The sequence below is a fragment of the Paenibacillus kribbensis genome, assembly GCF_001705305.1.
Classification (GTDB): Bacteria; Bacillota; Bacilli; order Paenibacillales; family Paenibacillaceae; genus Paenibacillus; species Paenibacillus kribbensis_B.
In genome coordinates, this window is the sequence record NZ_MCBP01000006.1 from 1 (window position 1) to 57671 (window position 57671).

Annotated in this window: 53 protein-coding genes and 5 pseudogenes (1 of these 58 running past the window's edge); 16 read left to right on the plus strand and 42 right to left on the minus strand. The window is 43.4% G+C overall.

Annotated elements, in window-relative coordinates:
• Position 1 precedes the first annotated feature (1 nt).
• Together BAZ21_RS12870 and BAZ21_RS29615 are read left to right on the plus strand one after the other, a co-directional pair.
• Complete coding sequence (locus BAZ21_RS12870; protein WP_068500973.1) at positions 2 to 907, plus strand: EamA family transporter; 906 nt, start codon at positions 2 to 4, stop codon at positions 905 to 907.
• A gap of 21 nt (positions 908 to 928) precedes the next feature.
• Positions 929 to 1081: pseudogene (locus BAZ21_RS29615) on the plus strand (MBL fold metallo-hydrolase); the annotation flags it as partial.
• 151 nt (positions 1082 to 1232) lie between these two features.
• Here the strand turns inward: BAZ21_RS29615 and BAZ21_RS12875 are convergent.
• The 3 genes from BAZ21_RS12875 to BAZ21_RS12885 all read right to left on the minus strand — a co-directional run bounded on the left by BAZ21_RS12875 (position 1233) and on the right by BAZ21_RS12885 (position 6531).
• Positions 1233 to 1895 (minus strand): TetR/AcrR family transcriptional regulator, encoded by a 663-nt coding sequence (locus tag BAZ21_RS12875; protein WP_068500976.1) that lies wholly within the window; start codon positions 1893 to 1895, stop codon positions 1233 to 1235.
• Positions 1896 to 2135: 240 nt separating this feature from the next.
• Entirely contained in the window at positions 2136 to 2576 is a 441-nt protein-coding gene (locus BAZ21_RS12880) for a nuclear transport factor 2 family protein (protein WP_068500980.1), read from the minus strand.
• Between the two features lie 772 nt (positions 2577 to 3348).
• Positions 3349 to 6531: a sugar-binding domain-containing protein gene (locus BAZ21_RS12885; protein ID WP_068500982.1), complete on the minus strand. Its 3183-nt coding sequence runs from the start codon at positions 6529 to 6531 to the stop codon at positions 3349 to 3351.
• Between the two features lie 99 nt (positions 6532 to 6630).
• Between BAZ21_RS12885 and BAZ21_RS12890 the strand changes: the two genes are divergently transcribed.
• A complete protein-coding gene (locus BAZ21_RS12890; protein ID WP_068500985.1) occupies positions 6631 to 7488 on the plus strand; it encodes a helix-turn-helix domain-containing protein in 858 nt (285 codons plus the stop codon).
• A 376-nt stretch (positions 7489 to 7864) separates the two neighbouring features.
• Here the strand turns inward: BAZ21_RS12890 and BAZ21_RS12900 are convergent, their stop codons facing one another.
• Positions 7865 to 8410 (minus strand): TetR-like C-terminal domain-containing protein, encoded by a 546-nt coding sequence (locus BAZ21_RS12900; protein WP_068500990.1) that lies wholly within the window; start codon positions 8408 to 8410, stop codon positions 7865 to 7867.
• Between the two features lie 188 nt (positions 8411 to 8598).
• Between BAZ21_RS12900 and BAZ21_RS29385 the strand changes: the two genes are divergently transcribed.
• The 4 genes and pseudogenes from BAZ21_RS29385 to BAZ21_RS28980 all read left to right on the plus strand — a co-directional run bounded on the left by BAZ21_RS29385 (position 8599) and on the right by BAZ21_RS28980 (position 10010).
• Positions 8599 to 8997, plus strand: coding sequence for an alpha/beta hydrolase (locus BAZ21_RS29385; protein ID WP_218061425.1), 399 nt, complete (start codon positions 8599 to 8601; stop codon positions 8995 to 8997).
• Between the two features lie 151 nt (positions 8998 to 9148).
• A complete protein-coding gene (locus tag BAZ21_RS29390; protein WP_218061426.1) occupies positions 9149 to 9379 on the plus strand; it encodes an alpha/beta hydrolase in 231 nt (76 codons plus the stop codon).
• 175 nt (positions 9380 to 9554) lie between these two features.
• Positions 9555 to 9662 (plus strand): annotated as a pseudogene (locus BAZ21_RS27905) (SDR family NAD(P)-dependent oxidoreductase); the annotation flags it as partial.
• A gap of 183 nt (positions 9663 to 9845) precedes the next feature.
• A complete protein-coding gene (locus tag BAZ21_RS28980) occupies positions 9846 to 10010 on the plus strand; it encodes a hypothetical protein (protein ID WP_176718149.1) in 165 nt (54 codons plus the stop codon).
• A 111-nt stretch (positions 10011 to 10121) separates the two neighbouring features.
• Here the strand turns inward: BAZ21_RS28980 and BAZ21_RS12910 are convergent, their stop codons facing one another.
• Positions 10122 to 12137 (minus strand): oxidoreductase, encoded by a 2016-nt coding sequence (locus BAZ21_RS12910; protein WP_068500997.1) that lies wholly within the window; start codon positions 12135 to 12137, stop codon positions 10122 to 10124.
• Positions 12138 to 12468: 331 nt separating this feature from the next.
• On the opposite strand from BAZ21_RS12910, the gene BAZ21_RS12915 reads away from it, so the two are divergent.
• A complete protein-coding gene (locus BAZ21_RS12915; protein WP_068501000.1) occupies positions 12469 to 12798 on the plus strand; it encodes a winged helix-turn-helix transcriptional regulator in 330 nt (109 codons plus the stop codon).
• 582 nt (positions 12799 to 13380) lie between these two features.
• On the opposite strand, the gene ppsA is transcribed toward BAZ21_RS12915, so the two are convergent.
• The gene (gene ppsA, locus BAZ21_RS12920; protein WP_068501003.1) at positions 13381 to 15993 is read right to left on the minus strand and encodes a phosphoenolpyruvate synthase; all 2613 of its coding nucleotides are present in this window, start codon (positions 15991 to 15993) and stop codon (positions 13381 to 13383) included.
• Positions 15994 to 16857: 864 nt separating this feature from the next.
• On the opposite strand from ppsA, the gene BAZ21_RS12930 reads away from it, so the two are divergent.
• Together BAZ21_RS12930 and BAZ21_RS29620 are read left to right on the plus strand one after the other, a co-directional pair.
• Positions 16858 to 17349 (plus strand): phenolic acid decarboxylase, encoded by a 492-nt coding sequence (locus BAZ21_RS12930; protein WP_068501011.1) that lies wholly within the window; start codon positions 16858 to 16860, stop codon positions 17347 to 17349.
• 38 nt (positions 17350 to 17387) lie between these two features.
• Positions 17388 to 17480, plus strand: a pseudogene (locus tag BAZ21_RS29620) (winged helix-turn-helix transcriptional regulator); the annotation flags it as partial.
• A gap of 56 nt (positions 17481 to 17536) precedes the next feature.
• On the opposite strand, the gene BAZ21_RS30065 reads toward BAZ21_RS29620, so the two are convergent.
• Positions 17537 to 17881 (minus strand): DapH/DapD/GlmU-related protein, encoded by a 345-nt coding sequence (locus BAZ21_RS30065; RefSeq protein WP_305119267.1) that lies wholly within the window; start codon positions 17879 to 17881, stop codon positions 17537 to 17539.
• A 32-nt stretch (positions 17882 to 17913) separates the two neighbouring features.
• Here BAZ21_RS30065 and BAZ21_RS12940 point away from each other — a divergent pair, with 32 nt between their 5' ends.
• A complete protein-coding gene (locus BAZ21_RS12940; protein ID WP_256020833.1) occupies positions 17914 to 18705 on the plus strand; it encodes a helix-turn-helix transcriptional regulator in 792 nt (263 codons plus the stop codon).
• 202 nt (positions 18706 to 18907) lie between these two features.
• Here BAZ21_RS12940 and BAZ21_RS12945 read toward each other — a convergent pair whose 3' ends face one another.
• From BAZ21_RS12945 to BAZ21_RS12955, 3 genes are read right to left on the minus strand one after another with little or no spacing between them, the layout of a single operon-like run.
• Entirely contained in the window at positions 18908 to 19546 is a 639-nt protein-coding gene (locus BAZ21_RS12945; RefSeq protein WP_068501016.1) for a sugar O-acetyltransferase, read from the minus strand.
• A gap of 54 nt (positions 19547 to 19600) precedes the next feature.
• Positions 19601 to 19984, minus strand: a complete 384-nt coding sequence (locus BAZ21_RS12950; RefSeq protein WP_068501019.1) for a VOC family protein — start codon at positions 19982 to 19984, stop codon at positions 19601 to 19603.
• 33 nt (positions 19985 to 20017) lie between these two features.
• Entirely contained in the window at positions 20018 to 20815 is a 798-nt protein-coding gene (locus BAZ21_RS12955; protein ID WP_068501022.1) for a Cof-type HAD-IIB family hydrolase, read from the minus strand.
• A gap of 658 nt (positions 20816 to 21473) precedes the next feature.
• Between BAZ21_RS12955 and BAZ21_RS29630 the strand changes: the two genes are divergently transcribed.
• Both BAZ21_RS29630 and BAZ21_RS29395 read left to right on the plus strand, forming a co-directional pair.
• Entirely contained in the window at positions 21474 to 22115 is a 642-nt protein-coding gene (locus BAZ21_RS29630) for an SDR family NAD(P)-dependent oxidoreductase (RefSeq protein ID WP_084011619.1), read from the plus strand.
• Complete coding sequence (locus BAZ21_RS29395) at positions 22094 to 22162, plus strand: hypothetical protein (RefSeq protein ID WP_256020996.1); 69 nt, start codon at positions 22094 to 22096, stop codon at positions 22160 to 22162. The genes BAZ21_RS29630 and BAZ21_RS29395 overlap by 22 nt, the downstream gene beginning before the upstream one ends.
• Positions 22163 to 22251: 89 nt before the next feature.
• Here the strand turns inward: BAZ21_RS29395 and BAZ21_RS12965 are convergent, their stop codons facing one another.
• From BAZ21_RS12965 to BAZ21_RS13035, 16 genes and pseudogenes are all read right to left on the minus strand, one after another.
• Positions 22252 to 23475, minus strand: a complete 1224-nt coding sequence (locus BAZ21_RS12965; protein ID WP_068501026.1) for an MFS transporter — start codon at positions 23473 to 23475, stop codon at positions 22252 to 22254.
• A gap of 196 nt (positions 23476 to 23671) precedes the next feature.
• A complete protein-coding gene (locus BAZ21_RS12970; RefSeq protein ID WP_068501028.1) occupies positions 23672 to 24277 on the minus strand; it encodes a DUF1349 domain-containing protein in 606 nt (201 codons plus the stop codon).
• 354 nt (positions 24278 to 24631) lie between these two features.
• Positions 24632 to 25636: an ROK family protein gene (locus BAZ21_RS12975; protein WP_068501031.1), complete on the minus strand. Its 1005-nt coding sequence runs from the start codon at positions 25634 to 25636 to the stop codon at positions 24632 to 24634.
• Between the two features lie 148 nt (positions 25637 to 25784).
• Positions 25785 to 26429: an NAD(P)H-binding protein gene (locus tag BAZ21_RS12980; protein WP_084011621.1), complete on the minus strand. Its 645-nt coding sequence runs from the start codon at positions 26427 to 26429 to the stop codon at positions 25785 to 25787.
• A 529-nt stretch (positions 26430 to 26958) separates the two neighbouring features.
• The gene (locus tag BAZ21_RS12985) at positions 26959 to 27999 is read right to left on the minus strand and encodes an NADH:flavin oxidoreductase (protein ID WP_068501035.1); all 1041 of its coding nucleotides are present in this window, start codon (positions 27997 to 27999) and stop codon (positions 26959 to 26961) included.
• 98 nt (positions 28000 to 28097) lie between these two features.
• On the minus strand, positions 28098 to 29120 hold the full coding sequence (locus BAZ21_RS12990) for an NADH:flavin oxidoreductase/NADH oxidase (protein ID WP_068501038.1): 1023 nt from the start codon (positions 29118 to 29120) through the stop codon (positions 28098 to 28100).
• A gap of 418 nt (positions 29121 to 29538) precedes the next feature.
• Positions 29539 to 29904 carry a nuclear transport factor 2 family protein gene (locus tag BAZ21_RS12995; RefSeq protein ID WP_068501041.1) on the minus strand — a complete coding sequence of 122 codons (366 nt, stop codon included), beginning with the start codon at positions 29902 to 29904 and terminating at the stop codon, positions 29539 to 29541.
• Between the two features lie 202 nt (positions 29905 to 30106).
• Positions 30107 to 30278, minus strand: a pseudogene (locus tag BAZ21_RS30235) (NADH:flavin oxidoreductase); the annotation flags it as partial.
• A 29-nt stretch (positions 30279 to 30307) separates the two neighbouring features.
• Positions 30308 to 30952, minus strand: a complete 645-nt coding sequence (locus BAZ21_RS13000) for an SDR family oxidoreductase (protein ID WP_068501043.1) — start codon at positions 30950 to 30952, stop codon at positions 30308 to 30310.
• A gap of 47 nt (positions 30953 to 30999) precedes the next feature.
• Positions 31000 to 31743, minus strand: coding sequence for an SDR family oxidoreductase (locus tag BAZ21_RS13005; protein WP_068501046.1), 744 nt, complete (start codon positions 31741 to 31743; stop codon positions 31000 to 31002).
• Positions 31744 to 32010: 267 nt separating this feature from the next.
• Positions 32011 to 32436 (minus strand): MarR family winged helix-turn-helix transcriptional regulator, encoded by a 426-nt coding sequence (locus BAZ21_RS13010; protein WP_068501049.1) that lies wholly within the window; start codon positions 32434 to 32436, stop codon positions 32011 to 32013.
• Between the two features lie 396 nt (positions 32437 to 32832).
• Complete coding sequence (locus BAZ21_RS13015; RefSeq protein WP_068501052.1) at positions 32833 to 33672, minus strand: carbohydrate ABC transporter permease; 840 nt, start codon at positions 33670 to 33672, stop codon at positions 32833 to 32835.
• A gap of 13 nt (positions 33673 to 33685) precedes the next feature.
• The gene (locus BAZ21_RS13020; protein ID WP_068501055.1) at positions 33686 to 34552 is read right to left on the minus strand and encodes a carbohydrate ABC transporter permease; all 867 of its coding nucleotides are present in this window, start codon (positions 34550 to 34552) and stop codon (positions 33686 to 33688) included.
• Positions 34553 to 34661: 109 nt separating this feature from the next.
• Entirely contained in the window at positions 34662 to 36002 is a 1341-nt protein-coding gene (locus BAZ21_RS13025; protein ID WP_068501058.1) for a sugar ABC transporter substrate-binding protein, read from the minus strand.
• A 74-nt stretch (positions 36003 to 36076) separates the two neighbouring features.
• Positions 36077 to 36991, minus strand: coding sequence for a nucleoside hydrolase (locus BAZ21_RS13030; protein WP_068501062.1), 915 nt, complete (start codon positions 36989 to 36991; stop codon positions 36077 to 36079).
• A 39-nt stretch (positions 36992 to 37030) separates the two neighbouring features.
• A complete protein-coding gene (locus tag BAZ21_RS13035) occupies positions 37031 to 37717 on the minus strand; it encodes a Crp/Fnr family transcriptional regulator (RefSeq protein WP_068501064.1) in 687 nt (228 codons plus the stop codon).
• A 411-nt stretch (positions 37718 to 38128) separates the two neighbouring features.
• Here BAZ21_RS13035 and BAZ21_RS27915 point away from each other — a divergent pair.
• Positions 38129 to 38255 (plus strand): annotated as a pseudogene (locus tag BAZ21_RS27915) (23S rRNA (pseudouridine(1915)-N(3))-methyltransferase RlmH); the annotation flags it as partial.
• A 29-nt stretch (positions 38256 to 38284) separates the two neighbouring features.
• On the opposite strand, the gene BAZ21_RS13045 reads toward BAZ21_RS27915, so the two are convergent.
• Positions 38285 to 39190, minus strand: coding sequence for a LysR family transcriptional regulator (locus BAZ21_RS13045; RefSeq protein WP_068501071.1), 906 nt, complete (start codon positions 39188 to 39190; stop codon positions 38285 to 38287).
• On the opposite strand from BAZ21_RS13045, the gene BAZ21_RS13050 reads away from it, so the two are divergent.
• Entirely contained in the window at positions 39174 to 39959 is a 786-nt protein-coding gene (locus BAZ21_RS13050) for a DAPG hydrolase family protein (RefSeq protein ID WP_068501074.1), read from the plus strand. The genes BAZ21_RS13045 and BAZ21_RS13050 overlap by 17 nt on opposite strands.
• Positions 39960 to 40063: 104 nt before the next feature.
• On the opposite strand, the gene BAZ21_RS13055 is transcribed toward BAZ21_RS13050, so the two are convergent.
• Genes BAZ21_RS13055 through BAZ21_RS13065 form a run of 3 tightly spaced genes read right to left on the minus strand, consistent with a single transcriptional unit; the run spans position 40064 to position 43033 of the window.
• A complete protein-coding gene (locus BAZ21_RS13055; RefSeq protein ID WP_068501077.1) occupies positions 40064 to 40294 on the minus strand; it encodes a hypothetical protein in 231 nt (76 codons plus the stop codon).
• A 5-nt stretch (positions 40295 to 40299) separates the two neighbouring features.
• Positions 40300 to 41523, minus strand: a complete 1224-nt coding sequence (locus BAZ21_RS13060) for a Ger(x)C family spore germination protein (RefSeq protein ID WP_068501082.1) — start codon at positions 41521 to 41523, stop codon at positions 40300 to 40302.
• A complete protein-coding gene (locus BAZ21_RS13065; RefSeq protein ID WP_068501085.1) occupies positions 41504 to 43033 on the minus strand; it encodes a spore germination protein in 1530 nt (509 codons plus the stop codon). Before BAZ21_RS13065 ends, BAZ21_RS13060 begins: the two co-directional genes overlap by 20 nt.
• Positions 43034 to 43210: 177 nt before the next feature.
• Here BAZ21_RS13065 and BAZ21_RS13070 point away from each other — a divergent pair, with 177 nt between their 5' ends.
• Positions 43211 to 44323 carry a GerAB/ArcD/ProY family transporter gene (locus BAZ21_RS13070; RefSeq protein ID WP_068501089.1) on the plus strand — a complete coding sequence of 371 codons (1113 nt, stop codon included), beginning with the start codon at positions 43211 to 43213 and terminating at the stop codon, positions 44321 to 44323.
• A gap of 95 nt (positions 44324 to 44418) precedes the next feature.
• Here the strand turns inward: BAZ21_RS13070 and BAZ21_RS13075 are convergent, their stop codons facing one another.
• From BAZ21_RS13075 to BAZ21_RS13130, 12 genes are all read right to left on the minus strand, one after another.
• Positions 44419 to 45828 carry an NAD-dependent malic enzyme gene (locus tag BAZ21_RS13075; RefSeq protein ID WP_373441559.1) on the minus strand — a complete coding sequence of 470 codons (1410 nt, stop codon included), beginning with the start codon at positions 45826 to 45828 and terminating at the stop codon, positions 44419 to 44421.
• Between the two features lie 81 nt (positions 45829 to 45909).
• A complete protein-coding gene (aspA, locus tag BAZ21_RS13080; protein WP_068501095.1) occupies positions 45910 to 47328 on the minus strand; it encodes an aspartate ammonia-lyase in 1419 nt (472 codons plus the stop codon).
• 39 nt (positions 47329 to 47367) lie between these two features.
• Positions 47368 to 48060 carry an aspartate/glutamate racemase family protein gene (locus tag BAZ21_RS13085; protein WP_068501098.1) on the minus strand — a complete coding sequence of 231 codons (693 nt, stop codon included), beginning with the start codon at positions 48058 to 48060 and terminating at the stop codon, positions 47368 to 47370.
• Positions 48061 to 48204: 144 nt separating this feature from the next.
• The gene (locus BAZ21_RS13090) at positions 48205 to 49449 is read right to left on the minus strand and encodes a cation:dicarboxylate symporter family transporter (RefSeq protein WP_068501102.1); all 1245 of its coding nucleotides are present in this window, start codon (positions 49447 to 49449) and stop codon (positions 48205 to 48207) included.
• A gap of 208 nt (positions 49450 to 49657) precedes the next feature.
• Positions 49658 to 50521 carry a LysR family transcriptional regulator gene (locus BAZ21_RS13095; protein WP_068501105.1) on the minus strand — a complete coding sequence of 288 codons (864 nt, stop codon included), beginning with the start codon at positions 50519 to 50521 and terminating at the stop codon, positions 49658 to 49660.
• 250 nt (positions 50522 to 50771) lie between these two features.
• On the minus strand, positions 50772 to 51947 hold the full coding sequence (locus BAZ21_RS13100; protein ID WP_068501107.1) for an amidohydrolase family protein: 1176 nt from the start codon (positions 51945 to 51947) through the stop codon (positions 50772 to 50774).
• On the minus strand, positions 51937 to 53007 hold the full coding sequence (locus BAZ21_RS13105) for a pyridoxal-phosphate-dependent aminotransferase family protein (RefSeq protein WP_068501110.1): 1071 nt from the start codon (positions 53005 to 53007) through the stop codon (positions 51937 to 51939). The genes BAZ21_RS13100 and BAZ21_RS13105 overlap by 11 nt, the downstream gene beginning before the upstream one ends.
• On the minus strand, positions 53004 to 53777 hold the full coding sequence (locus tag BAZ21_RS13110; RefSeq protein WP_068501113.1) for an ABC transporter ATP-binding protein: 774 nt from the start codon (positions 53775 to 53777) through the stop codon (positions 53004 to 53006). The genes BAZ21_RS13105 and BAZ21_RS13110 overlap by 4 nt, the downstream gene beginning before the upstream one ends.
• Positions 53768 to 54535: an ABC transporter ATP-binding protein gene (locus BAZ21_RS13115; protein ID WP_256020858.1), complete on the minus strand. Its 768-nt coding sequence runs from the start codon at positions 54533 to 54535 to the stop codon at positions 53768 to 53770. The genes BAZ21_RS13110 and BAZ21_RS13115 overlap by 10 nt, the downstream gene beginning before the upstream one ends.
• Entirely contained in the window at positions 54532 to 55398 is an 867-nt protein-coding gene (locus BAZ21_RS13120; RefSeq protein ID WP_141694973.1) for an ABC transporter permease, read from the minus strand. Before BAZ21_RS13120 ends, BAZ21_RS13115 begins: the two co-directional genes overlap by 4 nt.
• A complete protein-coding gene (locus tag BAZ21_RS13125) occupies positions 55398 to 56384 on the minus strand; it encodes an ABC transporter permease (protein WP_256020861.1) in 987 nt (328 codons plus the stop codon). Before BAZ21_RS13125 ends, BAZ21_RS13120 begins: the two co-directional genes overlap by 1 nt.
• On the minus strand, positions 56381 to 57671 hold the 3' portion of the coding sequence (locus BAZ21_RS13130) for an ABC transporter substrate-binding protein (RefSeq protein ID WP_068501127.1). It continues 329 nt past the right edge of the window; the window shows 1291 of its 1620 coding nt (coding positions 330-1620); its start codon lies beyond the right edge, outside the window; the stop codon is at positions 56381 to 56383. The genes BAZ21_RS13125 and BAZ21_RS13130 overlap by 4 nt, the downstream gene beginning before the upstream one ends.

A 57671-nucleotide genomic window follows, 5' to 3' on the forward strand; every position in this document is an offset into this window, starting at 1 on the left:
ACTGTGGCATTATGCATTCATTGTTTTCTTGGGAGGTTGCTGTTACGGGATATTGTCAACCTTTGTTAAGTTGGCGTACTCTGCAGGTTTTACAGTAACAGAGGTAACGGGTGCGCAATATTTGTTTGGTACAGTACTGAGTTGGATTGCGGTTTTATTTACGAAAAAGAAAAAATTAACTTATAAACAAACTTCAAAGCTAGTACTATCGGGAATTCCGTTTGGTTTGACAGGTCTATTTTATTATCAATCTTTACAAACCTTAAATGCTTCTCTGGCCATTGTTCTTTTATTCCAATTTGTTTGGGTTGGGACACTTTATGAGTGGGTATTCCAGAAGAGAAGGCCGACGAAGAAGAAACTTATATCCATCGGAGTACTTCTGATTGGTTCCGTTTTAGCTGCAAATGTCATGTTTCAGAAAAGTGTAACTCTTTCATGGCAAGGAACCATTTGGGGATTTTTAGCTGCGTTATCCTTTGCAATGTTCATTTTTCTGAGTGGCTCTGTTGAAAAAGGTACTCCACCTATATTAAAAAGCGCTCTTCTTTCTACCGGAGCTGTCATAACCGTTTTTGTCGTATTTCCGCCAACATTTTTGTTTAACTTTGATGTGTTAACAGGATTGAGTTCTTATGGATTGCTTCTTGGTGTATTTGGAGTTGTTCTTCCACCTCTCTTGTACTCCATTGGAATGCCTCATGTTGGATCAGGAATGGGTACCATTCTGACAGCTTCTGAACTGCCGATGGCGATTTTAATGTCCTCTCTGGTGCTAGGAGAACATGTAGGTTTACCTCAGTGGATTGGAGTCCTAATTATATTAGGAGGGATTGTTGGTAGCAACATCCGGCGTGGAGATTCGGAGCATCAATCTTTGAATATACAGAAGAGCACAACTTTTTAACAATACAATTCGTTAAAACCAAAGGCGAGCACGGAAGCAAAAATTATCGTTAGCCATATGGAAGCTGTAAATCACTGGGCATTATCGAGAAAAGAATTAAAAGGCTTCATTGAAGAAAAAGGAATCTCCTCTAATGTTTTAGTGCCCGATGATGGTGAATCCTATATATTTTAAGAAAACAAAAAAAGAAACTGGTGCAATGTTAAAGAACCCGGCTCAATAAAAAGCTGGGTTCTTCCTTGATTTGTCCGCAACAAAAAAAGCCGCTATTTCAGTAGCTTTACTTCATTTATGGTTTAAGCTTAAATCGTGCAGCTTTAAATGCTTAAAGTTCTTTGATTTCAATAGAATGTTCTAAGCAATACATTAGTTGATATAGGGAAGCGATATAAGTTTTTTTGAAATCAGGAGCGGTATAAATCGAACCAGATAACTTAATGGCTTCTTTTTGCAGTTCACTTAATTTAGTCATAGGATATAATCCAAAAGCCAGTGTAGTAGCAGCATAAATAAAGTTCATAATACTATCATTGCTTGCTTTTGGGAAAAGCTGGCTTACCAAGGATGTTATCGTGGAGTTAATTTCTATAGAACTTTTTTCAAATTCAGCAAGTGCTTCCAAGGAAACATTTTTTTCAATTGTTGTATAAAGAATAGCATGCAATTTAATTAACCGTTCATGCTCAATTAGTGTGTCCGTCCAAATTTCTCCAATCTCATAAATAGAGTATAGTTTGTTAATTTGAAAAGACTTACTTAGCGTTGAAATCCAGGACTTCAGATCCTTATTCAAAATCAATAGAAGAATTTCTTCTTTAGTTTTGAAATACTTATAAATATTAGGTCTTGTAAATTTAGTATATTCCGAAATCTTGGTGAAATTTAGTTCTTCATAACCTTCAGAGTCATAAATCATGGATGCTGCTTTAATAATTTCTTGAATTCTGTCTTGAATCTGGTCTTTAGATCTTGCTCGTTGGAAATTCATATTTCAAACCCCTCGATCAGAGATTTTTAAATTGGTATCACTCCCTCTTATTATAAACGATCAACAATTTATTGGCGAGTAGCCATAGCCTGTCATGTAATGAAGCAGAATGATTCAACGTCATGGGACCGACATTTAGTTTACACTCTGAATGAAATAATATTCATAAAAAAATGACGGGATCGTTTGTATAACGATCCCGTCATTTATAAACATTACATCATGAAATTGAATACTATATTAACCTTGCAATGGTCTTGCGTCAAAAATTATAAAGTTTGCAGTACGTTCCTTTATTAGCCAAGCTCCATTTTGACGTACATATACATCATCATATCTAACACTATAGTCAGTAATAACTTCTTTGCCATCTTCATCTCTCACCATTTTAATCTGGGAGAATACAACACCTGTTGCAGTATCTCCATCCACTTTCACAACGTGTTGTCCGTTAATGGAGAAATAACGTTTTACTTGTGAAGCATGGCTCGTGAAATCCTCACCCAATTGTTTGGTTCCTATAACCTCGGACAGTAAACGCTCACCTACGTAAACCGTATAGCGGCCATCAGGCGTAAATAAAAGCATTTGCTCCTCGATTTTTTTCTCATCTGTCAGATTTGCGTAAGCATCAACCAGTTCCCTTAATTCTAATTTGGCTTGTACAATTTCCAGTGACATGAAGTTGTCCTCCCTTGAATTTAAATTTCATTACGTAACTTAATATACAATATAAATTACATGACGTCAAATATTTTGTGTTATTTTTTGTTTGTGTTGTTTGTAGACATGATTTTATAATGTAGTCTCTAAGTCTCGTTATTATCGCAGTCTTTAACTTTTTTTCATAAATATTTGATATCATAATGCGGATTGCTGTGACCAATCTGTTTTCAAGCCATCATCCCTTCTTTTTCACATTCTTTCTCTTCATCATCCAACATTTGTTGAATAAATAAAACTTAATGATTATTATATGAAGTATATTGGCGAGTCCAATCGCTAATCTGGCGCATTTTGTTCAATATCCAACGTAAATCATGAAACTGTTAGATATTTTTTAAGGAGGGCTATGCAGATGGACATTAACATCGACAGAAGAATCGCCAAGACGAAGAATGCTAACGGAGAAACGATCAATCTAATCCAATCCTCCTTTTTGCCTGTCATTAATTATTTTAAAGAGAATCATTAATTTTATGCTTCCATGCTTTCGAATAAAGGAGTTCCTGCGCTGACATGTAAACCGTGCACCCATTCGACTCAAATTAAAGATTAATACATAAATCGTTTTTCATTCACCTCCCCTGAGAAAAAGTCGACACCAAAGCGGTGACGTTCTTTTTCTCAAAAACATATTTTGTTTTTTTTCGGAATTCTTTCGAGACACCAGGCTCATTCCCCACACTTGCAGCCCGCCATTGCATACACCAGGATTTTCATTTCTAGGTATTTAACTGCCGTACACCTCAAACGCATAATGTCCCGCCCTAACTCCTTTTGGCAATCCGTTGTATACGATTCTCACATACCGCCCCTTCGTTTCAAAGCGATCAATACGTGTTTGCTCATTTGATGTCTGTCCAGTCTGGTTCGATACGACGCTCCATTCGATTTCATCACTTGAAACCTGAATCACATAAAGGAAGTTACCTCCCTGATGAAACTTTACTTTGGTTCCCGTGATGGAACGTTCTTTCATCAAATCCACCTGCCACCAGTGGCCTGGAAGATCGTCCTTTGCCAGCCAGTACGTCTGATCGATGCCGTCATTTCCGTTCATAGCATCATGGTTGCCATCGCTTACGCTATCGCTTGATGCTATTTTCCCGTCGGCAAGCTCATACTCCGGAAAGGATCTGGGGGCTCCTGTTACAGCAGGGGGCGCTTTCTTCTCGAGCAATTGGCGAAGCTCATGCATGTCCATAGACTCTTTGGGGGCAAAAGAATCCGAGGACATATAGCCTAATAAGCTTCTGCGGAGTTGCGTTGCGACAGGCCGACTGTCCAAATCATCCTCAATATCGATTCCGCAGATAATTAGCTTGCCCTTCCCGATGTTATATTCCGCAAGGTTCGTCAGTTTTCGGTTGTGATAAAAATTGGGTATGACCTGAACGATCGGGTTGAAAGGCAAATCATCGTTAACCTCAAGCGATACGGACCGATCTAGCAGGTCCTTCCATGGATATTCTGCGTATTCCTTGGTCGGGAAGTCGTTCAATGCCGGGTGAGCAGGTTGAACGATAATGCCGCACGGATCTTCAGTCGCAAAGTGCACCGGACTCCAAAATACCGGATAGAACTTCCCAGGGGTCGCGTTTCTTAATTCACCATCCTTGGCCAGAAATAGGACGCGTCCTCCCTCCACCAGGCTTTGCTCCATTTCTTCGTCCAGACTTCGTTTCACCATAATTCCCCGAGGAGGTTCCAGCTCCTTCCCGATGCATTCGTAAACCCAGAACGTCCATTCGTTTCGTACTTCGCTACCCGCTAATTCCAATGATACCGTCAATCTGTCACTTTTCTGAATTCGATGTGGTGCGTGCGACACCAAGCGGCCTAATGGTTGACCTGAACCAAGAGGAATTGTGTCTGTCTGTAGAGAACCTTGATCGAGGATGCGACCTTCTCCATCCTGAATTGTCCATTGGATGGAGGAAGGCGGAATATCCCTTGCAGCGAAATGGGCAATGCTTATCTCTGCCGTAAACAACTCGGCGTTCATGTAAATCCGTTTGGGCATTCGAAGCAGCAGCACGGTTGGTCCGCAAAATTCTCGGAATTTATGGGGTTCGATCAAGCCCTTCGATTCCCAGAATGCATTGAGGATGCCCACAGTAGCGGTGCTCTGACCAGGGAAATCGTGCAAATCCAGCAATTGAAATCCTCCAAGACTCGGCGTACGCAGTGCGGCTTCGATCTCATCGCGATATAATTGCAGCGCAAGCATCCCCGTACCGTGGACGAATTGAGGAAGGTCTCCTAGCAGGCCCCGTTTTTTCATATCTGCGTGGATGACCTCCAGATTGACTGGACGTAATGTTCCGCTGTACTTCTCCACTTCTCGCACGTCCGGGTATACAGCATATTGTCCCACTTCATGAGATATAACGGGTACAGGTCGCTTGGCTACAGCGTCTCGGAAGTCAAGTAGAGTAGATCCGGCGAATTCTTCAGGGAAATATTGTCCACGAACACCAATACCATCGACCGATTGGGCGATGAAAAGGTCATCCGCCAAGTCAAGCTGCCGATCCCAGTTCGTGGTAAGCGTGTATAACCGCCTGTCATCGAGCGATTTCAAGTCGTCTACCATCCAATGCAGCAGATCAAAGTCTCCGTTCAGTTCATTTCCGTTACTGTAAATGCAAAACGAGGGATGATTCCCGTAGATATGCGTGATTCGGCGAGCCTCCTGAGGCAAGTAAGCGTAGTGCTCGGAATGCTTCCCAACAGCCATATTCCACGTATCCATCCACATGGGACATTCGACTTGCAGGTAGAACCCCAATCGATCGGCAGCTTCGAATGCCGCTTCGGGTGGGCACCAGGAGTGAAAACGGATATGGTTCAATCCATAGTCCTTTGCGGTCCGAAGCAGCTTTAGCCATGATTCAATGTCCATCGGAGGATAACCTGTCAGCGGAAAAATGCAGCATTCCAGGGTGCCTCGCAAAAAGACCGCCCTTCCATTAATTTGCAATGTTCTTCCCTTTCCATAAAAGCACCGCAATCCAAATGTCCGATTTTCCGCAATTCGAATCTGTTTATGTTCTCCAAGAAAAATGTTTCCTTCCATCCACATCTCATAGATATTGGGGTTGAATTCGTCCCATAACAAGGGATTTTCACCCATAACATATTCCCATTCAAAGTTTTCGGAGGATGAAGCGGAGACATGTATTCTTTTTTGCATCTCAGGCCCTTCATGTGGAGCTAATCCATGTTTGATGTATACGGATATTCGCAAATTTGCATGAGCTTCGGCATCTGTTGCATTATGACATGTGCCCCTCACTACAACTGAGCGTAGATCCGATCGAGGGAAAATCTGTACATTATTGATCCAGAACGGCTCTAAGGCATGAAGCTCAATTCGGCCAATGATCCCGTTCCATATCGTTTGAGTTTCTTCCGTATAAGCGCTCGAATGATTGCCCAGATTCTGAACGTCACGATTATCGATCCGGATGGTGAACCGGTTCTTCTTCCCAGGCTGAATCAATGAGCTCACGTCATATTCGTGTGGCACCGACAAACTGTCTTGCTGTCCGGCAAGCTGACCGTTTACCCACAAGGTGGATTGGAACATCACGCGTTCAAGAAAAATTGTAAAACGTTTTTCTGCCCATTCAGCAGGCACGTTTGTTTCGTATTCGTACCATGCTGATCCAATATAAGAATGACGCTGACGCAGATACCGGATGGACTCTCGATCCATCCCTTCGCCCCATTCCTGGGTTTCTCCAATCCCATTGTCTGACAGTGTACCAGGGAGTGTTACCAGGCCCTTCGATCCGGAAACAAAGGACTCGTACCAATGTTCGGTTTCGCCGACATCCTGAGGATCCAGTGCGTATTTCCACTTCCCTACAAGTTGAAGTATTCTCCTACCCTGCTGTTGATTCGACATGCAGTTCACTCCTTATACCAAGTGATATTAAACGCTTTCATATTATGTGGTTCTCGTATATTATTTTAGAATAAGGAGAGCAACGAAAGGAATGAGGATATGGCTAACAACCCTGACGATCCTGCTATGTTTTCTGTGCAACAGCAATACACGCATCCTCCCGGTATTCTCGTATCCGACCATTATATTCAACCCTATGGTTACACCTGTTACCGTCCGCAAGGAACCAAAGATTGGCTAATCATATATACTTTATCGGGAAAAGGAAGTATCAATAATGGAGGTAGAGGATATCTAAGCTGTACAGCGGGGACTTTGACCCTTTTATCTCCCGGATCCGTGCAGGAATACTTCACCGATGAAGGGCATGTTTGGGAAAAATTGTGGGCTCACTTCATCCCCCGTCTAACCTGGATGGACTGGATACCGTCCAGCAACACGGATGGGCCCATTTTTCACCTCCACATCGACAATGAGAGTTCCCGGAGAGTCATTGAATCAGCCTTTTGGAGAGTTATCTCCTACAGGCTAAATGGGGATTCCATTTTGTGGGATGAGCTGACATTAAACGCGCTAGAAGAAGTGATTCTGTTGGTCGCCAGTCAAAATAAAGTCAATAAAAAACTGGATTCGCGCGTTCAAGAAGTGCTGGATATCGTATCTTGGTATTACATGGAAAATATCCTTATCGAGGAACTTGCCAACAAGGTGTGTTTATCCCCGTCCCGGCTGTCTCATTTGTTCAGGGAACAGGTCGGAGATTCCATCATGGAAACGTTGAAGAAACATCGATTGAAACAGGCAGAAAAATTACTTATGTATACCATGCGGCCCATTGCCGATATTGCTCTTGCCGTTGGTTTCAATTCGCCAGACTATTTCTCCCAGCAATTCTCCAGCTACTTCGGAGTCAATCCATCGAACTATCGGAAGAAATTTAGGGAAGGCTTGTATTGACTAAACATCGTCCCTGTAAATACGGCCAATACGAACAGGTGAAATTTTGGAACAACTTGTCTTGCAGAAACGGGCTATATACGAATATTTCCGGTTCACGCCCTCTTGAGCAAAATGTGTTTGTCGAACTCGGCAATAGCACCACGTTTTTGTCCTTTACGGTAAAGGCATGCACCAAGATTTTGTTCTTGGCACGGGACAAAAACTTGATGCTGTGTAACAAAAAGCTGCTGAAAATAACGACGTTGATACTAAGTTCTTGTCTTGCAAACACCTATTATGCGCCTCTACTCACATACAACATTTTTGTTGAAGATAAAGGAAATATTATTCTCCTCTATTCTTAAGAAATTTGAGAGTTTTTGCCGCGTTAAATTTATATAATCCTTTCTAATAAATCCCCCACTTTTTCTGCCATTTCCTTTGGTGGATAAGGCATCCCGTTTTTTAGCCACCATTCCACTACGCCCACGTAAGCATTTGCAACAAATTCGATAACTACATCTTCATTTTGACCGAGATTTTTGCCTTTTGTTACATCTACGTCTTTTTTGAATTCTTCGATATTATGTTGGACAAACCGGCTGCGAAAATATGGAGCTCCTTCACTCGCCAACATCGTCGAAAAAAATAAATAATTATTTTCAAGATATTCCATGCAGTGTACAGTCGATTCAATCCATTCCAACTCAGCTTCCAACTCACAAAGATTAGCCATGTTATGAATATGTTCTTCTATGATCTTGTCCAACAGATCAAATTTATCCAAGTAATGTAGATAAACAGTTGCACGGTTAATATTAGCCCTGTCAGAAATATCCTGAATAGTAATGGTATCGAAATTTTTTTCTGACATCAATTCGAGAAATGCTTTTTTTATTGCTTCTTGAGTTCTCACAATTCTTCTATCCACTTTTACCATGTTATGAACACCATACCTTCCTTGAGATAGTCGACAATTTTTGTTTATCTGTTGTGTAAACAACAAATTCGGTTGAATTAACGATTTCTATGCCTTGCATTGCTTATATTTAGGCTATAAATTATAGACAGATGTCGCGAAAACATCAATCGTAGTTTATATTTTGCATAAAAGGAGGTTATTCAAATATGTCAAATTATATTTTCGAGTTAAGCGATAAGGTAACAAGAAGATCAGTTTTATACAATAATCGGTTTGGAATCAAACTTGCGGCGGATCTCTACTTGCCGAAAGACTTTGATGAGTCAAAAAGACATGCAGCCGTAATTATAGGTGCTCCCTATGGTGGTGTTAAAGAACAAGGTTCGGGTATTTATGCTCAGAACATGGCAGAGCGTGGTTTCGTGGCTCTTGCATTTGACCCATCATACAACGGATACAGTGGCGGAGAGCCACGGCACCTTTCTTCGCCTGATCTATTCGTAGAAGATTTCAGTGCAGCTGTTGATTATGTAGGTTACCGAAGAGAAGCGCAACAGCATACTCGATGCAATTGCCGAGCAGCGCTACGCGGAGTTTGCGGGTAACCCTCCAACGCTGACCGATCGAGGAGCCCCTATTGGATTTGATGAAAATACAGACTCCATTGGGCGCGAGTTTGGTGAGTTCTATTCTACGCCTCGCGGATACCACCCAAACTCAATTACTCAATTTACCGTAACAAGCAGCATGTCATTTATGAACTTTCCTCTGCTTACGTACATTAAATCGATTTCACCACGACCAATTTTGTTTATTATAGGCGAGCATGCTCATTCGCGTTACTTTAGTGAAGATGCTTACGAAATGGCGGCAGAACCAAAAGAGCTGCATACCGTTCCCAATGCGGGACACGTAGATCTTTACGACAAAACGGATGTGATCCCATTTGATAAGTTGGAAGCATTCTTTAACGAGAATTTGAAGTAACAATCGATTTAACGTAAAAGTAAGGAATTGAGAGTGGATAGACATCATTAAAAGTAACTTATGAATGGGTACAATAATACAACAATCTTAGTAAAACTTATACTTGACTAAGGTTTTAGCCATGACACTAACTTTAAAATACCATCAATATATTTTTGAAAGGACGAAAAACAAAATGGCAATTGAAAATAAAGTGGTAATAATTACAGGCGCAAGTTCAGGAATCGGGGAAGCTACCGTAAAGTTGTTAGCTGAGAAAGGCGCAAAGCTTATACTTGGTGCAAACGGGTGAGGCTCACGCTATTGCCACGGCTAAAACCTATAATCAGCTTAAACCAACTTTTACCGGTTCAGGATCCTTGACACTTTTCCCAGGGACCGATTTGTATCATGCTGCCCAGAGGGGAGAATTTGCGGAATCCACTGAATTAGAGCGAACAAAAGAATTAAAACTTTTATCGAGCATTTGGATACGGACACTTATATATTGTCTCACCATACGGCTTCTGTATCCATCGAAGGAAAGTTCCCTGAGAATAAACAAAAAATGCTGGATGACTTGCAGTATGCCATTGACCATTTCGATGAGGAAGGCCGCAGAAGCAAAAGAACCAGCACAAGAACGTTATAGTAACAACCTCCGTTTTAGTTCTCTCTAACAAGAAAACACCCCTCGTTACTTAAGTGAATGACGTATATTCACTCAACAATGTGGGGTGTTTTTACCTGTAATTACTACTGTTTATATAGCCTTTCCTATGGCATACCCGTCACGAACAGCATACTGTATATTGGTCGGCATTTTGGAATCGCCAATGTTCCAGACCTTGACGGGCAGTTCTTCATTAATCATGTTATACAAAGAATCATTGGAGACAAACCCCGCCGAGATAATGACCGTATCCGCCTCAAGCGTTTCCGTTCCATCCGGAGTTTGTAATGTTACGTATTTACCTGCAACACTTTCAACTTTGGAGTTAAGCTTCACATCAACTTTATTGTACGTTACCATATCAATCATCATCAGTCTATTGGGAATCGGGATCTGCTCTACTCCGCCTGCCATAAGCTCTCCCAACATTTCAACGATGGTGACCTGTTTCCCTTTTTGCTGCAGCCACACGGCAAGCTCACAGCCCACCTGTCCTCCGCCAATCACTACACACTTCTCACCCGCTTCTTTCTTGCCAAGAAGAATGTCAATGGCTGTTACGGCTTCATCCCGATTTAAATCTTTAATAGGTGGTATTCTTGGAGTAGCCCCAGCTGCGATGACGATCTCGTCGGCATGCAATGCTCTGACTTTGTCCATATCCATCTTACTGTTGAAATGGACATTAACCCCTAATTGTTTCAGGCTTCTTTCATACCATTCCAGTAAGCGCCGATCCGCATCTTTAAAGTCCGGAACTGCAGCTGCAATAATCGCCCCGCCTAATTTATCCTCTTTCTCAAACAAATCCACATGATGTCCTCTCATTTTGGCCACTCTTGCAGTTTCCATCCCGGCTATTCCACCGCCGATGATGGCAATTGATTTTTTTTCTAAAGCAGGAATAACAGGATCGGATTTTTCATAAAACAAAGCCGGGTTCACCGCACAGGTTAGAGGCTCTCCGGAAAAAATCCGCCCAATGCATCCTGTTTCGCACCCGATACACGGGCGAATGTCATCATCCCTCCCGGCCTTGGCTTTATTGGCCCATTCCGCATCTGCAAGCATTGATCTGCCTATAGCCACCGCATCAATCATTCCTGATTTAATTGCCTCATTGGCCAAATCGGGTGTTGTTATTTTCCCAGGACAAATCACCGGAATATGAACTGCTTCACGGATTTTTTGGGCATCTTCAAGCCATAATCCATCCTTTTGATACATAGGGGGATACAGCCAGTAAAAGGAATCATATGATCCATTGCCTATTAATACTGCGTCTGCACCAACGGCTTCAATTTGCTTGGTTAATGCAATGGTTTCTTCAATATCACGGCCAACCTCTTTAAAAACTTCTCCCGGCAATGCTCCTTGCCTGATTCCTTTCATGTAATGCTTCGGTGTTACCCGAACAGAGATAGGGAAATTTTCTCCACAAGCGTATTTGATCCCTTTGATCGTATCGACAATCATTTTAATTTGTCCATTCTGCTCAAAACCATATTCATCTGTTCTCAGATTAAATACTTTGGTTGCGTACTGGTCTGTAAGATATCCACCATAAATCCCTGCAATGTCAATCCCATCGGCACCGGACCTTTTAACCAGAACTGCGGCTTCAATAAGGGATGCTACAATACGCTTGTGTTCATCACTGGTAGTTTCTCGGCACATAATTGAAGGATCCCAGCGATTGGGGATGGCGGACGGGGCAACAGGGGTATTATTCATAATCGGGTCCATCGCATCAGGAAACATCACCCGTCCAGCCCCCATGCCAACCTGAACAAACAGTTTGGTATCATACGCATGGACTTTGTCAGCCAATTTTTTGGTTTGGCTTAAAAATGCATCTGGATGCTTAAATGGGGTATGCGTAATCGGACTCAATTCCAAATCAACATCCGGAACATTGCCGCCTGTAATAATCAGGCCTGCTCCACCTTTAGCGCGTTCCTCGTAGTAATCAATCGCAACATCGCTTATTGTGCCATTATCATTCATACGGCCTGTCAGATGCATAGGAGACATAACCACCCGGTTTTTAATTCTGCATCTGCCAATATTAAAGGGTTTAAACAAATCTGGATACTTTAAAGTCATTTAAATTCCTCCCTGTGTGTGAAACTCTCTTTGCTTGTGATAAATAGTCAAATTAACAGCAGAAAAATATTGTGACCATTTTCACATTCAATAAAATCACAAACCTCTTACTTACGACAAAAGCGTAGCCCCTACACTTCAGATGCACAAGTACTACCCTTTTTCGTATATACTACCCTTAATGATAGTAATGTGATTCTACCGCATTATTGCTTGCCAGTATAATGTCTCATATTCTTATTTATATATTGTAATGTTATAATTTTTATTATCAGGTACACGTATTTAAGGCTGTACATTTAAAAAAACATACTATAGGAGACCTGTTTTTATGGAAAAAGAACAATCGATAAATAACCCATGCAGCATGAACACCCTCCAAAAAATAATAGGCGGCAAATGGAAGATTATCATCCTGTGGTTACTAAGCTCCGGGACAAGAAGATTCGGAGAACTAAACAGGGAAATTGATGACATCACTCAGGCCATGTTAACCAAACAATTGCGAGAGCTTGAGGCTGATGGCCTTGTTGAGCGGCATGTCTATCCTGAAGTACCCCCTAAGGTTGAATATTCATTAACCAAGCTTGGAGAAAAGTTCATTCCCATCCTGAGCGGATTGTATAATTGGAGCGAAGAAAATCTTGAACTTCGTAATTAATGGTAGAAAGACAAAGCCTCACGTATATTTTCTAATCAAAAGAATCTGCTGCTACTCCAAACAGGAGAGCTGCAGATTCTTGAAATCAAACCAGGCTTACTTAGAATCAACGGATCTGTAAATCATTGAGATAATGGCTTGACCATTTCTCTCAAAAGGTCGCCCCTTTCATAATCGATTTCCAACTTCATAGAGCGTCTTGATGCAGTAATTTTTTCATTCCTCCCTCGATTTGTGCAAAAATGGCTTTCGCAAGATATTATGGCATAATCCAAGCAATAAGGCATCCCTACACTCAGACACATACTGCTGGGTATCCTTTAAATGAAGCTGCACTTTTTATGTATATCAGTAATGTGAGGATATCAGTTATTAGGTTTGACCTTGTGTTTTTTCGATCATCAAATAAATAAGTTCTTAAAGTACAACCCCCAAATTAAAATCATTTGATTTCTTTTTGGGGATTACCTAACTAAGATGGCTAGATAAAAGGACGAACAGGGTAACCGTCCTTTTATCCATGACAGGTTGCATTTAATGCCGTTCATTATGACAAAGGCTCTTACTTGACGTATTCAGCCATTACAATATTTCGATATACCCTTCTGTTCCATGAACGCGAATTCGTTGCCCATCTTTTATCAGTTTGGTAGCATTCTCCACTCCGACAACTGCTGGCAACCCATATTCACGTGCGATAACTGCTCCATGGGTCATCAATCCACCAACTTCAGTGACCAGGCCTTTAATGGATACAAACAATGATGTCCATCCAGGGTCAGTAAAGGAGGTGACTAATATATCTCCATCTTCCAGATCAGCATCTTCCATGTTTAAGATGACACGTGCTCGTCCCTCTATAACTCCGGAAGAAACAGGTAGACCTACAATAGCTTCGGCTGGCAGATTTTCTCGTTTGTACTCACCCGCAATGATTTCACCATCAGACGTGATTACACGTGGGGGAGTTAGTTTTTCATATAATTTGTAATCGTCTTTTCGTTTACTGATGATCTGATAATCCAGTTTATTTGTGCGTACGACTTCGTGAAGTTCTTCAAAAGTGAGATAGTATATATCTTCTTTTTCATGAATAACGCTAGCTTGTACGAGTTGTTCGGCTTCTTTCAGTAAAGCCTGCTTATAAACGAAGTAGCGATTAATCATGCCGTATTTTGGATATTCACGATAACCGATGAAATTCCGGATTAAGCTGATCACTCGTTTTGTTTCTTCTGCTTTTTGTTCACCATCCGGTAATTGCTTCAATCGATCTAATAACTCTTGTTCTTTTTCTAAAGCTTCCTGTCGCCCTTGCTCAAATTTCCGATTGCCAGCATTAGGCTCAAAGTTTTTGATATTACTGAGAATCATGGGGACAAGTGTAATTGGTTTTTCACTCCAACGAGTTCTCGAAATATCGATTTCACCGGCACATCGCATTCCGTATTTGTTGAGATAAGCATAGATAGCGTCTTGAGTTTCCTGTCCACCATCAAACTTAACCAGTTCATCCAAAAAATTATCATCTTTTACATGTTGTAAATAAGCAATGACTTCTGGATAAGGACGAATCACATCTGCGACATCCAATAGCGCCAGACCCATTTCCGAAGTAATGTTGTTTGGTACAGATTGAGAAAGCGTATCTGCTGCGTTTTTTTCACCTAACCACTCGTACATTTTTTCATTGATCCATGACGAAGCATTCATAGCAGTCATAAAAACCTTTGAACTTTGTGGGTCAAATAAGATCTTCTTTAATTCCTGGAGATCTTCCAGAATAAAATCAAATAAATCTGCTCCTGATTTCGTTTGGATGTTTTGTTTTAATTCTTCTATCGATGTTTGACTGTTCTTAATCAAATCAGAAACGATTGCCGGATCGTTTTCGATTTGTGCTTGAAAACCTGCAGACGACAACCCTTTACTGCTATTACCGGGACTCAGTTCTTTTCTATCATCTGGTAACGATTTAATAAAATCTCGCTCTATTAGGGTCATAAATGCGTCTTTTATGAGCGGATCGTTTTTTCCCAGGGTATTTAAGAAAGTTTCTCTGCTGACAGGTGAAGCCAGCATATGTGTAACATCAACAAACAACCTTCCACCGGCTTTACGCATGGGTGCAGGAGTTATTAACAGGTAAAAAGACAATCCCAGTGGTTTCATGGGATCCGTCATCATTTGTTGGTGACCGACAGATACGTAAACGTGATTTTCTTGATCATTTACTTCAGGGATCGGGTATAAAGTCGTGATTGGCCGACTCTGGACAATATAAAATGTATCATCAACCAAACACCATTCGATATCTTGCGGGTAACCAAAATAAGCTTCGATCTGTCTTCCGATGCGTGCCAGTTGCAAAATTTGTTGTTCAGTAAGTGTTTGAGTCTTTTGCTGACCAGGATCGATCTGCTTTGTCTCTGTTCCGCCTTCTTTTCGTCCGTAGATAGCTATTTTTTTGGTTGCTATCCTCTTATCGACGATTTCCCCTTCCTGTACTTTATAACAATCGGCAGATACCAAGCCAGAGACCAGCGCTTCTCCAAGTCCAAAACTGGCATCAATTGATAGCAGCTTTCGGTTGGAAGTAATCGGATCAGCGCTAAATAAAATCCCCGAAGCCTGTGGGAAAACCATCCTTTGAACGATAACGGACAAATAAACCTGACTGTGGTCAAATCCATTTTGCATACGGTAGATTACCGCACGGTCCGTAAATAGGGAAGCCCAACATTTGCTGATATGCTGCAAGATTGCTTCTTTGCCGGTGATATTTAAATAGGTGTCTTGTTGACCAGCAAAAGAGGCATGTGGCAAATCTTCAGCAGTCGCACTAGAACGTACTGCATAAGCATGTTCCTCTCCAAACCGGGAGAGATAGTGAGTAACTGCTTGCACAACATCGGAAGGAATATCTACTTCTATAATGATTTGTCGAATCTTCCTGCTAATTTCACCAATTTGATCTCGATCTCCTACTTTTAGCATGGTTAGTTGATCCAACAAAGCATGATACGTTTCGTTTTGCTCGATGGCTTTTTGATATCCCACTGTTGTAACACAAAATCCTTCTGGTACATGTATTCCTTCAATTTTTGATAATTCCCCTAAATTTAACCCTTTTCCGCCAACAAGTAAAAGCTGCGTTTTTTCCATTTCCTGAAAACCGAGAACCAAAGAACTCATTCAATATCTCTCCTAACCATTAAATTGAGAAAAAACATTTGACAAGAGTTTGCCGGCATGGTAAACTTAAATTGTAAGATGTAATAATTATGTCCACGAAATTTATAAAAGTCGTAATCTGATTATATCATCATGTCTGTTTTATATGCAATATAAAAGAACCTGATAAAACCATTCAGGTTCTTTTTTGATTTCCCGCTATCATTAGTCACATCAAAAACCATGGTTCGACCGAAGTCCGTCACTGCATAGTTCCTAGCGGTCCTATGCAGCCTAAGGAAATCCTGAAGTTGCGTCGGGTTCTTATTGAGTATCACCATACGTCACATTCGGTAAGAAGTTGGCTATAATTACGTTCTTATATCCTGTTGTTAATCCAAACCCCAAAAGCCCCTCTTCATGTTGATGAATGAGGGGCTGCCTTTTAGTCGTTTTATCCTTCGAAAGATAAAAGAACAATCGATTTTATTGGACTAGTGCTTATGCGGATCAGGTACTCCCATCTGAGCATGATTTCTGCATATGTCAGTCTCCGCCAAAATCATTATCTCATAGTTTTTTATGAAATCACATCGATTCTAAATTTTCCACTCTTTTCAACCAATCCGTAAACGTAAGCTTTAGCTAGACATTCCCTAATTAATATAGTCGCCTATTTGACCTCACTCTTCAATATACTCGTTTTACATATCTCAATATACGTTTCAACGTAGCTTTCCACGCCGTAGGGTATTTGACACTAGTATATCACAGTGCTAAAATTCGAATGTAAAATAAAACATGTTTATATTTACATATTTTATTTTTCTATTTATTTCATGTCCCATTCAATTCAAAATCATAATAAGGAAAGAAGGATCTACGATGGACAAGTTTATCGGTAGCCACATAATCTACACGTATGAGAATGGTTGGGAATACGAAATTTACATTAAGAATGAAGATACGATTGATTACCGCATTCATAGTGGTATGGTAGACGGGCGCTGGGTACGTGACCAGAAGGTGAGTTTGGTGAAATTAGTGGAGAATGTATATAAAGTATCGTGGACCGAACCGACGGGTACTGACGTTTCTCTAAACTTTATGCTTGAGGAGAAACGTACGCACGGTGTTGCTTTCTTCCCCAAATGGGTACATGAGCATCCCGAAATTACGGTGCGCTATCAAAATGATTTTATTCCACTGATGGAAGAATCGCGTGAAAAGTATGAAACCTATCCGAAATATGTAATTTCTGAATTCTCAGAGATTACCTTCATTGAAAATGCGGGCGTAAACAACGAAAAATTGATTTCCCAAGCACCTTACGCTGGTATGACGGATGATATCCGTGCGGGTAAGCTGCAAGCCTGATCAAATGTTAAATGTAAAGCCTGGGCCTGTGATAAAACAGCTCCAGGCTCGGTGAATTGAAGAAGTTGATCCCTCATACTACGCAAAAAATGCTGACCAATCAGCTGCGCGAGCTGGAGGAAGATAAGATTACGACTGGAAATTGGCCGCCGGGAAAATGCTTCTCACCTTCACAATAAATATTACATTACCACTCAACCTGATCGAAACGCATGTTTTTGTAGTAATATACTCTGTCATGATCTGTGATTTCACGGAGAACCTTGCACGGATTCCCTACTGCAATGACATTGGCAGGGATATCCTTGGTAACCACGCTTCCAGCACCAATGACACTGCCCTTTCCGATCGTGACACCTGGTAAAATAATTGCAGCGCTGCCAATCCACGCCCCATCCTCTATGACCACTGGCAGTGCAAACATTCCGCCTTCTTTACGCAATTCTGGGTGTACCGGATGGCTGGTCACAGCTATAGTTACATTAGGACCAAACATCACATCGTCTCCAATCGTAACCTTATAATCATCCACAACGGTAAATATTCTCTGATTTATCTGAACGCTTGAATTATAACCTTCGCCATTGGCACCCGGACGTGGAGTTCATTTTAGTTCTTGAAGGATCGATGGCTTATTTTGTAAACGGAAAAACGATGCATATAGATAAGGGCGAGGGGATTTTCGTCAATAGCAATCGCCTGCATTATGGTTTTTCTGAAGATCTGATCGATTGTTCTTATATTGTAGTCGTCATCCATCCCTCACTTCTTGGTGAAGGATCATCCCTGGTAAGAACGTATTGGGAGGAAAAGTTCGGGGCAAATATAGATGACTTTTTATTGCTCACAGACCAAATTGCCTGGCAACGAGAGGTATTGATTTCCCTGAGAGAGATATACGATGAAATGCACAACTGCAATACACGCAATCCACTTCGTCTATTATCACAGGCTATATCCCTATGCGCCTGCATGGGAGATCACGTACAAAAAAAATCCGGGCATCTTGAAGACTCCCATTTGTGGACAAATGTTTGGAAGATGACCGGGTTCATCCATCAGCACTATGAGCTCAAAATAACTCTTGATGATATTGCAGCAGCAGGCACCGTTTGCAGGAGCCAATGCTGTAAATTGTTTAATAAGTACGTAGGTCAAACACCCAACACTTATTTAACACGGTATCGCATTCAAAAAAGTTGTGAGATGTTAAAGGAAACCAATCGTTCGATATGCGAAATCGCTATGGCCTGCGGTTTTCAAAGCGCAAGTTATTTTTCATCTATTTTCCGCAAAGAAATAGGGTTGGTTCCGCAGGATTACCGTAAACAAACTCTCCAGAGCAGCATTAATTAAATCTATTTTCACGAAATAATTACTTGTTATAGCGAACCTTCAACCACGCATTCCCAGTGGTTGGTAGCTGGGGGATATTCGCCTAAGAAGGGCGCTTTTCCCCGGCTTAGGCGATTTAATCTTGCCAATTGGACCATGTTCTTGTCCTTAACGACAAAGAGAGCAAGCTCTTATCCCGACTTGCTCCCTTAAAACATGGTTTCTATTTCATCACACGGCAATCCGCCATGACTTCTGGTCTAAAGTACATACTGTCCGATTCTGTGATTTTGCGAATCACTCTGCATGGTACACCTGCAGCAAAAGAGTCCTCCGGGATATCGTGGGTCACCACGCTTCCTGCACCAATTACGCATCGGTCTCCGATGGTAACACCTCCGCATACAGTCACATTGGCTGAGAGCCACACATCGCTTCCGATGGTGACAGGCTTGGCGTAGCACAGAGACTTGGGCTCTCCGTTTTGATCAAGCATCTGCCGACGTTCCGAGGCGATGAACGGGTGGATGGGTGTAACAATCGTCACATTCGGTCCAAAATTGGCATTATCACCAATTGTAACCCTTGCATCATCTTGCACGGTAAGATTGTAGTTGCCAAAGAAATGATCACCGATTTCTGTATGAACACCATAATGGAAGAAAATTGGTCCCTGTATGAAGCAATTGTTTCCCTTGCGACCAAGTAGCTGCCTCAGTAACGCTTCGCGTTCCTCTGTTTGATCCTCAAACGTGCGGCTATATTGACTGCTAAGGTTGTGGTCACGGAGTTTCATAGCCTTCAGTTCCGAATTGCTTGGACTAAATAAAATTCCCTTGAATATCCGTTCTTCTTCAGTCATGTTTTCAACTCCTGTTAATATCACTATGGCAGTACAAAATTAGATTTAGAATAGTTATTCCGTAATTTCAATTTGAGTATTTTCAGGTCCTAAAATGCAACTTTCGTAATAGCCATCACCTGTTGTACGAGGGCCATTTAAGATGGAATAACCAGCTTCTACTAGCTGCTTTGTTAATAGATCGACTTTTTCTTTGCTTCCCACACTAAACGCTAAATGGGTCAAGCCTGTCTGCATCAACCCCTTATATCCATCCGTCATATTCGGTCTATTCATAATTTCTAACCTTGCCCCATCATCGAAGGTGAGAAAATACGTTTTCAATCCTGTTTTAAAGTTATAGTATAGCTCATTTGATTTGGCGTTAAAAAATTGAATATAAAATTGTTTGTTAAGCTCTAAATCATTTACATAGATGGCAATGTGTTCAATTTTCATTTTTTTCACTCCTTTTTGAGTCTATTCTTAGACCTATAAGTCCATTATTTTCTGGATCGTGAGCAGTACGCCATTTTCTTCATTAGATTTGGTAATGAAACTTGCCGCTTTTTTGGTGTTCTCACAAGCGTTGCTAACCGCAAAGCTGTATTTGGCAATGGCCATCAGTTCCACGTCGTTTTCCCCGTCCCCAAATGACATCGTTTCTTCAAAGGTTACAGCTAGCATCTCTTGCAGTTTTTTGACCGTTTCGCCTTTGTGGGTATGCAATGCTGTAATATCAAGCCATCTGGGCTCTGAATCCACAATGTAGATTTGTCCACCTAACCTCTGTTCCACTTGCTCTCGCAATGCGCTGCTCCGACCTTCAATATCGTAGACCGTTATTTTGATGAAACGGCTATCAATTTGTGAGAAGGAGTCGATCTTGATGACATGCTCATACGAGCCTTTAACGACGTTGAACATATCTTCGGGAATGGAAGAATGTACGTATGCCGCATCACTCGTGCATACAATAAGCGTCATGTTTGAGTCGAATCGTTGAATCTCTTTGATGGCCTGCAGAGCGAGATCCCGATCGATACTGAATTCCTTTACTACTTCTCCATCTTTCTTGATCCGGGCAGCGCTGTCCCCAAGAATCCATATTCCTTTGCCATGTTCCCCGAACAATTTTTCTACGCGCTCGCATTGTTTTCCAGTACATGCAACGAACGTAATCCCCTTCTGCTGCATTTCTGCATGAACTTGGTTAAACAGATCGATATCAAACAATCCCTGATTATTGAGAAACGTCCCATCCAAATCGGTTACCACGAGTTTAATCATAAATAAGTCCTCCGTTATTTGTAGTTGTTGTTTGTAAATACGAACCAATCAAGGCACATAAGGTCAGGATACATTGCGTCAATAATTCCATACAAACTAGCCCCTTATATTAATTTAGTGATCAAATACTTTATACAAACACTTTATAATGAATATTTACAAAGTGTCCATAAAAATAAAGTGGCGAAAGCCATGGTTTGTCAATGATACTCCTCGAGGAACTATCTGCTACAACACAAGTGTATTTTATGTAACTGGTTTCATGTCAACATCCTATTTTTTTGTTCCAAAATAACGAATTTATACAATAACTCCCTACTAAAAATATAGGTCATGATGGTCCCGGTAGCAATAATCATGGATACCAAGCCTGACTAACCCACGGAAGAATTGATCTCTGGTCATGCTTATGCAGTTCCTTGACCAGAGAGTTTATCGTAATAATGCTTAGTTTGGTCAGTGGCGCTAACTGAGGTTTTGCTGCCGTTTCAAGCCACTCAATCTCCACATTGGATATTCCTTCCATGAAATTTAGTTTACAGACTGCCGACAGTGTTCTCATAAACCAGAAAGTAAAAGAAGTATCCCGTGGTAACACAAATATTCAAGGTCAGGTACAGCATGATCAATTCCAGCCATCTGACATGAGTTTGGAACAATAGATGCATTAGTCAACAATGCTGGTTATGCATTAACAGGTCCTTTTGAGATTTCTACGGATGAACAAATTCGTAGAGAGTTTGAAGTGAACGTATTTGGAATATTTAATACAACGAGAACTTTCTTAAAGCATTTCCGTGAGAATAGAAAAGGAACGATTGTAAATATTGGTTCTATGGCAGGCAAAACGACCCTGCCTTTGATTTCTACCTATAATTCGTCTAAATTCGCAGTAGAGGGTTTTACAGAATCATTGAGCTATGAGTTGAGCAGCCTTGATATAAAAGTAAAATTGGTCGAACCTGGTTCGATGACAACGGATTGTACTGGGCGATCGATGGATTATGCCCAATCCGAAACGATCACTGACTATGAAGGGTTTTCAAAAAAATTCCTTGAGGCTGCAATGAACGAGAATGGGCAACTCACTAGCCCACCGGTGATCGTAGCAGAAGTTATTCATGAAGCTGTCACTGATAATACAGATACTTTAAGATACATTGCAGGAGAAGATGCGAAGCAAATGATTTCGTTGAGAGAAGCCAATGGCGATGAAGCATATGTTCAAATGATTAAAGAGAAATTATTTGGTTTGGTCATTCCGCATGCCTACTTCAGATCGACGGGAAAACCATATTAATCGATCCGATGTTAGGAAAGATTGGGGTGAAGAAAATTGTGGCCTAGGAAAGGGAGCAAGTTCTTAATGTTTGTCTGGGTAAGAACTTGTTCCCATAAAACAAAAAAGCCGCTAAATTAGCGACTTTTTAATGGGACTATGTTTTTGCCAAATTCTTCGTTTTGTTGCCTTTAATTCCAATCGGTTTGGCTGCATCGGATAGCAAACCGGCTAATACAACGCCAATAAGGACTACAACCATTGCATTAAGAAGTCCATAATGTTCACCTAAAAAACCTAAAACAGGAGGACCGACCAGAAAGGCAAGATATCCTGTAGTAGCCACTGCTCCTACTTTTGCAGCTGCACCCTGAGGTTCATCTCCTGCAGCAGATAATCCAACAGGAAAACCAAGTGAAGCTCCAAGCCCCCAGAGCACAACACCGAAAGCAGCGACGAGATAATGTTGTCCCCAGATGACCAGCACAATGCCAATAGCTGCCAGAATCGCGCTGACCTTCAATACAGGAACTCGCCCAAACTTATCCATTACAAAACCTCCGGTGAAACGGCCGATCGTCATGGCGGCAACGAATAATGCGTAGATATAGGTGCCGATGTTGGAACTGACATTGTAACCATCCACAATAATCAACGGTAACCAGTCATTTGCTGATCCTTCCGCAAATGCCATGCCGAGTACAATGAAGCCAATGAGTAAAATCCGTCTTTCTTTCCATACAGCAAGTTGCTGTTTCAAGGTGGAACCTGACTTCTCGGTTGTACTCGTCTCTTCTTTGCCTGTAGCTGCCGGTAAAAAGCGATAAAAATATAACGTTGCTAATGCAATAAGCAGAGACAACACACCAAAATGGAGAGCAACAGGAATATGTGTTGAAGCAGCTACACTACCAATGGCAGCACCTACAAGTGTACCCGCACTAAACGAACCATGAAATGCAGGCAGGAGGGTCTTGTTTAGCTGATGTTCAACTGTAGAACCTTCTACATTTAGTGCAACCTCTGCCGCCCCATGGCCGCAACCAAAGATCGCAAGTCCCCCAAAAACCACACTGGTTGATGTTAGTGAAGTCCCTGTTGCTACAATAATAAAACCTGTCAAAATCATAAATGAGCTTCCCAAGATGACTGAGCGCGCACCTAAACGAGAAATAATATGTCCTGTGCTAAGTAAACCTATTAAAGAACCGGCTGCTAATCCAAAAATAATAGTTCCCATTTCAGCCGTTGAAGCTTGCAAAGAATCACGAACAGCAGGTGTACGGGATACCCAGGAAGCAAAAGCAACACCTGGTAGTGCAAATAACAAAAACAATATGTTACGTACAATCTTTGGTTCAATAAAGCGGACTGCTCTCATAGATAAACTCCTTACTACTGAATTGGACTACGTATGCCTTATGAACTGTTATATCTGATTTTGGCCTTGCAGCACCACGACCACATGATAAAAAACATATGGTGGGCAGTGCCCCCCTCCCCTCCTACTGCAGGCCTGCCATAAGCCAATCCATGTATCCTCACCTCGATAAGATCGTAGTCGAACCACACTTTGTTTATTCTGCTGTAGGATCGACATGAAGGTCTTGATCGGGATTTGTAAAATTCCAGCGAGTAAAGGTGACCTCGAACCCGTCTCGTGTTGGGGAGCAGGCATAGGGTCCTGCTTGATTTCCCGTTGGGTAAGGAAAACGTGCTACACGAATCGTACGCCACGCATGGTGCTTTGTCCGCGCGCGGATAATCACGGCCTCCTTCATCACTGACGCACGAAGCGTAACCTCTTCTCCAGTCCATTCCGGTACTGCAGCAAGCGACCAGTCGGAGTAACCATCCGTCACGACTACAGACAGTTGGGGAATGCCATCATTAATTTCAACCCCGGTTTTAATCCATTGCTCCGGGCCGTGATACAATAAAATGCCAGCCTGATCGTAAAGCTCCGTGAATGACGAGAGCAGAAAAGATACCTCCACAGCAACGTTGCTGTCCCAATCCGTCAACAAAGCGGCGCCATCCTCATATTCAAATCCATAAAAAGTCTTTTTCCAGAAGTCTCTGCCCTTTTCAGGCACAACCTTGAAAAAATCTCCTTCTCTCCTCGCAGACAGGGGTGAATTCAGCCATTTGCCTGCCCCCCACTCTATATGCTTATTCGTCATTAAGTTGTCCTCCTTAAATTAACGCTATCAGTATTCATTTTTTTGATTTGAAGTGCATTATGGGATGGAGGTATCACAAAGACATGTCACTTTTCACCCACTTTTTAAAAGTCTTTTTATAATAGGAATTTAAAGTTGTTCAGTACAAATGTCAAGCTAATTCTACAAAGATGGCAAAATGGGTTGTGATATTTCGATGAGTAATTGAATTAACGTTAATTGCACTGGTGGTACTCGAATTTAGTGTTCTGGGAGAAGCCGATGATCTAAGCAGCGTACTCTTGGTTCAACGCATAACAATGCAACTCACAAAAAACAAATAAAATCCCCGGAATCATATTCCGAGGATGCACGTTATGTAAGGGAGATCAAGTTTGGTTGCAGTTCGTTTAGCGTCATTCTACGCATACCTGTCTCGAAATCCTGTTGAAATGTCTTCTGTAAAATGACTTCAGGATAAGTTGGCATAGGATGACTATTCCTATAAGAATCCCAAATGGGCTCCCAGTCGTCTAGCTCCACTCTGTCCTGGTAAATTACGATCTGATCTGGAGCGAGGACCGCATTTACCGTTTGAATGATCTGACAGATGACATCCACGAACACATTCGTGACCATCTCGCGCGCCCAATCAGGACTATTGGGGAGGAACTTGATTTCGCCAGACATGCCATGTTTGCCTTTGATGATTTTTCCATCCAATATGATGCCCATGCCTGGCGGATACCTGTTTGGAAAGTAAATACCCGCTACACATTGTTCTTCTGCTTCCGCCTGCTTCATAAAATAGCCATTGATCGCGGCGTTTACATCATTTTCGACCAAGACTTTTAATCCAAACTCGGATTCAATTTCTTCAATCAGACGTGAACCCGTCAGCTCTTGGTGGCTGCTGACCGTAATTTCACCGTTGACTACCTGACCTGGAATGCCTATGCCGATGATTTTGATGGAAGAATGCAGCGCAATGAAATGAGCGATAATGTGAAGGAACTGCTGCTTGTCAAAAGCAGGCATCATATACTCTTCCCTGGCTAAGATCTGGTCTTCTAAGTTGACAATCGCTGCTGAAACCAATTCTTGTCCCTGTTTCTCTTTTAGATACAAAACGAGCGCAAGGCTGAAATCGTAATTATAGCGATAGGTCTGCGCAGGTCGACCGCCATTGGATGGAACGATACTATCTGCAAATAACTCTCCCCTCTCATGCAGCACCTTGACCAGAGAGTTTATCGTAACAACGCTTAACTTGGTCAGTGACGCCAACTGAGGTTTTGTTGCCGTCTTGAGTCGTTGCATGACTTCGCGTACATTATTCAGATTGATTTCTTTCATTAAACTGGCGTTCGCTTTTCTCATAAGCCCCCCTATTTGATGTACACATGGAATGGTTCATTAGAAAAAAATTCATTTAAATATGATTGTACATCAATGGCATTTTAATTTCATCTACAGTCTAGCGTCGTTCAATATAAACTTTAATATGAAAAATATAGTTTCTATCAAATCAATAAAAAGATGGCTTTGCCCAATCCGTATTAGGCTCGCTTACTCCCAGACTGGTATGAATGAATTTACCAGTGTTCTCTCCAATAATGTCCATAATCAGCTGGGTTACAGCTTGGCGTGTCACTTCCGCACCTACAAAAGGTTCTCCTTTTTGGGTAATCATATATTTGGTATTCCCTTCCTGGTTATAAAGCCAGGTAATTCTGAGCAGAGTATAATCAAGCCCCGAATTTTCAAGGAGCCTTGCAGATTCAATCTGGGTGCGCATTCTGCTGCTTCCGCCAATCATCCGTCTGTTCCACTCTCCGAAGGCACCAGGCACCTCGTCATAGATGCCGAGTATGGAGGCCGCAATGACTCTTTTCACTCCAGCCTCCTGCATCGCCTCAATAATGGTTCTAATCGATCTGTCATCCCCCATGTCATTGATATAAATAAGGTCGATATCCTTCATCGCTTCAATCAGTTTATTCTTGTCTTGAAAGTCACCCTCAAAGATGACTTCCCGGCTGGCATCTATGACACTTAAGCGCTTATGCCCGTTTCTTGCATAAAGAGTGATGTGATGCCCCGTTTTATTTAGCAGTTCATTGGTCAACATGCGAGCAATTTGGCCGGCAGCACCTAAAATTAAAATTTTCACAATCCATTCTCCTCTTTACATGTAGTGTTCATGGTTTTGGGACTACTTTCTAAACAATTTGGCCATCATGGAATCGTAACAAATGTGAGTGTTTTAACCTTCTTCTTAATTATTCATCAAATGCTAACTCAGCCATTAGCCTATTAGTTTCAAATGGTTGCCTATTCCTATCGCATCCGATAATTTCACATGCGATGAAAATGGTATGTGACAGACCGATACTTAAATTATGTAGAAGCAAGAGCCAAAGGCGGGTTCGGGTTAAACATTAATGAAGCTACTTTGCAGGATCGAGAGTAGAAATACAACGTGAACCTTACGGATGTCACCCCATTTTTCACCGAGTCGATGCTGCTTTAACGAATTTGGCGATGCTGGAAACAAACCTTATGATTGATAAATCTTTGACATAGACCAAGAAAAGCGCACAATCTTCAAAATAAGATTGTGCGCTTTGCAGGCTGTCGAGACTTACTCGACAGCCTGAGGCTGGTATTTTACCAGCCTGCCTTTTGTTCCCTAAAATCGATCAATAAAGTGTTTTAAGTGCTTCAGGAGTGAATGGCACTAATTCGTCCAATCTTCCGTCGCGAATTTTGCTGACCCAATCAGGATCTACCAGCAATGCTCTGCCGATAGCAACCAGATCGAATTCTTCATTTTCAAACTTTTGAACCAATCCCTCGATACTTGCGTTGCCAGCACCTTTTCCTTCGGTGAAGAGTGTCATGAAATCACTATCCAGGCCAATCGAACCAACAGTGATGGTTGGTTTGCCTGTGATTTGTTTGACCCAACCGGCAAGATTCAAGTCAGATCCTTCAAATTCAGGTTCCCAGAATCGACGAGTTGAGCAGTGGAATATATCCACTCCCGCATCAACCAAAGGCTTCAGAAATTGTTTTAGCTCGTCCGGTGTTTTGGCCAATTTAGCTGTATAATCCGTTCCCTTCCACTGCGAAATACGCAACACAATCGTGAAATCAGGGCCGACTGCACTACGACAAGCTCTGACCACTTCTTCAGCAAAGCGAGTACGTGCAATCATGCTGCCTCCGTAGCGGTCTGTACGTTCATTGGTTTTCTCCCAAAAGAACTGGTCAATCAAATAGCCGTGAGCTCCGTGGATTTCGATTCCATCAAATCCAATACGCTTGGCCTCACCTGCCGCTTGTGCAAAAGCATCCACAATCTCATGGATATCGGATTCGGAGTAGTCATTAACGTTGCCCCGTGCGCCCATGTGCCAGATTTGAGGAATAATCTTCCCCCCTGCCGCATGTACTTCGGACACCACGTTTGCCCAACCATTTAATGCTTCTTCACCATAGAAGAAGGGTACATTCTCCTGATTGGATGAATCAGCATGATTAACTACTGTGCCTTCCGTCACGATGAGGCCAACGCTATTTTCAGCTCTCCGGCGATAATATGCGGCAACATCTGGCCCTGGAACACCATTAGGAGACAGATTTCGAGTCATTGGGGCCATTACTACACGATTGGACAAAGTAAGATTTCCCAAAGTAAACGGACGGAATAACGGTTGTACAGACGCAGAATGAGACATAGTAACCTCCAATGTTATTGAGTCTGGTATAAATTGATCCAGCTATACTACGACGACCTGAAAGCATCGTGTAGGTCCAACGCAACACACAGTCTGTCTTAGAATCCTGTAGTATACTGTTTAGGGATTGTAGTTTCTTTTCTTAATTTTGATGCGGCTTCCAGTGCCCAATAAGGATTTCTCAACAACCCTCTACCCACAGCAACCAGATCGGCCTCTTCATTTCCGATAACTGCATTCGCCAAAGTTGGATCATCGAGTCTTCCAACGGCCATTACCGGAATATTCAGAGCTTCTTTGATATCTTTTGCCAAGGGCACTTGATACGCTGCGTGAGTTCCTGGTCTGCCCCATGCAGCTATGGGTCCTTCACCGCCAGATGAAATATCAAACATGTCTACTCCTGCTTTTTGATATTCCTTGGCAAAAGCAATGCTTTCTTTAATGCCATATCCACCTTCTACATATTCTTTGGCGGAAATACGCATCAAGAGCGGCATGTCTTCCGGCATTTCGCCCTTCGCTGCCTGAATGATCTCCCGGCCAAAAAGGGTAAGGTCTTTACCATATTCATCTTCCCGTTTGTTCGTAAGCGGTGAATGAAATTGATGAACCAAATAGCCATGTGCACCATGAATTTCAATGGTGTCGAACCCAGCCTTGACAGCGCGAGCTACAGCAGAACGAAATTTCTCCACCAGTCCTATAACCTCTTCTGTTGCAAGCGCGCGAGGTTGTTTTGAATTTTCATCAAATGCAATGGCAGACGGAGCTACAGGAACTTCAGCATCTTCCGCTTTGCGTCCAGCATGCGCGATCTGAATTCCCACTTTGGCACCATAACTGTGACAAGCATCTACAATTCGTTTGAGAGCAGGAATCTGTTCATCTGACCACAAACCAAGATCATAATCAGAGATACGGCCATCCGGCTCTACATCTGTCATTTCAATCATGATAAAGCCGGTTCCGCCTACCGCGCGGCTAACGTAGTGCATATAATGCCAATCTGTGGCGATTCCATCCTTTTTGTCAACCGAGTATTGGCACATTGGCGACATAACTACGCGATTTTTCAATTCCAAGCCTTTAATTGTATAGGGACTAAATAAATCTTCCATATGAGAAAGACTCCTCTCTGATTTATAATGTTAAGCGCATTAATAAAATGCATGCACACGCATATATTAACATATTTATTTTATTTGTCAACTCTAGGAATGAATTCAAAACTTCAAACTTTGTGAGCATTTTATGTTTACCAGTTCCTTAAAGCTATTTTAAGCCGGAAATCCTTACAATATGCTGCATCACATCTTTTTTATCGGTGCTTCAAGTTCAGGATCAAATGATCCTTTTTTAAGTATTCCTGTCATAATTTGTGCCTATCTAACATTTGGAGCTGTAGTTCAACTTAAGAAAAACACATTTCGGTTATTCAGTACTGCAATCATTAGTAAAATAGCTCGGATCACAGCCACTTTTATGGCATGATTCGAGCTATTATTTATTAAGATTACGAATAAAAAGTCCTTATACTCAATATTGATGGAACACCTTGGAGATTACTTTCCATTCGCCATCTACTTTAAGAAGTGTGTGGTAATCGGCATATTCCACTCCTGGACCTTCCAAAATGACACGTACTACGGCAACAGTAACTGCAACATCAAGAACATCAATTCTGTATTGAAGATCTTTTGACGGTCCCAGCGTGTCAATCAGATCATACAGATTTTGAATAGAACCCTCGCTGAGTTTTCCATCATTCGTGTATCCATACATAATGGCATCTTTATGGAAAGTGGATTTCATCACTTCGCCCTTGCCCACAATGTTCCCTTCGATATAACCATTCATTGCATTTACGATTGCTTCATAATCTTTCAAAGTTGCTCTGCTCATTGTTCAATACCCCTTTATTATTTAGTTGCTTGCGCATGCATTTATAATATTTGGTGCTTAGCATCTTGTCAAGCATCAAAATTCAATACATCTTAATGACAATTCAATGACAATTTCTTTTTTAAGCATAAAGAAATACGAGCCCTTACCTATACTCATAGGCATCCCTGATTTCACCCACTTGGTAAACCGAATCCATCCCATACTCCGTGATTAATTCAAGACGTGTTTTTTCGGGTTGAATGTCTACCGGCTTTGAAAGCATATGAATCTTCCATTCTTAAACCACCTGGCTGGGTTCGTTTCTTAATGACATTCTCTACTTCCTGGACAACCGCAAGCGGAAACTTGAGTCGATTTTCAAGAGTTCCTCCTCATTTGAATTCATGCTTCATCCTCTTTTTCAGATTTTCTTCAATGCATCGACAACTGAAGCGTCACCAGTAATCAGATCAAATGCCCGCTTATAGGTGTTCTTCTCATTTAATGCAGCCACAATAGTAAGAGCTACATCTTTACGAGGGATACTGCCATAGGAGATATTCTCTGCAGCAGCCACTTTTCCCGTACCCGGTTCATTCAAAAGAATCCCAGGTCTTATAATTGTGTAGTTCAAACTGCTGCTTTCCAGCACTCGATCTGCATAATGCTTCGCTATATAATAGGGGAGGATATTGTCATGCCAGTTCTTCCGGTTATTCGCCTGAATTGCACTGACCATAATAAAACGGTCAATGCCTGCTTTTTCAGCCGCTTCAATTGTTTTTCCGGCACCATCAAGATCAATTAACAACGTTTTATCATATCCCGTTTTCCCACCAGAGCCAGCCGTAAACACTATAGCATCACACCCCTTGGCAGCTTCTGTAATGGATTCTACAGTCCCCTCCAAGTCTGCAAGAACCGTTTCAACGCCCTGCTTTTCATATACATCAGCTTGTTCTTGTTTCCGAACCATCGCACGGACTGTATGCTCTTTGTTTTCTTTCAACAGTTGGATGAGGCGTTGTCCAATTTGTCCATTTGAGCCTACCACCAGGACCTTCATCTAATCACTCCTTATTATTGATTTATCTTCTCCCCTTAACCTGAATATCACCATTCCTGAGCAGTAGGGGCAACAATAACGTCATTGATCATGACATTGGCTGGCTTGTTCACGACAAAACCAATGGTTTCAGCCACGTACTCCACGTCAATAGCAACTTTGTTCAAGTCTCCCAGTACCGTTTTGACATCCTGATCCGTTACTGTACTCTGCCAGTTCGTTGCGATAACTCCTGGGGATACCAAAACAGCTTGAATATTGTGTTTAACAGACACTTCTTTACGCAGGCTTTCCGTAATAGCCCGCATGGCATACTTCGTTGCACTGTAGACACCATGGCCTTCTCCTACTGCATGGCCTGCAATTGACCCAACATTAACAATTTGGCCCTGCCCTTGTTTTTTCATATGAGGCAATACGGCTGCGATTCCGTACAAAGTCCCTTTAATATTCAGGTCGATCATCTTCTCCCACTCTTCTACATGGGCATTATCCCACATGGAGAACAGCATGTAGCCTGCGCAATTAATCAGTGTATCTATACGTCCCAAATGGTCTATGGTGAAATTTACCAAAGATTGAACCTCGGCATTGACGGTAACATCGGTTGCCTTATAGAGTGCTTTACCGCCCTCATTCTTGATCCGTTCAGTTAAGGCTCTCAACTTCCCCTCATTTCTTGCTGCGAGGACAACCGTCGCACCATTTTTCGCCAAATATAGAGCTGTCGCTTCACCTATTCCGCTTGAAGCACCTGTTAAAATAATGACTTTATCTTTAATATACTGCATATTCAAACTCCTCTCTTGTTTTAAAAAACACTAAGTAATCGAATCATTTAGCACGATACCAAATATCGAAGCATGCGCATGCATTTAATTTAATGAAAAAAAACTGTGCTGTCAAGCCTTGCATACAAAGAAACCGCTCCATGATCATAATATTTCCCTGATTATGTTCTCAGGTATTACAGGAAGTGTGCTAATAAAAAGGCACTCCTCAATCTTCTGTGAGTGCCTTTGATATAACTTAATGATGATCTAGCGAAAAATAACTTCTTAAAACAAGTTTTGGGTAATACTTTGAAATTTCGACTTCAAACCTTCTTTTTGGAGCTCTGATTCTAGAACCTGATTGAAGGTTTGTAATGCTCGCTGATATTTATTTTCGCCTAGTTCCGTAATTCGAGTATAAATACCTCGCCGATCATCCTCACATATATGTCTTTCCAGAGCGCCACAGTCTTTGGCCTCCATTCTTACAACGAGCCTTGAGGTGGCACTTTGACTTAAACCCACCATCTCCTGAAGCTGCTGTAATCGTAATTCTTTATCCTCCGACTTGGATATGAAATTCAATACATAAAATTCCTTCAAAGATAAATCATATTCTTGTTGCAGAGCTTGTTCCAGTTTGTCAGCTACATTGGAATAGATCTGAGACAAGGACAACCATATATCTAAAAGGTCTTTTTTATTTTGCAATTTTAGACCCCCCAATCTACACAAGAGTATTAACACATAGTCTTTCCTATTGTATCAAGCTTAAACGGAACGGTCAAAATCCATATATCATTGATAATGATTTCAAATTGAAAAATAAAATTCGATCACTGTTAATGTTCTGCAAGTTCATCGCATGGTATCTGAATCTTACCATACCAAGGGAACTCTAAACATTTTTCATCCACACGATTTATGTAAGTTACATTGGGATAAGGGTATTATTTAGGTGGGGATAAATACGCAGCATTGGAGAGGACAAAGCGACTGGCGGAAAAGTGACAGCGTTCACCCTTGCCCCCGAATTTCTACCGCTTAAAAAATAGTTTGAAATTCGGGGCAACAGCGATTGGAGGAATGGTTCGTTCTCGGAGCGCCCTACTCCTTCGATCCTGTATTGGCTATCCCCTGCACATAATAGCGCTGTAGTGGAAGCAACAGCACAACAGGGATAAGGATGGACAAAATGACGGCCGCGAACATTTCGTTCCAGTAGGTGGCGTATTCGGTAACGAAGTCGCTCAGCGCGACCTGAATCACTTTGTACTCCTTCGAGCGCGTCACGATAAGTGGCCACAGGAACGATTCCCACTGCTGAATAAAAATAAGCAGGCTGGCGCTGACGGTAACAGGCTTGCAGAGCGGCATGACGATGCGAGTGTATACCCGCAGCCAGGAGGCCCCGTCCATGCGGGCAGATTCCACTAGGGACGTCGGCAGTTCGAGAAAAAACTGACGGAACAGAAAGATGACCAGTCCGTTGGCTATGCCGGGAATGATGATGCCCGCATAGGTGTCCACCCAGCCCAGGCTGTTGACAAGGCTGTACAACGGGATGGAGATGACCTCAAATGGAATCATGAAGGTGAGCAACACCAGCAGAAACAGCAGCTTTTTTCCGCGAAACTCAAAATATACGAATGCGAACGCGGCCATGGAGCCAAGCAAAAGCCCGCCAATCACGTTGACTGCCCCGACAAAAAACGTGTTCAGAAAAATTTTTCCGAACCCTCGCTCCAAAAACAGCATTTGATAAGCTCCCCATGTAAAATTGGACGGCCAAAACGTTTTCCAGGTGATCGGCGACATGTATTTATAAATGTCCTCCAGCGGACGGAACGACGAAACGAAGGCAAACGCCAGCGGCAGCAGCACCAGCAGCGCCAGAACGATGTGTACGGCATACAGCAGCAGATGAGAACGGGTAAATCGGTTCACGTTAAAATCCTTTCTAATGGGAGGTCCGCAGCCACTTGAACTGCAGGGCGACAACAGTTAGCGTAATCAGCAGCAAAATAACCATAATCGCGTACGATCTGCCCATATCGGAATATAGAAAAGCGTTATTGAAGCTTTCAAGCATCAGCACATTCGTACTGTTTTCGGGCCCGCCTTTGGTCAAAATGTACATCGGTGAAAACAGCAGGAAATTCGCCGTCGTCACGGCCACGACGATAAAGGTGAGCGGGCGTTTCATAAGCGGAAGGATCACATGGATAAATTGCTTCCAACGGCTCGCTCCGTCCAGGGAGGAGGCCTCAAGCAGCGAACCGGGAATCTCCTGAAGACCGGCCAGCAGGAACAGCGCCCAGTAGCCGACACCCTTCCATGATGCAATCGCGATAATGGAGCCGAGCGCCTGGATGCTGCTGCCCAAAAACGGCTGCGGGTCCAGTCCCAGCGCGACCAGGATCGAATTTACGACGCCCTGCTCGGGGCTGAGCATAATGTTCCATAAGACGCAGGCGGTCGGGACGGATACGGCGACAGGTACGAAATGAATGCCGCGAAAGAAAGCAATCCGCTTGATTTTCGTATTTAACAGCATCGCCAGCGCGAAGGCCAGCACAATTTGCAGCGGGTTAATGATCAGATTGAACACCAGCGTCACCTTCAGTGAATTCCAGAACACGGGGTCCGCGAACAAGGATTGGTAATTCTGCAATCCGACGAAGCTTTTTTCGCCTGTAAAAAATTGTGTCGTGTATACGCTTTGCACTACAGCGCTGAAGATGGGATACAGCTTAAACAGAAACAGCCCGGCAAGGGTAGGCAGCAGAAAGAGCAGGATAGGGCCAATATTATTTTTCAGTTTCATACATTCACCTTTTGCAGCAATTCGGATTCAGGGTCAGGAAGGACCGCCGGCATCCTCTTAAAGGAAAAAAGGGGGAACCGTGCTCAGCCTTTTGTTCCCCCGAATGCGTTCAATTTGCTGCTACACCCTTATATTTTTTCAATAGGTTATCTATGACGTTGACGGCATCATCCAGCGCTTTTTGCGGATCGGCACCGTTTTTCATATCTTCAAATGCTTTGTTCATATTCTTTTCCCATTCCAGGTAACCGGGCGTTTTTGGACGGGGAACGGCAGTTTCGCGCGATTCCTTGGCAGCAATGCGGATGACATTGTCAGGGAACTGCTCATATTTCGGATCGGTGTCGATGGAATTGAGCAGGTCGATCTGTGGAGGCAGCGTCCCTCCTTCTTCAAACAGGATTTTTGCTCCTTCGCCCAGCGTCAGATATTCAATGAACTTGGCGGATGCCTCTTTGTGCTCGGAATATTTGGAAATACCCACGTTCCATGCCCCGGTCGGCGTGGCTACTTTCTGACCCGCGAAATACGGATGCAGTGTGACGCCAAAGTTCAAGCCGGAATCCCTGATCTTCGGCATGTTCTGGTTGGTGGACACGAACATCGCCACTTTGCCGGATGTAAAATAGTCAATGGATTCTTCTTTTTTGATTTTCGGGCTGACTTTATCCTTGTTGAACAGGTCCGCGTAAAATTGGAAGGCCTTCACGGCCTCCGGCGAATTCGAATAGCCGCTGGACACGAGTCCGTCGTCGCTGAGCATTTTGGCGCTCAGGCTATCCGACAGGGCCAAAAGCTGGTACGCTTTGTCCACCTGCTCAAAGGAAAAACCATATACGTTATCCGAAGTCAGCTGTTTCGCCAAATCCCGGACTTCCTCCCACGTCATACGCTTGTCAGCGTCCGGGAAAGGAATGCCTTTCTTTTCAAAAATATCTTTATTGTAGTAAAGCACCTGGCTGGAGCTGTTCATAGGCGCGGCCATGAGCTCGCCTTTATATGACACCGTGTCCACCGCGGATTTCGTCCATTTGACCTTGGCGTCGGCTGGAATCAGGGAGTCCAGCGGCTCCAGATAGCCTTTCACGGAATAGTTCATGACCAGCGGGGTATCGACAAACAGCACGTCCAAATCCTTGGCTTTGGAGCTGAGCTTGATTTCGATCGTTTCTGTCAATTGGTCAATCGGAACAAGATTCATTTTGACTTTAATGTCCGGATTTTTCTGTTCAAAAGCTTCGACCACCTTCGTGAGCGGCTTCTCGTAATTGGAGTAGGCCTCAAACGAAATCTCCGTTGCTGTCGAAGAAGTGGAGGAGTCTTGCCCGTTCGAGCTTAAAGAATCTGCAGATGTGCCCGCTCCCTGAGAACAGCCTGTAAAAAGCACGGCTGCCGCCAGCATAGGCGCACACCAAGCGGCAAAGCGTTTTGCCGGTTGTTTGGAAATCATGTACGTTCCACCTCGATCGATTTATGATTTAACGATTTATGATTTAACGATTTATGTTTTAAAGAGTATGTTTTTTAAAGCAGGGCTTTATCCCGTAAAAACAATCTGTGGTTCAGCAGTTCAAAAAAACGGGCAGTATCAACCTCAAGCGCTGTTTCCACATTCCCGTCTGTGCATGCCTCGGCGATCGTTTGTCCGGAAAAATCTCCGCGTTCATACTGGACCCAAATGTTCATCCGTTTGGTGCGGATCAATGTAGGATCGATGAGCACGGCGATGGCGAGCGGGTCGCACATATACGAAAAATCTCGCTGCATGTAGTCCATAAAGTCATGCATCATCTGCACAAGGGTTCCCGCAAGCGGAGTTTCGCTGGCGCCCATGAGGTTAGCCTCTTCCCTGGAAAATACAGCTTGCCGAGTCACGTCCAGGCCGAGCATCAGGATGGGCGCGCCGCTTGAAAAAACAATCGCAGCCGCTTCCGGATCGCATTGGATATTATGCTCGACAGGGGACAAGTCGCTGCCGTTAGGAGCAAGACGGGTGACGCCGCCCATCATGACAATCTGTTTCACACACTCAGCAATACGGGGCTCCCGGATCATGGCCGCCGCAACGTTCGTATGCGGACCGATCATGACAAGCGTAATTTCTCCAGGATGCTCCATTACGGATTGCACGATGAAATCGACCGCATGCGTGTCAAACTTGCTGCCACTTCCTTCCAGATGCATGCCTTTTCCCTCGATTCCCGCTCTGAGTAACGGACGGTTGCGCAGAAGCGGTAATTCGATCCCGGGACATACCGGGATATGCGCGGCTTCGCACAGGTTCAGCACTTTTTGCGCAATTTGCGCACGGGTCCGGACTTTTCCGTAGACGGTGGTGATGCCTTCAATACGGATTTCCGTTGATTTAAGAGCGAGGGCGAGCGCCACCGCATCGTCCGCGTTGGTTCCGATATCCGTATCCAAAATAATTCTCGACAATAGATTCCACTACTTTCTCTGTTTGATGCCTGTAAAAGGTCAATTCATGCCGCCGGCGCCGAATATCGCTTGTACATTGTGAAGCACAATATGCTTCCGGTCATAGCTGATGATGCCCTGATCCTTCCATTTGCTCAGCAATTCCGAGACCGTCTGCCTGCTGCATCCGATCATGTTGGATATTTCCTCATGGTTCAGTACCAGGTCGATTCTGGAATCGCCATCGCCAACAGGCGTGCCCAATTGCTGGAGAAGCCAGGCGAGCCTCCACGGCACAGGCTTGGAAATCAGCAGTTCAACCGTGCTTTGATGATGAATGAGCCGATCGGTCATCGTATACAGGATGTCGCTCATGACCTCATGGTCTGAATGGATTTTTTCCTGAATGATGGCCGCGTCAAGCACCCAAATCTGGCTGTCGTGCAGGCACTGAGCGTAGCAGGGATGGCTTTGCCCCAGGACAATTTCCGCAAGCCCGAAGGCGTCCCCGGTTTTTCGGATGAAAAAGGTTACATCCCGTCCTTCCTCGGTAAATTGGCATACCTTGAGCAGTCCGTTTTCGATGAAATAAGAGCCGACAGGAACGCTTCCTTTGGTAAAGACAAACGAGCCTTTCGGGAACCTCCGCAAGGTTCCGTATTTGCGGTGAAGGGCATACACGGAATCGCCGGAGCGCTTCGGCGCTTTCGGCCCGGAAGATACAGTCTTTGCTGCTAAATCAAGCATTGCCGCATCCGCCTCCACTTCTGTACACCAAGCGTAACCTGATTGCTTTCATCGACGAACCCAAGCCCAGTATAGGAGAAAAAACAATATGATTCTGTCGGGTACCCGACAGTAATGTGTGAAGTTGCAGCATGCTTTTAAGCCCCCCGCTCTCTTGATTTGCACTACTAAGTATGGAGGAAGACGTTGAGGGACATGTTATGCAGACGTTAAAGTTTGTAAATCCCAGATTTTAGAAGTAGTTCTTTGTCTGCGAATAAGGGTATGTTGCCTAGAATTTTTCGGATTTCGCCTCACTATATCCCCTCCCAAAAAAAGTTCCTAAAAGGGTGAGTATCGGCACTTGGATGTCGCTTTCAGTATAGTTAACCATCAAAAGCCAAATCGCTTTTGTCATCGGGGGCTCTTTTGAAGCGGTCAGATGTGCAAATGTCGTTTCTCCAAGATGACGTTTCCACATCAATTGATGAGGTTGATTTTGGTGGAGCAGGTTTATCGGGCGTTTAGGATTTTGAGGGGGAAACCGTATCATAAATGACGTAGACACTTGACAGGGAGCAGCACAGTTTACCACATTTTCATGCTGTGCTTAAATTGTTTTTTTATATGCTCAATTAATTGATGGTGCTGGGGATCTAAATAGCGTTCGTCCCAGATTAAAACAAACTTGACAATGATTTGTTCTTTAAGCGGAATAAATTTCAATTGATTTATTGGATTAGGTAAAAACCCCTTAGCCAGAAAACATATTCCAAGATTAGAACGAACCATATTCAGCGCATCAAAAATGTCATTTTGGGCTATCATCTTTTTATGGCGTATATTAAACTTTTTAGCGTTTTGATTCATATATTCATGATTATAAGGTGCGTGCTCTATTTCAGTACTAATAACGGTTTCGTTGGCTAGCTGCTTAAATGTCAGGCTTTTTTTACTGGCCAAGGGATGGATATTTGGCAGAACCGCATAAATGGACGTTGTAATTAATTCCTCGTAAGCAAGACCGCCAAAAGGATTTTCTTTGATATTGTCATAAAAAGTCAGCATAAAGCCTATATCAAATGTATGATTTTTGACTCCTTCAAACACTTTGGAACTGCTGGTGTTGGTAATGCTGTAGCTAAATGAAGGATTAGCCTGTTTATAAGTGACAAGTAAATCAGGAATGTTACGATAAAAATTTCCGGTCATAAAACCAAGACGCAGGTTTGATTCCTGAGATTTGGAAAACGCCTGAATTTCATTGATAATATTTTGCTGATGGATTAAAAGTTCTCTGGCACGGATTAAAAAAAGCTCACCGGCTGGTGTCAGCTCTATATTTCTATGGTTTCTGATAAACAGTTGAGTTTTTAATTCAGTTTCCAGCTGCTTAATGTGAATGCTGAGTGCAGGTTGACTGACATATAGCTTTTGTGCGGCCTTTGTTACGTTTTTTGTTGTAGGAGTGTAGAAAATGAGTAAAGTACCCATTAGTGAAGAAGAAAAAAAGTCACCGTATTACAAATATTTTATGAGGGATATGGCGCCGATACCAGAAGAAAAACTGGAAATGCTGAGGAACAATCCACTGACACCTGAATCTGCTTTAAAGGTGGAAAATATGAATGATTTATTTAAAGAGGGTTATCTTCCAGGAGAGTTTGGATGGACTCGTATGGAAGATGGCACCTTAACGATGGCAAATATAACGGATATGCCAGGGGTTACTGTGGAAATGTTTGACTGGTGGATTGCGTGGCACGGACTTGAACCAATGAGGTATAAAATTTGGGATCCGGAAGATCATTATTATTGTTTGACACGACATCCTGAAAAAGCAAAAGATACACAATTATCAATGAAAGAACGGTATTGGGACACAATTCACGATGTCATTGAAGATATTGGTGGCGGTAAAGAAAAAATAGAAATCAATTTTAGAGCTCCAAAAGATATTGGTTTTGACGAAACGCAGCTAAAAAAATTTGAAGGCACCATTGTTTGTGCTGGCAATGAGAAAAACCCGGTAATTATGTGCCACTTCTTGCGCCCAACGGAAAATGGATGTGAATTAAGGACACGTTTCTGGATGGGCTATTGTGTTAAAGACGGAAAGCCGAAAAAAAGGATATTACCGCCAGTAAAGCTGATACCTGAATCCATTATTATAAAATTACTGGAACATAATATTAAGGAGTTTACTAATTTAAGAGCGATTTTACCGGAAGTTTATCAGGAATTTAAAGATGATCTGAAATAAGTTTCATCAAATGAAAGTGGAAACTGTACTGATCCCTGTAAGTAGACACAAAATTATATTAATCGGAACTTACCCTCCGACTGCAAATGCATGCGTTCACCAACCTAATAAAACCAGGATGTAAACAGATTGTTAACCGGTTTATAGACCATCATGACCAGTAGCAATGGGCTCGGTACATTGATCTTGTACAAGGAGCAGACCACCGCACCAATGCCCGTGATCCAGAACAAGCCCCAGACCAGAAGGTCACGGCGCCTGCTTCCTCGTGTCAGCAAAGGCACATCGATGATCACACAAGCCGAAACTGTAGCCAGAAGAAGCAGTAACACCATTTCGCTCACTCCTTAATATCTTGAAGAAAGGATTTGTCTGTAATGCCAATCCGGTTAATCGACACGCTGGCTTTGTAATGGATGGGTAGCGATTTTAGGTAATTGTCCCCTTTTTCCCTTTGCAACTTAGCCCAAGCTTGGGGATTGTTACGATAGATCAACTGTCCAAAGCCCATAGTATCCACATTGTAGCGCTCATTAATTTGCTCAACTGCCGTTCTCATCCGAAAGATAATTTTTTCTTCCGATTTTCTTTCCAGCTCTGTAATCACGCGCTCTGCCTCCAGATTATCTTTGCTCATTACCTCTTCAACATTACACAAGGCCTTTACATGGATGTAAATATGTGGTTTGCCGTCAATAATCTTGACTTTTCGTTTGGTGTCTGTATGAAGTGCTTCAATAACGATGGGTCGTCCGTCGTCTCCTTTTACAGGCCCCGAGCTTTTAACAACATTATTGGTGACATAATTGTAGCCGATCGTCTCGTTATCACTTAACCACCCGATCATCTTATCCCTCCGGAATACGGCTATATTACTGTAGCGTAATCTGGTTGAGGGTGAGCTATCTTCCACATTGCTCTTCTTTTCGCCCTCACTGACATTGCCGGACAACTTCACTCCGGTCAACACCGGATTCTTCCCCTCGTACAGCAAATCTTCAATAAATTGGTTCAAAGGAACAGCGACTGTTTTTGCCGATGCCTTATATGATTGGTCCAGGGAATTATACAATTTACTTGCCGGCAATTTCTCTAGCGGGGTAAGGACCTTCAGGACATCTTCGGCAGTGGTATCTTTGGCGACCATAGCGTAGAAATCATTACGCGGCTCTCGGCTCCGCTTCAGCATATCAAGTACCTCGCCAATTCCGGCCCGGGCAAGCTCCTCTCCGATCACCAGGATACGGATATGCCCATAGTAGCTGGCTCGCGCGCTTTCGAGACTGTACTTGCGCTGGGCTTCATAGATCGTGGGTACCGTGAAGGTAGATACAATCACCGGCACCCCGGCACCTCCCGTCCCTCCTGACGTCTGCGAGGCAATTGCTGAAGGAATAACCACCTGCAGCGTAACCTTATAGCCAGATTCAGCCTTATCTAGCCCCATTCCCAGCACAAAAGCCATTTCGTTTAACTCCTGCCTTTCCCAGCACCCGCTGAGCAGCATAGGGACCAAAAGGACAAGCAGCAGTCGCGAAACAGTTTTACGGTTTTTTGGGCTCATCTGCCGACTCCTTTCGCTTGGTTGTCCTTTGACGATCAAGGTTTTGAACCATACTTTCTGCCGGCCTTGTCTTTAGAAGCGGCCAGGGAAAGCGGAAGATGGAATCCTTCAGATCATTTAAGCGGTATGGCCCGATCGGACTCATATAGGGCATGCCAAAAGAACGCAGACCCGCCAAATGAAGCACGATCAAAAAGACACCGAATAGAATCCCGTATAATCCAAGAAAGCCAGCCAGACCGATAAGTACAAAACGAATGATTCTTGCAGCTATCGACATGCCCGACTCTGGTATGACAAAACTGGCTATAGCCGTAATGGATACAATGATAACCATCGCTGAAGAGATAAAACCCGCTGCAACCGCCGCCTGGCCTATAACAAGTGTTCCAACAATGGATATCGCCTGCCCTATATTTTTGGGAATTCTTACTCCTGCTTCCCGCAGAATCTCATATGTTAATTCCATGAGCATCGCCTCAACAAATGCGGGAAAAGGAACGCTTTCCCTCTGTGCGGCAAGGCTGATAACCAGATTGGTAGGGATCATCTCCTGATGATAAGTCGTAACCGCCACATAAAAAGAAGGGGCAAGCAACGTAATAAAAAAAGAAAGAAAACGGATAAACCGCAGCAAAGTGGCAATATCGGCCCGCTGATAATAATCTTCGGCAGATTGAAAAAAGGCAACAAAAAAAGTAGGCACCAACAGGACAAATGGTGTTCCATCCACAAGAATCGCCACTTTGCCTTCCAGGATTCCCGCTGCGATAGTATCCGGCCGATCGCTGTTAAAGATCGTGGGAAACGGCGTAGCAGCCGTATCTTGAATGAACTCCTCGATATATCCGCTCTCCAGAATACTGTCCGTATCTATTTTGGCCAATCTGCGCTTCACTTCCTGCACCAGGTCAGGGTTTGCGATGTTGGTGAGATACATAATGGATACGCTGGTTTGAGTCACCCTACCGATCTGGAAAGTTTCCAGCCACAATTGGCTGTCTTTAATCTTCCTTCGGAGCAATGCCGTGTTCGTGCGCAAATTTTCCGTGAACCCTTCCATCGGCCCACGTACAACTGATTGCGAGCTTGGTTCGCCTACATTGCGGTCCTCCCATCCAGGCAGTCCGATCCGCAGGGCGCTGGATGTTCCATCCACCAGCACCATGATATTACCGGATAGCAGCTCATGAACAAATTGCCTAAGGTCATGTGTAACGGACAGATCCCCCGCAATCAGCAAACGTTTTCGCAAAAGCTCCATCTTCTGATTAGCATCAAGATCTCTCATCTGCTCAGGGGTACAGCGTTCCTGAAGTGAAAATAATATGGAGTTATGCAGTACCTGAGTATCCACAAGACCATCAATATAAAGCAAAGCGATATGTGTAGACTCATCCAGCTGCAGCTCTTTAGTGATCAAATCGTTGCTTGTCCCGAGCAGTTGAACCAACTGCACCACATTGTCCTCCAGGCGATGTGATAGTGTGCCCGTAATGGTATCCTTCATGTCACAACCTCCGCATTCCGTGAGCAAGCTGCAAATAGTATGGCAGAAGAAGTTGAGAATTATTCCGTTACATCCCTTTTCACCTATCAATTAATAATTATGTTATAAAATCACATACTAAAGGAAATGACAAAAGAAAACTTGAGGGGCAGTTTGCAGCAGATTTGGAGGAATCTCATGAATCTTGAAAAAGACCGGATCAGTACGGCTCAAATGATGATGCTTGCGCTTTTCTCACTCATCGGGGAAATGGCACTTGTTTATCCTGCGGCAATAACAACAGGAGCCCACGAGGATGCATGGATTGCCGGCTTGATTAGTATTCCGCTAGGACTTGCAATCGTAAAGCTGATGGTATCTGCATCAAATATTGATCCAACCAAAACGATTATCGAACTTTCATTACAAGTATTAGGAAAATGGGTGGGTGGAGTTGTAGCGTTGAGCTATTTATTCTTTTACCTGATTGCAGCCTCCACCTATGTCAGAGAAATCGAAGATTTCATGTGCACCCAGATTTACGAGGCGACACCCGGCGGGGTCATTCGTTTCATGGCGATTGTTCTGCTGGTGTATGGCTTGCGGCTGGGTCTTGAAACACTTGGAAGAGCAGCCCAGATTTTTTTCCCGTTCTTTGCGTTTTTTCTGATTTGCCTAATCGTTCTCCTGTTCCCCGATGTCAAGATCGAGCGTATCCATCCTATTTTGAATACACCGTTTCCTGACATGCTGCACACCGTTATGTTCGGCGTATTTTATCCCTTTGGAGAAATTTGCGTGTTCTTCATGGTGTATCCCTATGTCCAAAAACAAAGTAATACAAGCCGCAATTTATTTATCTCCCTATTGATCGGGGGAGTTGCACTCAACCTCATTTTGTTTCTCTCCCTGACAGTACTCGGAGCATATTTCTCTGAGCACGAATTTTACGCTGCCTATATTCTTGCCCAGAGAGTCAACATTGCTAATTTTCTGCAGCGGATCGAGGCGTTAATGGCCACCACGTGGATCATTAGCACCTATTTCAAGACAGTGCTGTTCTTCCACGCATTTGTCTTGGGGACAGCTCAGCTATTAAAGCTTAAATCCTATCGGCCATTGATCTTTCCAGTGGCGTTTCTGATTTACGGACTGTCGCATCTGATTGCAAAAGATATTATTTTCTACGTCAAGGAGATCCCAGCCTACTGGGTAGATTGGGATCTCACACATGCCTTTGCTTTCCCGTTAATCCTGCTCATTGTTTATCATATCAGGAAACGCATCAATCAAAACAATCAGACTACTTAATCCATTTGATACATGCTCCCATCATTACGGTGATTGATGAGAGTGGAATTGCGAAATCTAATGAAGAAATGGGAGCGAGCTAAGGACATGTACGGTTATCGAACACTGACTTCGTAATTCGCATCTCTCATGCTTTTCTGTGCAACCCCGGTACGATACGCCGCTTCAATTACGGCATCTCTAACCTTTTTTACTACTTCCTGATTAAATACGCTCGGGATAATATACGTTTCGCTCAGTTCGTCATCTGTAACGACGGATGCGATCGCTTGTGCAGCCGCAAGCTTCATGGCTTCATTGATTTCACTCGCCCTGCAATCCAATGCGCCGCGGAAAATCCCCGGAAAGCAAAGCACATTGTTGATCTGATTGTGACCATCGGACCTCCCGGTCGCCAAGACCTTAACGTAAGGTTTGGCCAACTCCGGATCAATCTCCGGAATCGGGTTCGCCATAGCAAAGACGATGGGGTCCTTCGCCATAGAACGAACGTCATCCACCTTTAGAATGTTCGGAGCCGATACGCCAATAAAAACATCCGCATTCTTGATCACTTCGGACAAGTTGCCAGTTTCCAGATTCGGATTCGTTATTTGAGCAAACGCAGTCCAATAAGGATTATCGTAATGTGCATTCCGATGAAGAGCCCCATTACGGTCCACCCCGATCAAATTTTTCACGCCGGCGGACAGCAACATTTTTGAGCAAGCGATACCCGCTGCACCGATGCCGTTGACAATGACCTTAATCTCCGACATTTGCTTGCCGGTAATCTTGAGTGCATTCAACAAACCTGCTAGCAGGGCAACGGCTGTTCCGTGCTGGTCATCGTGAAACACAGGGATATCCAGCTCCCGTTTCAAACGCTCCTCAATTTCGAAGCAGCGCGGTGCCGAAATATCCTCCAAATTGATGCCCCCAAATGCCGGAGCCAGTGCCTTAATGGTTCGGACCATTTCGTCTGGGTCTTTCATGTCCAGGCAAATCGGAAAAGCGTCCACGTCTGCGAATTCCTTGAACAACATAGCCTTGCCTTCCATTACTGGCATAGCCGCTAGCGGTCCGATATCGCCAAGCCCCAGAACGGCCGTTCCATCGGTAACCACGGCGATCGTATTGTGTTTGATCGTCAGTGAGTAGGCTTTGCTCGGCTGTTCCGCAATCGCCATACATACGCTGGCGACACCGGGGGTATACACCCGTGACAATTCTTCACGGCTCTTCACCGATATTTTTGAGGCAATTTCAATCTTCCCGCCCAAATGTGCAAGGAAAGTCCGGTCTGACACGTTAATCATTTTGACACCACTTAGCTTCTGAAGCGACTCGCTGATCAATTGGCTGTGCGCTTGATCGAATACGTTCACAGCGATATCGTGGATGGTGCTCGTGTGATCGGACGAAATGACATCAATCCCCACAATATCCCCGCTCGTTTTTTCAATCATTGCAGCGATATCGCTGAGAGGGGTTCGTCCTTTATCTTTTTGAATCCGAAATATCATATAAGTGCTGGCACCGCTTGACACTGACATTTTTGGTCACTCTCCCTTTGCTTTCGTTGAGCGCTTATTGCACGCCTCTCTTTAATTCTTTTCCAATAATTCTGCTCCTGCGATACCTGGATTCGTCATCTCATATGGGTTAAGAATGATCTCAAGCTCCTCTTCCGTTAAAACGTTATAAAGAAGGCACAGTTCGCGTACCGGACGCCCCGTTAAAATCGCCTCACGCGCGATTCTCGCTACTGTCTCATAGCCTAAGTGCGGGTTGAGCGCCGTTATGACCCCCACACTTTTCTCCACATACTCTTTACAGCGCTCTACGTTTGCTTCGATTTCCTCCAAACAATACACCCGGAATACGTTGAACACCTGATTCATCATGCTGAGCGATTGCAGCAAATTGAATACGAGTACAGGCTCCATAACATTTAGTTCAAGCTGCCCCGCTTCGGAGGCCAGACAAATCGTATGGTCATTGCCGATGACCTGAAACGCCACCTGGTTCACTACCTCTGCCATAACCGGATTGACCTTGCCCGGCATAATGGACGAACCGGGTTGGCGTGCCGGCAAACTCAATTCCCCCAGCCCGGTGCGAGGCCCGGAGGCAAGCAAACGGAGGTCATTAGCAATTTTCGACATGTTGATCATGCAAACTTTTAAAGCGGCGGACACCTCAGTGTAAGCATCCGTATTTTGTGTCCCGTCCACCAGGTGCGTGGCATTGGTAAGCGGCAACCCGCTGAGCTCGGCAAGATATTCAACGACCCGTTTAATGTATCGGGGATCGGCATTTAAACCAGTACCGACGGCTGTTGCACCCATGTTAACTTCGTACAAATGGCCGCGAGTCTGACTGATCCTCTTGATATCACGTTCCAGCACTCTGCTGTAGGCCTCAAACTCCTGTCCAAGACGGATCGGCACGCCATCTTGCAGATGAGTACGGCCCATTTTGATAATCCCGTCGAACTGTACAGCTTTAGTCTGAAATGCTGCGTGCATCTCCTTCATCGTGACGATCAGCTTATCAATCAAAGAAAGTGTTGCAATATGAATCGCCGTGGGAAAAGCATCGTTGGTTGACTGAGCCATATTCACATGGGTGTTGGGGCTCACTTTGAAATAATCCCCCTTGGTTCCCCCCAGCAGCTCGATCGCCCGGTTGGCGATAACCTCGTTGGTATTCATGTTGATGGATGTGCCTGCTCCGCCTTGAATAGGATCAACTATAAATTGGTCATGCCATTTACCGTCCATGATTTCTTGTGCTGCCAATACGATCGCATTACCGATATGTGGATTCAATTGCCCAATCTCCATATTAGCCAACGCTGCCGCCTTTTTAACCGTAGCCATGGCACGAATTAACGATTCATGGATACGATAGCCTGTGATTGGAAAATTCTCCAATGCTCGAGCAGTTTGTATACCGTAGTAGGCTTGAGATGGAACTTCTTTTTCTCCAAGAAAATCTTTTTCTTTACGATATTCATTCATGAGTTTTTAACTCCCTTACTTCTAGTTTCAAAGTCTCATTTACAACACATGCTCCCGGTAGGCAACATCTACAACCCTCTTGGCTAAAATATAAGTTGGATCTATTACTTTAATCCCGTCTACTTCATTCAAAACAATTGGAATCTCTGTGCAAGCTGCAACAACGGCCTCCGTTCCTTTGGCAATCATCGTTTGAAAGGCGTTCACCAATAAACGCTTGCCTTTTTCGATATGTCCAGCTTTTACTGAATAAATACCTTCCATTACGATAGCTTGTGTAATCTCATCAGGCTCCAGCACAGTAATACCTTTTTCATGGAGAGCGTTTTGATATAGCAAGGTTTTCAATGTACCGTCAGTCGCTAACAATGAGACACGTCTTATACCAGCCTCGTCTATGAAACTTGCCGTTTCTTTGGGCATATTAACAATCGGAGCCCTAACGGTTTCCTGAATGTCTTGCAGATAATAATGTGCAGTATTGCAAGCGATTACAATCAAATCCGCACCGGCATCCTCCAATCTCTTGGCAGATTGTTTCATAAAGGGAAGGGGATCATTGCCTTTACCCATGATGGCTGATGTACGATCCGGAATCTGAGGATAATTATCAACGATCATATGAATATGATCCTGGTCATTTTGGGCAGGGGTTAGTCGAATAATTTTGTCCATCAAATCGACTGTTGCAAGTGGTCCCATCCCTCCCATAATCCCAACGGTTTTTATCATGAAGATTACCTCCACTTTTTTTCTTTTGCACATTAAAAGTATAAGTCCTGAGTGGTAAGCAGTGTATATTAAGAGGATTTATTCAAATATAGAAATTCTATATATCCAACAGAAACAATTGGAAAGCAATAAGGATAAAGTAATTTATTTTTGAGTATCTGCTTTTCCATGATCAAACTGGCCTTCCCATTTGGAAACAACGACTGAAGCTATACCGTTACCTACCACGTTAACAACGGTTCTCGCCATATCGAGAATACGATCGATTCCAGCAATCAGCGCAACACCTTCAACAGGAAGGCCTACGGAATTTACGGTAGCTAGCAGAACAACCAGGGAAGCGCCGGAAACACCAGCCATCCCTTTGGAGGTTAACATTAATACCACCACTATGCTGATCTGTGACCAGATCGGTAAATTGATACCATACATTTGTACAATAAATAGAGTAGCCAGCGATTGATACAGTGCAGAGCCGGCCAAATTAAAAGTATATCCGGTAGGAACGACAAAGGATACAATCGATTTTGGGCATCCAAATTGTTCCATCTTAAGCATCAGTTTCGGTAGAACGGCTTCCGAGCTTGCGGTCGAGAAAGCCAGAATAATTTCATCCTTCAATAATTTTAAAATTTTCACAATGCTGGTGCCACACATTTTTGCTACTATACCTAATACGACAAGCACAAACACAAACATGGACAAATAGAGTATAATTACCAGTTTGCCAAGCGGTATTAAAGAGGAAACGCCAAATTTAGCAACTGTAACACCAATCAAAGCAAACACACCGATAGGGGCCAATTTCATGATCTGATTGGTCATCCAGAACATCGTTTCAGAGACGGCTTCCAAAAAATGAATCACCGGTTTACCCTTTTCACCAATTACAGAAATACCGACCCCAAACAGTACAGAGAAGAAAATGATGGCTAGCAAATCGCCGTTACCCATAGCTTGAACGATGTTTGTCGGAACGATATTAACGAACGTGTCAGCCATACTGTGATGACTAGCGTTTTCTGCGGTATTTACATATTGGTGTATATCAGTTTTGGCCAGTTGCGACATATCAATGCCTGTTCCTGGTTTGAAAATATTTCCCGCGAACAAACCTATAACTATTGCTACAGTAGTTATAATTTCAAAATACAGAATCGTTTTAAAGCCTATCTTCCCCAATTTTTTCATATCTCCAGAGCCCGCTATACCTACTACTAGAGAAGAAATGACAATAGGCAAAACAATCATTTTAATTAGACGGATAAATACATCACCAACCGGCGTCAAAATCGCCGTTACTAGAGGATTTCCGTAGAATATGGCACCTACTGCAATGCCTAGAGCCAGTCCGATGAATATTTGCCATGCTAGTCCCAACTTTTTCATCTTTAATCTTCATCCCCTATTCTTAGATTGCGGTCAGAAAAGTGTAATCGCTTACATTTATTTGGACCTGCAATTATTTTAAGTTATAGGGTGCCATGTAGAAAATTAAATGTATTTTATTTCTATATAGGATAAATCTATATAGAAATAAAATAATAGGCAATCGTTATATTCATCAGTTGAAAAACTCTGGATCAGTTGTAGCCAGCTATTTTTTAATAAAATACTCTATATATGGAGGTTTATGGTTTCCCTTTGTGTAGATAAAATCAATTTTTACATCAAATCTCCCGGATGAGACCAATGGCACACGGAATAACTGCCCGCTTTCCAGCTCTTTCTTCACACAATGCTCCGGTAAAAAGCTAATTCCCATTCCATTTACCACTAAATTTTTTGCAGCTTCCATACTATCCACTTCAAGAACCACATTTGGCTTTAGATTTTTGGATTCAAATAAGCCATAAATCATAAGCCAGTCTACCGATCCATAATCAAAAAATATGAGCGGTTCTTCACTGACTTCTTCAATTGTTACCTGACTATTGAGCAATAGAGGATGGTTGATAGGGACAAACAACCCAATTGGATCATGACGAAATATCTCAGATTCAATTTGGGGATGTGTAACGGTTCGAACCATTCCGAAATCCACCTCGTTATTAAGAACCTTGTCTAATATATCATTAGAATGTCCGGTTAGAATTTTGACGTTCACATTGGGGAATTTAGTTTTAAAAGCGGGAAGAATTTCAGGGATAATGTAATTCGCGATTGAAGTAGCACATCCAATTTTCAATTTATCCAGAGTAAGTATCGGTTGGTGCAAGCTTAATTTGGCTTCCTGGTAAGATTGTAAAATGTTTTCTGCATATGGTAAAAATGACTTCCCCTTTTCATTTATTGAGATTTGCTTCCCAGAACGATGAAATAGTTCCGCATTGAGCTCACGTTCCAGGGAGTGAATACGGGCAGTTACAGAAGGTTGGGTAAGATAAAGTGCCTCAGCTGCTTTAACAAAACTCCCTAGATGAACAGCATAGACGAATGCCTCGATATTTTCTATATTCAAAACGATAACCACCCTTCTTCTCATCTAATCTTTTTAATTGTTCTCTTAATGAATGCTTCAAGTGTGCTTTTTTTAATTGACTGGCGGAGACTTTTCACATTCACACTTCAATAGCTAATATAGCATATCCTTCTCTGTCTTTCTCGATTAATTATTTTCATTTTCTTACCAAAAAATTATCAACTACAGATGAGCTAAGAACAATACGAAAAGCCGCCATTATGGCGGCTTTATATATATCCCTTAATTTTTAACTATCACTTTCGTCCAATGCCCGAATCAAATCTGATTCCTGCGTTCCGGTAATGACGGAAACGATGCTCTTCTGCAGTGCAGCTGCATTTTGCGCCTGATACGGATCGGCATCAAAAATAATCGCATCCGCAATATAACCTTCTGCAATATGTCCCAATTCGTTACCACTTTCCAAAATATCAGCAGCGTTTTCTGTGGCGGCCTGCCACGCTTCTGCCCGAGTCAAGCCATAATCCATCAACGTATCCAGCTCTTGAAGATTGTAACCATGAAGTGCAGGTGTGGCATAATCGGTACCGAATCCAAAGCGAACCCCTGCTCTCTTTGCATAGCTAATGGCTTTAGAGTGGGCTTCGGCAGCGCGAGCAGCCCGATCGCAAATAACCTGGTTCAAACCCAGAACGCCTTTTGGATCTGCAGCAATGCGATATATTGATGTTGTAGGCACAAAGGCTATGCCAGATTGTGCAAGTCTGCCGGCCTGATCCTCGGTCAAGAACATTCCGTGCTCTACAGATTCCACACCAGCATGGATGGACCAGTCCACCGTCACTCCGCCCCATGTATGAACCATGACCATTTTATGATGAGCATGCGCATTGCGAACAATGAACGAGAACTCTTCCTCCGAAAAAACGGGATCAAGCACTTTCTCAGTAGGTGATCCAAGACCGCCTGTTGCCATAATTTTGATCCAGCCTGCCCCTGTATCAAAAATTTCTGTCATTCGTTGTTCCAAATGCCTAAGACCGCGGGCATCCGCTGCTCCAAGCATATCACTGCTGGTTTGTACTCTTAAAGGCTGTTGATAGTGCGAAACGAGATGCTGTACGGTGCTTGGCAGAATCCCGCCCGCATCGCGCGCCGTCGTTACACCGGTCCGAAGGGTTGCTTCAAAGGCCTGTGCCTGCATTACTTCGATCTCCCCGCTGTCTCGTTTCAATTGATCAGCATGGTCAAAGTCCGTCCAGGCCAGATGTGTATGAAGATCAATAACCCCTGGATTTATCCATAGATCTTTGCTTGGATGAGTTGGCTGATCATTATGCGACTCCGACTCAACAATAGATGAAAACCGACCATTTTTAATCGAAATATCGAAACGTTTCCCGTCAATACCTGCTATAAAAATACGATTGAATATTTTCGCTTGGGGATGCTTATTGATCATGTTCATTCCCCCAAATCAGCCGAATAGCCTTTATTGCATGATCAGGGTCTTGATTCAACAATTGGGCAAGTGCCGTGATGGCTTCTTCCACGCTTTGCCGGCAAGCGTTCGCTCCAAAATGGTTTATTCGCAGAAGATTGCCAAACAGTTCTCCGTCTCCAGGAGCTACGATACCAATAGGCTGATCGATACGCAAGTTCTGCTCTTGAGAAATCCGAACCGTCGTAGTCAGCGTTGAATAGTATTTGCTATCCTTCTGCCAAGGCTCAACACCCAGGGCCTTAATACCGGCAATGGCGGATGATGCAGACAATTCATGACGCTTGATAACTTGTGCTAGTCCTTCTTCCTCAATTCGTGTCAATGCCGAGATCAGAGCTCTGGCCTCCAAGGTTGGAATGTTGGCAGGAACCCGTACCGACGCGGACCCATTCTGTGATGGTTTCATATCCAGTAAGGATAAAATGGAATTGCGCGGCGCATTTTCATTGGACTCAAGGAATTCCCAGCCACGTGGTGAAATGCTTACGGCACTAACGCCATTAGGTCCAGCCAAGGCTTTTTGCGCACCCACAGCTACAAAATCAACTCCCCATTCATCAACTAGCAGGGCCTCTCCCCCGACCGCTGAAACGGAGTCCATCACAGTAATAAGGTTAAAGTCATGTGCAATATTTAATATTTCTTTGGCAGGATTAGATCCACCTGTAACCACTTCAGCCTGAACAAAGGAAAGCGCGCACGGTTTATACCGTTCAATCGCTGCAGCGACCTCCTCCACAGTAACCACTTCATCAAAGGGGACCTTAACTTCAACCACCGTTGCCCCGCCTCGTTCAAGCCATTTTCCAAATAAACTTCCATAGGGGCCTGTTACTATATTTAAAATCGTACGACCAGGCGCAGATATCCCGGCTGCCATCGCCTCGATGCCCAAGATCGCCTCACCAGGAATGATGACTGGAGGATATTGTGTAAACAAGAGCTTGGAGAACAAGCTTGTAAGCGTATTGAACTCAGACAGTAAAAGTGGTACGAATCCTTTATGTTCCTGGCTCATAAAAAACCTCCTGATGTACTTAATTTAGGCATTTTCGGAACAGCGGACAACAGCTCACGACTGTATGCAGTTTCAGGGTGAGCGAAGAATTGATCCTTTGGATTGATCTCCACAAGTTTTCCCTGCCGCATGACCGCTACCGTATCGCTAATTGCATGGATTACCCCCAGATCATGGGAGATGAACAGCATCGTAAGATGAAGCTCTGCTTTGAGCATGTTAAACAGTTCAAGCACACTCCGTTGTACGGAAACATCCAATGCGCTTGTCGGTTCATCTGCAATCAGAATGCTCGGCTCAACGCTTAATGCACGTGCGATCGCTATCCGCTGGCGCTGACCGCCGGAGAATTCGTGAGGAAATCTGTCCAAAGCGCTTTCTGCAATGTGTACACGTGCCAAAAGCTCTTTACATCTCTTCTCGACCCCCGTGCGATCCACAATTTTATGAAACATCAGTGCTTCGGAAAGAATCTGTCTGATGGAATGTTTGGGATTCAACGATGCATCCGGATTTTGGAAGATCATTTGTATCATTTTGTGCTGCTCACGGCTTCTCTTTTTCTTCAAATCTTGTGAACCTAGCAGAATTTGCCCCTCATCAGGAGCGATCAACCCGGCAATGACCCGCGCCAGAGTGGATTTGCCCGAACCGGACTCTCCGACAAGGCCAAGGGTAGTATGGTGCTGCAGATTCAGATTGATGCGATCCAGCGCAGTAACCCCGCTATAATGAACCGTTACATTTTTTACTTGCAAGGCTAACTCCATGAATGTTCACTCCCTTCAAGCTTCGGCAAAGGAAGCACTGAGTTAATCAGCATCTGTGTGTAAGGATTTTGCGGATTTTGCAAGAGAGCAAGGGTATTGCCATGCTCAACAATCTGCCCCTCTTTCATCACACAGAGTTTTGAGCACATGGTAGCTGCAATTGCAAGATTATGCGTAACAAACACCATGGCAAAGCCCAGTTCATTTTGCAGACGAGTGATCGTTTCAAGAATATGCCGCTGAACGGTAACGTCCAGCGCAGTTGTCGGCTCATCACAGAGAAGAATGCCCGGCTTGCAAGCCAGTGCCATTGCGATGACTACTCGTTGACACTGACCACCCGAAAGCTGGTTCGGATATCGGTCCGATCTCTTTAAAGAATCGGGTAGACCGAGCATTTCGAGCAATTCCAGAGCTATCGCACGAGAAGCCTTTTGGCTTAATCTTTGTCTGTAATAAACGACTTCCGCAATCTGCTTGACAACTGGACAGAGTGGATCTAGCGCACCTCTTGGGTCTTGAAAAACCATTGCGCTGCTTATGTCACTCTTAATGCTTCCTCCTGTCTGCTCAACTCCACGAGGAAGTAATCCAAGAATCGAACGCAGCGTAAGCGATTTTCCAGAACCCGATTCGCCTACTAACCCTACACTCTCCCCTTTGCCTAGTGAAAAGCTAACATTGCTGACTAATCTTTTATTTGACTTTGTTGCCAGCGTCAGTGCCTCTATTTCCAAAATCGGACTTGTAGAAATCATTTTTTCCTCCATATATCGGCCAACCCATCACCTACAAGTGACAAAGCAATTCCCGTGTAGACCACCGCAAATCCCGGAACTGCCGAGAGCCACCAAGCTGTAGTTATGAAGGATTGTCCATCCGAGATCATCGTTCCCCAGTCCGGGGTTGGCGGTGTAATGCCGATGCCAAGATAACCAAGCGTAACAATCGCCACAAGCAACCCAACCATATCCGTCATAAGGACTACAACTGCTTGAGGCAGTACATTAGGCAGGAGATGACGAAGGATAATTCTTACTCCAGGCAGTCCTAAAGTTTGAGCGGACGCTACCCAGTCTTGCTTGCGAAAAGATGCACTAAGACCTCTGACTACACGGGCAAATACAATCCAGCCTACAAGTATAAAAGTGATATAAATGCCCCGTTGACCGGCTCCGCTGGCAAAAGCCACGATAATAACGATCAGATAAAAAGGAAAAGCGATAAACGTATCCGTAAGCAGCGTAATGACAGTATCAATCCATTTCCCATAATACCCTGCAAGCATTCCCAGAAATACACCAGTGCAAAATGGAACAATTTCTGCCAGAACCATGATTTTCAAATCAGTTCGCGCAGCATAGATCAGTCTCGTAAACAAATCGCGTCCCAATTGATCTGTCCCCAGCCAATGTTCGGCTGACGGTGGCTGCAAAAAGGCACTCAAATTTTGCTCGGAAGGATTATAAGGACTAATAAACGGTATGAACACAGCCAAGACAATAAGTACCCCAAACATGATACTTCCCACCAGAAGGGAAGGGGTAGTCCATATTCGATTTATGATGCTTGTCTTCTTACCGTACTCATGCAATTGAGGGACTATTCTTGTATGTCTCATTATTTTCCTTTCGTTCTGGGATCAAGCCACCGCGAAATGATTTCAATGAGGAGGCTGATGATCACAACAGATATCGCACAGTAAAGTGCTATTCCTTGAATGACCGGGAAATCGCGTTTTGCAATTGAAGTAAACAGCAAACTACCAATTCCCTTGATGCCAAACACCTGTTCTACGACCAGTGTACCACCGATAAGATAAGAAATATTTACGCCAAGCAGCATAAGAGTTGGAAGAGCAGAATTACGCAGCACATGCTTAAACAGAATTACCCTGCTGGGTATTCCCGCAGCCTTCAATGTGACTACAAAATCGGATTCCAATACTTCAAGCATCTGCGCTCTTAACGAACGAACCAGCGTAGGAATCTGCGAAAATGCGACGGTAATTGCCGGAAGTGTGAGACTGTACAAGGTCCCAATCCACCCTTCGCCTACTCCTCCAACGGGGAACCAATGAAAACTGACACTTAGAACCAGAATCAAAAGTAAACCAACCCAAAAGATTGGCATACCCAGAGTTATTGTAGGAAGAATACGTATCAAATGATCCAGCAGCTTATCCTTATGTGTGGCTGCAAGCGTAGCAAGCAGAAGTGCAATAATGATCGCCAAAACACAGGCCATCACAATGAGCAGTAAAGTAATGGGAGCACGTTCGGCAATCAACTCTCTTGTAGAAGTACCCACAATAATTGAATTACCGGTGTCTCCTTGTGTGAACAGCGTCTTCACAAACCTGATAAATTGTTCCCATAAAGGGAGGTCCAGCCCGAGAGTATGATGCATACTCTCGATGGCCTCAGGCGTGCTGTATTCTCCCAAAATCATTTTCGCGGGGTCCCCTGGCACGATTCTGATGATGAAAAAAACTGCAGTCATCACACAGAGGATTACTACCAATGCTCTTACAAGAGCTATCACAAGCCAACCGCATGTTGTATTGATTCCTGTTGGTTGATATAACGATTTAATGGACTTCATCATTTTTTAATTTGAACTTCTTCAAAGCGGACGCTGCCGTTAGGTAAAACAACGATGTTATTCACTGAAGAACGAACACCTTTCAAAATATCTGGATAATAAAGCGGAATGTACGGCACTTCATCTGCAAGAGTTTGCAGCAGCTTGGAGTAAATCTCCGCACGATCCTTACCATCCAACGTTTTTTGACCTTCATATAAAAGCTTGGTTACTTCATCATTCGTGTAATGCGTCCAGTACGATTTGCTGAAGCCTTTCGGATCTGTTTGGAAAGCAATAATAGAGTTCGCATCGGGAGAATCGGCTTGACCACTGTTGAGCATTACCGCGAAATCATAGGCAAAGAAACGTTCACGGAAAGTGGCCAATTCAATGGATTCAATCTCGATGTTGATACCGATCGCTTTACCCGCTGCCTGGATAATTTGCGCCTCTTGTGCTCTTGTGCTGTCTCCAGATGCCACAAGCAATTTTGTCGTGAATCCTTTCGGGAAGGCAGATTTGGCAAGCTCCTCCTTAGCCGCATTGATATCAAAGTTCAGTGCCTTGATCGTATCATTTGAATTATATGAAATAGCTGTTGGCAGTAATGAATTTGCAGTCTGTGCATAGCCAAAGGTAAGCGCCTTAGTCAAGCCTTCACGGTCGAGTGCCAGAGCCAAAGCACGACGGACATGCACATCTGAAAAATGCTTGTCCAGCGTATTGAAGAACAATTGCTCTGTCACCCAACTTCCATTGGTTACTACTGAAGTGTCAGCTCCTTGCTTGATTTCATTAGCATTTTGCAGAGCCAAAGACTCTACCGCATCAACTTCCCCCGCCTTAAGCTGGTTGATAGCTTGGCTGTCGTCTTCAATCAGCTTGTAAACAAGCTTGTTAATATATGGCTTACCTTCTTGCCAATAGTACGGATTCTTGGTGAAAGTCAGATCGCCCGCAGGGTCCCACTTTTCAACAACGAAAGGCCCCGTACCTACCGGTTTCTTGAAAAACTCTTTTTCGGAAACTCCACCGAAATTGTTCGGAAGAATACCGTTGGAGAAGTTGGACAGTTCAGAAATAAACGGTGTATATGGCTCCTTAAGTGTAATAACAAGCGTTTTGCTATCTTTCGCTTTAATGGTATCGACCTTTGCCGCTATTGCCAGCGGACCACCAACCTTCAAATGACGCTGCAATGAGAAAATGGCATCCTCCACCGTAACATCAGTACCATTGGAAAACTTCAAGCCATCACGCAGCACAAACGTATACGTCAAGCCGTCATCACTGATGCTATGTGACTTG

Excerpts from the sequence above, each read along its gene's own strand:
- BAZ21_RS12975 (WP_068501031.1), bottom strand. The coding sequence starts at position 25,636 with ATGAGAAAAGCGAACGCCAGTTTAATGAAAGAAATCAATCTGAATAAT.
- BAZ21_RS13070 (WP_068501089.1), top strand. The coding sequence starts at position 43,211 with ATGAATCTTGAAAAAGACCGGATCAGTACGGCTCAAATGATGATGCTT.
- BAZ21_RS13025 (WP_068501058.1), bottom strand. The coding sequence starts at position 36,002 with ATGATTTCCAAACAACCGGCAAAACGCTTTGCCGCTTGGTGTGCGCCT.
- BAZ21_RS12910 (WP_068500997.1), bottom strand. The coding sequence starts at position 12,137 with ATGACTTTAAAGTATCCAGATTTGTTTAAACCCTTTAATATTGGCAGA.
- BAZ21_RS12900 (WP_068500990.1), bottom strand. The coding sequence starts at position 8,410 with ATGGTAAAAGTGGATAGAAGAATTGTGAGAACTCAAGAAGCAATAAAA.
- BAZ21_RS12965 (WP_068501026.1), bottom strand. The coding sequence starts at position 23,475 with ATGAGAGCAGTCCGCTTTATTGAACCAAAGATTGTACGTAACATATTG.
- BAZ21_RS12955 (WP_068501022.1), bottom strand. The coding sequence starts at position 20,815 with ATGATTAAACTCGTGGTAACCGATTTGGATGGGACGTTTCTCAATAAT.
- BAZ21_RS12990 (WP_068501038.1), bottom strand. The coding sequence starts at position 29,120 with ATGGAAGATTTATTTAGTCCCTATACAATTAAAGGCTTGGAATTGAAA.
- BAZ21_RS29390 (WP_218061426.1), top strand. The coding sequence starts at position 9,149 with ATGAACTTTCCTCTGCTTACGTACATTAAATCGATTTCACCACGACCA.
- BAZ21_RS13115 (WP_256020858.1), bottom strand. The coding sequence starts at position 54,535 with ATGATTTCTACAAGTCCGATTTTGGAAATAGAGGCACTGACGCTGGCA.
- BAZ21_RS12995 (WP_068501041.1), bottom strand. The coding sequence starts at position 29,904 with ATGAGCAGAGCAACTTTGAAAGATTATGAAGCAATCGTAAATGCAATG.
- BAZ21_RS12885 (WP_068500982.1), bottom strand. The coding sequence starts at position 6,531 with ATGTCGAATCAACAGCAGGGTAGGAGAATACTTCAACTTGTAGGGAAG.
- BAZ21_RS13000 (WP_068501043.1), bottom strand. The coding sequence starts at position 30,952 with ATGAAGGTCCTGGTGGTAGGCTCAAATGGACAAATTGGACAACGCCTC.
- BAZ21_RS13065 (WP_068501085.1), bottom strand. The coding sequence starts at position 43,033 with ATGAAGGATACCATTACGGGCACACTATCACATCGCCTGGAGGACAAT.
- BAZ21_RS29385 (WP_218061425.1), top strand. The coding sequence starts at position 8,599 with ATGTCAAATTATATTTTCGAGTTAAGCGATAAGGTAACAAGAAGATCA.
- BAZ21_RS13075 (WP_373441559.1), bottom strand. The coding sequence starts at position 45,828 with ATGATATTTCGGATTCAAAAAGATAAAGGACGAACCCCTCTCAGCGAT.
- BAZ21_RS12890 (WP_068500985.1), top strand. The coding sequence starts at position 6,631 with ATGGCTAACAACCCTGACGATCCTGCTATGTTTTCTGTGCAACAGCAA.
- BAZ21_RS12915 (WP_068501000.1), top strand. The coding sequence starts at position 12,469 with ATGGAAAAAGAACAATCGATAAATAACCCATGCAGCATGAACACCCTC.
- BAZ21_RS13085 (WP_068501098.1), bottom strand. The coding sequence starts at position 48,060 with ATGATAAAAACCGTTGGGATTATGGGAGGGATGGGACCACTTGCAACA.
- ppsA (WP_068501003.1), bottom strand. The coding sequence starts at position 15,993 with ATGAGTTCTTTGGTTCTCGGTTTTCAGGAAATGGAAAAAACGCAGCTT.
- BAZ21_RS13060 (WP_068501082.1), bottom strand. The coding sequence starts at position 41,523 with ATGAGCCCAAAAAACCGTAAAACTGTTTCGCGACTGCTGCTTGTCCTT.
- BAZ21_RS13100 (WP_068501107.1), bottom strand. The coding sequence starts at position 51,947 with ATGATCAATAAGCATCCCCAAGCGAAAATATTCAATCGTATTTTTATA.
- BAZ21_RS12875 (WP_068500976.1), bottom strand. The coding sequence starts at position 1,895 with ATGAATTTCCAACGAGCAAGATCTAAAGACCAGATTCAAGACAGAATT.
- BAZ21_RS12945 (WP_068501016.1), bottom strand. The coding sequence starts at position 19,546 with ATGACTGAAGAAGAACGGATATTCAAGGGAATTTTATTTAGTCCAAGC.
- BAZ21_RS13055 (WP_068501077.1), bottom strand. The coding sequence starts at position 40,294 with ATGGTGTTACTGCTTCTTCTGGCTACAGTTTCGGCTTGTGTGATCATC.
- BAZ21_RS13110 (WP_068501113.1), bottom strand. The coding sequence starts at position 53,777 with ATGGAGTTAGCCTTGCAAGTAAAAAATGTAACGGTTCATTATAGCGGG.
- BAZ21_RS13005 (WP_068501046.1), bottom strand. The coding sequence starts at position 31,743 with ATGCAGTATATTAAAGATAAAGTCATTATTTTAACAGGTGCTTCAAGC.
- BAZ21_RS12880 (WP_068500980.1), bottom strand. The coding sequence starts at position 2,576 with ATGTCACTGGAAATTGTACAAGCCAAATTAGAATTAAGGGAACTGGTT.
- BAZ21_RS13125 (WP_256020861.1), bottom strand. The coding sequence starts at position 56,384 with ATGATGAAGTCCATTAAATCGTTATATCAACCAACAGGAATCAATACA.
- BAZ21_RS13020 (WP_068501055.1), bottom strand. The coding sequence starts at position 34,552 with ATGAAACTGAAAAATAATATTGGCCCTATCCTGCTCTTTCTGCTGCCT.
- BAZ21_RS13035 (WP_068501064.1), bottom strand. The coding sequence starts at position 37,717 with ATGCTTGATTTAGCAGCAAAGACTGTATCTTCCGGGCCGAAAGCGCCG.
- BAZ21_RS13050 (WP_068501074.1), top strand. The coding sequence starts at position 39,174 with ATGAGTAAAGTACCCATTAGTGAAGAAGAAAAAAAGTCACCGTATTAC.
- BAZ21_RS13045 (WP_068501071.1), bottom strand. The coding sequence starts at position 39,190 with ATGGGTACTTTACTCATTTTCTACACTCCTACAACAAAAAACGTAACA.
- BAZ21_RS12930 (WP_068501011.1), top strand. The coding sequence starts at position 16,858 with ATGGACAAGTTTATCGGTAGCCACATAATCTACACGTATGAGAATGGT.
- BAZ21_RS12970 (WP_068501028.1), bottom strand. The coding sequence starts at position 24,277 with ATGACGAATAAGCATATAGAGTGGGGGGCAGGCAAATGGCTGAATTCA.
- BAZ21_RS13105 (WP_068501110.1), bottom strand. The coding sequence starts at position 53,007 with ATGAGCCAGGAACATAAAGGATTCGTACCACTTTTACTGTCTGAGTTC.
- BAZ21_RS13090 (WP_068501102.1), bottom strand. The coding sequence starts at position 49,449 with ATGAAAAAGTTGGGACTAGCATGGCAAATATTCATCGGACTGGCTCTA.
- BAZ21_RS12950 (WP_068501019.1), bottom strand. The coding sequence starts at position 19,984 with ATGAAAATTGAACACATTGCCATCTATGTAAATGATTTAGAGCTTAAC.
- BAZ21_RS12985 (WP_068501035.1), bottom strand. The coding sequence starts at position 27,999 with ATGTCTCATTCTGCGTCTGTACAACCGTTATTCCGTCCGTTTACTTTG.
- BAZ21_RS13120 (WP_141694973.1), bottom strand. The coding sequence starts at position 55,398 with ATGAGACATACAAGAATAGTCCCTCAATTGCATGAGTACGGTAAGAAG.
- aspA (WP_068501095.1), bottom strand. The coding sequence starts at position 47,328 with ATGAATGAATATCGTAAAGAAAAAGATTTTCTTGGAGAAAAAGAAGTT.